The organism is Niastella soli (assembly GCF_017742245.1).
GTDB classification, from domain to species: Bacteria; Bacteroidota; Bacteroidia; order Chitinophagales; family Chitinophagaceae; genus Niastella; species Niastella soli.
This window is the reverse complement of sequence record NZ_JAGHKO010000001.1, coordinates 2,366,220-2,423,890: the sequence shown is the minus strand read 5'-3', so window position 1 is coordinate 2,423,890 and position 57,671 is coordinate 2,366,220. Positions and strand designations below refer to the sequence as shown.

Below are 57,671 nucleotides of genomic sequence, written 5' to 3'. Positions count from 1 at the left end.
ATTAGGCGACCTGTCAGGTCTGTTCATCACGCTGGCCCGGCAAGTTTAGAAGGCAGACCTTACAGGTCTTAAAGCTCCTGCAATGGCGCAAGCATCTGCTTCTACCTACAATCTCGGATCAACCGGTTCGCTTTCCAGGGCCAATACGCCAAACACGCATTCATGCACCCGGCGCAATGGTTCTTTTTTTATAAATCGTTCCAACCCCTCCACGCCCAATGCAAATTCCCGTAATGCCAGGGAACGTTTGGCGCCCAATCCCCTTGACTTTAACCGGTTCAAATTCCCGGGTGTGGTATACTCTGGGCCATAAATAATGCGCAGGTATTCCTGTCCCCGGATCTTGATGGCAGGTTGCACCAGTCCTTTTTTGTTGGTCTGAATATAAGAAAAGGGTTTCACCACCATGCCTTCCCCGCCTTTTGCTGTTAACGACAACCACCAGTTGGTAGCATCCTGTATACTGGCTTCGTCATTCAGCTCAACGATCTTATAAGGCGTAGCCAGTAATACAGTAGGGTCTTCTTCGCAAACCAGCTGTATATTTTCCATATGCCATTCATGCGACTCCTGCACCCAGGCTTTTCCTTCCGTGGCCAGAATATGAAAAGGTGCCAGTTTATAATCGGTCAGTTTATGAACGGGCCAGCAATAGCGACGATAAGCTTTAATGAACTGTTTGGTTTGCTGCTGTTTCAATTGGTATTGCTCCAACAGGTCAACCACGGCTGAGTTCCGACTAGCTGCTTGTTGTAAGGCCGCGACTGCCCTGCCTATACTTTGAGTAGCAGCGGCGCCTACTGAGCCGTATTGGGTTTCCAGCAGGCTTTGTGCCTTGGCGCTCCAGGGCATTAGTTCTGCATCCAGACAAACCCAACTGGTTTGGAACCGGTCGTAAAACCCGGATTTCTCCAGGGCGTCATTTACCAACAACAGGAAGTCCTGTTCTGTTTTCTTATGGTTAAAATAATGCCGACCCGTGCGAGTATATACGGTTCCTATGCCTTCGTTCTCTATGCCAAAGGTTTGCTTAATAGCGTTTTCATCACGACCCACTATCACCACCACCCTCGACCCCATGTGCTTTTCTTCACAAACTACTTTTTCCACCCCGGCACTGCGATAATAGTCAAATGCCTCTGTGGGGTATTCCAGGTAGCCATCGAGTTTACTGGTTTCCGATGGACTCATCGTTGGCGGCAGATAGATCAGCCATTTGGGATTGATGGCAAAACGGCTCATCACTTCCAATGCCGTGATGGCATTCTCTTCCTTGATGGTAATGTTATGGCCATACGTAGTTTCTACAATATGCTTGCCTGTTACATCGGAAAGATCCAGTACATCGTCGTGCTGTTGTTGCAGCGATAACTGGCCTTCCTTTTTTTGTAAAGGTCTTTTTGATACGGCGTATTCGCGCAAAGCAGGCACACTCACCAATTCCTTTTCAGGGTATCGCAAGGCAGTGAGCCTGCCCCCAAACACGCAACCGGTATCTATATCTATTGTCCGGTTCAGCCATTGTGGTTCGGGTACCGGTGTATGGCCATAGACCACCATGGCCTTCCCCTTGTATTCAGCCGCCCAGTTATAACGCACCGGTAAACCAAACTCATCAATTTCACCGGTGGTTTCGCCATACATGCAAAAATCGCGTACCGCACCGGAACCCCGGCCATGCATTTCTTCCCGCAAACCGGCATGTGCTACTACCAGGTTCCCGTTATCAAATACATAATGACTTATTAATCCATCAAGGAATTGTTTTACCTCTTCCCGAAAGGCCGGCGTTTCTTTTATCAGCTGATCGATGGATTCCTGCAACCCGTGGGCAATGGTCACATCTTTTCCATTCATCCATTTCAGCAACTTGGCATCGTGGTTACCGGGCACGCAAAATGCAGTACCGGCTTTTACATTGGTCATCACCAGGTCCAGAACAGCTGGCGTTTTAGGCCCCCGGTCAACCAGATCACCTACAAAAACCAGCTTACGGCCGGCGGGGTGACTGTATATTCCTTCTACCTCTTGATATTCCAGTTTTTCGATCAGTTGAACCAGTTCATCATAGCAGCCATGTACATCACCGATTATATCAAACGGCCCCTGTTCCTGTTTTTTATTGTTGTACAATGGGTCGCGAACGATGGCTTCAATGTCATCCACTTCCTCAGGCGAACGCAGCTCCACAATATTCCGAAAACCCTCCAGTTTCAGGTGCCGTACACTTCTTCTCAGCTGACTTACCTGTTGGGGTATTACATGTTTACCAAAATCGCGATCGGGTCTTGCTTCGTTGCGCTGCACACACAATTTCTCCGGCATATTGAATACGATGACTACCGGCAGCACGTGGTATTCGCGCGCCAGGCGTACCCAGTCTTTCCGCGCACTCTCCTGTACATTGGTGGCATCAATAACTGTCAACAAACCGGCCTTCAACCGCTTGCCGGTTATAAAACGTGCCAGGTCAAACGCGTCTGTGGAAGCTTCCTGGCTGTTCTCATTATCGCTAACCAGTGCGCGGCATTGATCGGAGGAAACGATCTCCGTAGGTTTGAAATGCTTGCGGGCAAAAGTTGATTTACCCGAGCTGGAGGCCCCCATCAACACCACCAACGACAATTCCGGTATATGTATGTTCCTATTGCTTGCCATATGATAAAAATCGCTGTGCTCCTATTGTTGTGTCTTTCGTTGTAAAAACCGCCATTTGCGTCAGGGCGCCTACCTCTGGGTCTTCTTCCCCAACAAGCTTATACACCACGCTGTAATTATACAGCTCTGCCAGGCGATCGCCCCATTGTTGAAACTCGGCTCTTGTCCATTCAAAGCGGTGATCGGAATGCCGCATTTGTCCGGCCGCTAAATTCCCGAACCGTTTATTATACTCCGCATTGGGTGTTGTGATCACCACATCAATTGGTTTTGCATATTTGAAGATGATCTTCTCCAATGCAGCCAGCCGCGGTTCATCCAGATGCTCAATCACTTCAACCAGCGCCGCTGCATCAAAACCTTCAATGCGTTTATCGCGGTAGGTAAGGGAACCTTGTATCAATTCAATCCGCTGCCGTTGTTTGGGCAACAGTTTATCAAGCCTTAATTTGTCTTTTGCAATTTCCAAAGAACGATAGCTTACATCCATTCCCAGCAGGTGCTCAAACTGTTTTTCTTCCAACAGTAATTTCAACAACTTGCCTTCCCCACAGCCCAGGTCAACCACCGTTTTGGCGTTTGCTTTAACCAGCACATCCCGCACTGCCTGCAATCGCAGGTCATGCACCCTTATTTTTTGTTCCGGTTCTGTTCTTCCTTCTTCATCGTCTTCTGTCACCTCATCCTTTAACAGCATCGCCATGGCCTGGTTCGCCAGACTGCGCTGGTGTTTTAAATAACGCAGGGCAATGAATACCCGGGCCGGGTGCGTGGGCAGCCAGTCCTTCCCTTTTTCCAGCAGCTTTTCCATTTCCTGCTGGCCGGTCCAGTAATGTTTATCGTTATCGCAAACGGGGATCAGAATATAGAGATGCGACAATAAGTGCTGAACCGTCACTGTATTGGTTAAGCGGAGCGTAAAATACCGGCTTTCGCCCCATTCAGGGAATTTCGGATCAACCGGATGCCGTTCCATCTGGATAGTATAGCCCAGTGGTTCAAACAGTTCTTTCACTACTGCTTCGCCACCACGTACCGGTATGGCTGCCAGTTCAACTTCCAGGGGAATCGGTACGTTTACCAGTTCGGGCTTGTCTTTACAACGACCGCTCATGGCAGTAGAAAATGCCTTTACAATAGCGGCGCTCATAAAAGAGCTGGCCACATACGGCCGGTCGTTCACATACTGTTCCAGGGCAAAATCATTTCCACGCGGGCCACTATTACGGCGTACCAGGCCCACCGGATCAATATCGAGCAACAGACAAACCGTGCATTTGGTTTCACTCACTTCGGGATAAAATATATGGGCCACCCCTGAAGAAATTTCAATTTCATGAACCTTATCAGGGTGCTTGTGCAGCAGATAACTCAAGTCAGATGCCGGCTGGTGAGCCGATGTAATGGTCAATAACATACGATCAATTCACCGGCAATATAAATAAAAAAATAAGCGCACCCATCATAAGCACGCTTACATGGATTAAGAAATGAAAACACCCAACAGACCATAAAATGGGACATAAAAAAGGTAGATTTTACAAGTAAATGGTTACTTTCACTATATTGTTAAACAGTGGTAGCGGTAGCCTTACCCTGAACGATTGTTTGTGTTATGAAGAGGATTCCCCCATATTGTTTTTGGCTGTTGATTTTTCAACTGCTGGCAGTAACCACCCTGTTTGCCCAGCCCAAGTGTAAGATCGAGCACTATTCTACAGAAGATGGGCTCTCACACGATATTATTACCAGTATTTACAAAGACCGCGAAGGTTTTATGTGGTTCGGCACCTGGAATGGCATCAACCGCTTTGATGGACAACGTTTTGTTGCCTATAAATCCTTCCCTGGCGATCAGTCTTCTTTAAAAAGCAACCGGCTCGATCAGATCATGGAAGATGATTTCCTGCATTTATGGATCCAGGGTTACGACGGACAAATATACCGGTTCAACAAGCGCACGGAAAAAATGCGGCCCTTGTCATCCATTGTGAAACTGCCACCCCGGAATAAATATTCTTTCCGGCGCATTCTTTCCACTACAAAGGGCAGAATATGGATCGAGACCCAAAATGAAGGATTGTTACTGGTGACTTCCCCACAAGCGGATTCCTCAGCTTTTTATGCCTACCAGGAAGGATTGTCAAAAGAATTCAACCTGCCCTCGAACCAGATCTACTTTTTTAAAGAATTAAAGAATGGAGAAATATGGGTAGGTACACAAAAAGGATTGGTTTGCCTTAAGCAAGACGACAAAGGTGTTTATAAAAATATACCAATTGATTTCATCCCAACAGGTATTGCATTCACCTGTGTTACAACGGATGCTAATGAATCAGTGCTTTGGTTTGGCGGTAATGACGGGCGTTTATATGTTAAACAGCCTGATGGTACATTTGGCGTTAGGTTATTTTGTAAATCGGCAATAAATGGTTTACTGTTAAACAAGGACCAAACAAGGCTTTATGCCACATCAGTCGGAGGAGAATTGCTGGCACTGAATTTTGGCCATGGCTTTACTACTACCAGTCAGCTGATAAACGACCCCGGCAATGCCCTGCGTTCCATCTATGAAGACCATACCGGCCATCTTTGGGTAGAACCACAACGCGAAGGCGTGATCAGGGTTGACCCGGTAACTGGCAAATCGAAAACCTATCATCAACAGAACAATTCGAAGTATAATTATTCGGGCGACCATTTTGGTGTTTTTGAAGATAACCAGCAACGGGTATGGGTGAATTTAAAAGGCGGCGGTTTTGGCTATTACGATTCTGTAACAGACAAAGTTGATTATTTTTATAACGAACCCAACGCCCCCAATCACCAGTTCTCGAATATTGCCATTATCTCGTATTACGACCCGGCAGGTTTGCTCTGGTTACGCACCGAGGAACGGGGTATTGAGAAAATAACCTTTCAACGCAATCCATTTGAACAACACCTGTTGATAAACCCGGGCACATTCCGGTCAGACAATGAAGTACGCGGACTGCTTGAAGACCGCAAAAAGCGATTATGGATCGGCGGGAAAGGCGGGAAGCTGTATGTATATGACAACGGGAAACCAGTAGATAACCTGTTTGCCAATATGCCTGCCGATGGTTTAGGTTTGGTGTATTCCATGCTACAGGATAGAACCGGCGCCATCTGGCTAGGTACCAAAGCACATGGTTTATATAAAGCCGTTCCGTTGAACGCTGCCGAAACAAAATACCAGCTGTATCATTACCTTCATAAGCCTGAAGACCCGGGCAGCATCACCAACAACGAAGTATACTCACTGCTTGAAGATAAAGCAGGCCGCATCTGGGTAGCCAGTTTTGAGACCGGGCTCGACCTCGTTGTTACCGAGGGCGATCGCGTCACATTTGTACACGATCGGAACGCATTAAGCGACTATCCCGTGAACCTGTTTCATAAAATAAGGCATATGGCCCAGGACAAGGATGGCCGGCTCTGGCTGGGCACCACTGATGGTTTACTGGTTGTGAACACCAGTAACCCCGCCAAATTCACCTATGCCATGTACCAGAAGATCCCGGGCGATGCACACAGCCTTGGGAACAATGATATCCAGTTTATCTACCGCGATTCCCGCAATACCATGTGGCTGGCGACCTCAGGGGGTGGATTGAACCAGGCTATCGGGGATGACCCCATGAAGCGTTTACGTTTCGAAGTATATACCACGCAGCATGGTTTGCCCAACGATTACCTGTTGAGTTGTCAGGAAGACCAGGAGCATAATTTATGGATTGCCACACAAACCGGGTTATCTAAATTCGACCTGCAGAAAAAGATCTTCCGTAATTATAACTCTTACGATGGTGTACCGCAATATGCTTTCTCGGAAGCATCGGGTATCCGCCAGCAGAATGGTCAACTGGTATTTGGCACCATCAAAGGCTTTTTGACCTTTGATCCCAATGCCATCGTCAATCATCCCATCGCCGCTGAGATGGCGTTGACCAATTTGCAGATAAACAATGCCAATATTGTTACTGGGGGCAAGGATAATATCCTGCCTGTTTCTTTGGACTATACGCCTGTATTGAAACTGGCGTATAATCAAAACAACATCAGCATCGATTACAGGGTGCTCGATTATCGCTCCAGCGACAAACAATCTTATGCCTACCGCTTACAAGGGTTCGATACCGGCTGGCATTACAACCGCAGCGAGCGCCGCGCTACTTATACCAACCTGCCACCGGGGGATTATGTGTTTGAAGTAAAATGTATAAACCCCGACCTGTACAGCAAAGAGCCGGTAAAACGTATACAAATAACCATTCTGCCACCCTGGTGGAAGACCTGGTGGGCGTATCTTATTTATGTATTGGCGGCAGCCATCATCTTCGAGATCGTTCGCAGAGCCACGATCACCAACCTGCGCTTACGGCAACGGATTGCAGTAGAGAAAAAACTGGCGGAATTGAAGCTGAACTTCTTTACCAATGTATCGCACGAACTGCGTACACCACTAACGTTGATTGTAAACCCCATTGAAGAAATTGGCCGGCAGGAAAACCTGAGCACCCAGGGCCGGCAGTACATAGAAGTAGTTCGCAAGAACGCCCACCGCATGGCACGGTTTGTGAACCAGTTGCTCGATCTGCGAAAACTGCAAAGCGGTAAGGCCAGCATTCATACCTCAAGAGTGGAAGTGATCTCCTTTGTAAAAAGCATTGGCGAATATTTTCTGGAACTGGCAAAAGAAAAACGCATCGACTTCCAGGTAGTGAGCGAATCGAAAGAAATAGAAGCCTGGCTCGACCTGAACAAGATAGAAACGGTGATCTATAACCTGGTGGCCAATGCCTTTAAGTTTACGCCTGAAGGAAAAGCCATCCGTGTTCACATTAAACAATTACCTGATCATAACAAACTACAATTTGAGGTCAGCGATCAGGGCAAGGGCGTTCCACCCGAATTGCTCAACCAGATCTTTGAGTTGTTCTATGAAGAAACAGAGACCAATAGCAAGTCCATGAAAGGCACTGGTATTGGATTAGCCCTTTCCAAAGAAATGATCACCCTGCACGGTGGTACCATAACAGCACGTAACAATGAAGCCGGCGGCTTGACCGTTACGGTAGTTGTACCAGTGGGTAAGGCAGAAGCGCCAAAAACGACATTGGCCTTTCAGCCGCCTATTGAAGGAGTCAACCCTGAATTAGGAATGAACCGGGAAACGCCAGCCCCTGCTGTAGCACAGGATGGCAATCAGCCGTTGTTATTGGTCGTAGAGGACAATAACGATCTGCGGTCATTTTTGCGGGCCCAGTTCATTACCCATTACCGGGTTGAAGTGGCGGAGAATGGTGAAGAAGGATTGGCCAAAGCCATTGAATTGCAACCCGACCTGGTGTTGAGTGATGTGATGATGCCCAAAATGAATGGCATCCAGTTATTGGATAACCTAAAGAACAATTTGGCCACCAGTCATATCCCTGTTATTTTATTGACTGCCAAAAGCGCCGTGGAAAGCCAGATTGAAGGATTGGAATATGGGGCCGACTATTACATCACCAAACCCTTCCGGCAGGATTTTCTGGAAGCGGCCATTCGTAACCTGATCAGCAAGCGTAAAAAGATCCTGGCTTCTCTACTTGACAATAAAAAGACCATTGAGCTGGAACCAGGTGATGTGTCCATCACTTCCCGTGATGAGACCTTTCTGCAACAGATAGTAGCTATTGTAGAAGAGAAAATGACAGATGCGGATTTCAATATTGATACCGTGGCAGAGACCGTTACCATGGGCCGTACTACCTTCTACCGCAAGTTCAAAGGACTCACCGGACTTGCGCCCGTCGAATTCGTTCGGGAGATGCGACTGAAACGCGCCAAACAATTGCTCGATGCCGGGGCAGGTAATATTTCCGAGATCGCTTACTCAGTTGGTTTTAATAATGCCAAGTATTTCAGTACGTGCTTTAAGGCGAGGTATGAGGTTACACCTAGTGAGTATGTGAAGAAACATTATAAACAAGACCTGTAAGGTCCATCATTGGGACTCGCACAATCAACCTGATGACTTGGACCTGACAGGTCGGAGTCTTAATTTAACCACGAGACCTGTCAGAGCCAGTCCCGATTTATCGGGATGCAATTCAACCCACTACAAAGGCAAGGTCAAATGATGCACCTTACAGGTCATTCCAATTAGCTAAGACCTGTAAGGTCTGCATTTTGAACTCGCCAAGCCAAGATGCAAAGCAGACCTGACAGGTCGACCAAGTCAGAAACCAATGACCTGTCAGAGCCTGTCCCGATTTATCGGGATGCCATTCAACCCACTACAAAGGCAAGTTCAAATGATGCACTTTATAGGTCAACCTTCTCCCTATTGACATTCACCCTCTTACACTCCCACTAGACAGCTTTCGCCTCTATTACCAATTTTTAAACCTATTTGGTCAAATACCAAACCTCATCGCGGGAGCCAACCTGTATGTTTGATTCGAACAACAAACCCTAACGATGAGAAAGCTTGTCATTCAAACACTGCTGTGTTTGCTATTATCTTTGACTGTATGGTCACAAACCCGCATGGTGACCGGGAAGGTGCTCGGTAAGAGCCAGGAACCCCTGGTGGGAGCCACCATCCTTATTAAGGGTTCCAAAATCTACACCCTCACCAACGACAAAGGTCTTTTCAAGATCGCCATTCCTGAAACCGGTACCACTACGTTGGTAGCCACTTATGTTGGTTACCTTAATATGGAATATGTGGTTACCGATCAGAAAGACATTAAAATCACCTTAACGCAGGAAGACAAGAAGTCGCTGGAAGAAGTTACCGTGATCAACATCGGTTATGGCAGCGTTTCCAAAAATGCAGTTACCGGCGCCGTTTCTTCCGTAAGCGCTAAAGACCTGAAAGATTTCCCGGTTGCTACAGCCGCAGAAGCGCTGGCCGGCAAACTGGCGGGTGTATCGGTGATCACCTCAGAAGGTAAACCCGGTGCCGATATCACCATCCGGGTACGCGGGGGCGGTTCCATTACGCAAGACAACTCGCCCTTGTATATTGTTGACGGTATACAGGTGGAGAATGCGCTCTCGGTAATTTCGCCGCAGGAGATCCAAAGCATCGATGTATTGAAAGATGTAGCTTCTACTGCTGTGTACGGCGCCCGGGGTGCCAATGGCGTAGTGCTCATCACTACAAAAAGCGGCAAGAACAGCACCCGCACCACGGTAGGGCTGAGCAGCTATGCCGGGATCCGTAACATCACCAACAAGCTGGATGTGATGAACCCTTATGATTACGTGTTGTATCAATACCAGTTGTACAACCGGAATACCGATCAGCAGACCAAAGATGCCTTCACCAAATCATACGGCACGTTTGAAGACCTGGATATTTACAAGAACGTTCCATTTGCCGACTGGCAGCAAAAAATATTCGGCCGTGATGCCCTGTCGCATACCGAAAACATGAACATTGTTGGCGGCAATAAAAACTCCAACTACAATTTCACTTTAAATAATTATAAGGAAGATGGTATTATGTTGAATTCCGGAGCCAAACGGATCTTTGCCGCCTTCCGGTATGATAACATTGCCACGGAAAAATTCCGGTTTGGTTTCAATGCGCGTTACAGCCGCCAGATGGTTTGGGGCGCTGGTACCAGCAACTCCGGTTCGCAAAGCAACAACCGCCTGCGGAATGCCGTTCGGTACCGGCCGTATGAAGGACATGGGCTGGAATCAACCATCGATGAGTTCGATCCCGACTATGCCAACCTTACCAACCTCACCGGTCCAACGATGGATGCATGGTCCACTACCAAAAATGATTACAATAACCAGATCATCACCAGTGGCAATGCGCAGTACACCATTATTCCCGGGCTAACTGTTCGTACGGTGGTTGGTATTACCAGTACTGAAAAAAGGACAGATCAGTTCAACAGCGCTATCACGAGTATAGCCCGGCAAAATGCCAATATGCCGGTGGTACAACTATCTACCAATTCAACCCTTACGCTCACCAACACCAATACAATTACTTACGATTTTGCCATAAAGGAATTACATAAATTCACTTTGCTGGCGGGTCAGGAGATCAACCAAAGCAACTCACGCGACTTTGGAACTACCATGAAGTGGTTGCCGGTTGATATTACCGATAAACAGGCTTTTGCAGGTATCCAAAAAGCGACCCCACCCAGCGGCGCGGTGCAAGACCCACCTACTACCTCAGAATCGGGTACACGCCTCGCGTCTTTCTTTGGCCGGGCTTCTTACAATTATAATGATAAATACCTGGCCAACTTTATCGTAAGACGCGATGGCTCGTCCTTGTTCCCGGCACAAAACCGGAATGCGGTATTCCCATCAGCTCAACTAGCCTGGCGGATCAGCAATGAAGAGTTCTTCACCAAACTCAACCTGGCCTGGCTAAATAATTTAAAACTTCGGGCAAGCTATGGGTCAGGCGGCAACAACCGTATTGGTATTGACCTGTATAAAACATTATATGCTGCCAGCAGTAATAATGGTTATGCGGTAACGGAAGCGGTAACACCTGGTTTTGCATCCAGCACACTCGCCAATCCCAATTTAAAATGGGAAACAACTGTAAGCCGCAACCTGGGTCTGGATATGGACCTGTTGAATAACCGGTTGAGTGTAAGCCTTGATTATTACAGTAACAATACCAAGGACCTGCTGCTGACTTCCAAGATCGCTCCTACTTCTGGTTATCCCGAACGATTAGAAAACGTAGGAAAAACTTCAAACAAAGGTGTGGAGCTGCAGTTAAACGCCAGCGTTATCAGGACTACCGATTTTTCTTACAATGTAGCATTTAACATTTCCCACAACAGGGGCCGGATCGTAAGCCTGGGTAATGATCAATATGGCAATCCGAAAACTTCCTATACCGTATCATCAGGCGGGATCAATGGATTCGATTTCCTGGCTGATGTAGGCGGGCCTATCGGTCAGTTTTATGGATATGTAAGCGATGGTCGCTACGAGCTCAGCGATTTCGATGTTACTTATAATGCCAGCGCCAATACCTATACTTATAAATTGAAAGCAGATATACCCACCGACCGCGACATCGCATTAGGCAGCAAAGACCCCGCTCCCGGTGATATGAAACTGAAGAAATTAAGTGATGCGCCAGGTAATGCTATTACAGAAGCAGATAAAAAAGTGTTGGGTAATGCATTCCCGGTAGTAGCAGGTGGCCTGAACCAGCAGTTCAGTTACAAAAATTTCGATGCCACTGTTTTTGTAAACTTTTCTATTGGCAATGAAACGTACAATGCCAACAAAACCGAGTTTACCGGTCAATACCTGTATAAAGACAACAACATGTTGGCCGATGTAAGCAACCGCTGGAAATGGTACGATGACAACGGCGCACTGGTTACCGATCCCGGCAAGCTGGAATCCATGAACGCCACAACCAAATTCTGGACACCACCCGGCGGTCAGTACATTCTCACCTCTTACGCTATTGAAGACGGGTCATTCCTGCGTGTGAGCAATGTAACCCTCGGTTATTCTTTACCACAACAATTGCTGAAACGCAGCAAAGTATTCTCGCGTTTCAGAATATACGCTACCGTAAACAACCTGTACACCTTTACAAAGTACACCGGGTTCGATCCGGAAGCAAATACCCGCCGCAGCAATCCATTAACGCCCGGCGTTGATTATGCAGCCTATCCCCGCAGCCGGTATATGCTGGCTGGTATCGATGTAAGTTTTTAACGATTAAAAAGGAAAGATCATGACACGCAATTATAAAAAAGCCATTGCCGGTTTGTTCGTAGTAAGCCTGGCATTGGGTTCCTGCAAAAAATACCTGGATGTGGTAAGCCCTTCCACCATTTCACAGGAAGCTACTTTCAACAGCGCTTCCTATACCAACTCAGCCATCATTGGCGTATACAATCAACTATGCGGCGATAATGGCGCCACCAAGGAAGGCACTATTTGGGCAGTATCGGCCGATGATTTTAAAACCTCAGGCAGTTACAGTGCACAGGACCGGCGGGGGGTGAGCATGTATGGCGCCAACAGTGAGAATGGCGAGCTACAGAACGGATTCAACCAATTATATGCAGGTATTGAAAGAGCGAATATCTGTATCGATGGCATCCGCAAATCACCGCTGTTTGCAGATGGTTCTGCGAGCCAGGCAGTAATGGGACAATACCTGGGCGAAGCATTGGCCTTACGTGCCTGGTTCTACCTTACCCTGGTAAAGAACTGGGGCAACGTGGTAGCACAGTGGGAACCTTCCATACAAACAACATTGCTCGATGTACCCGTAACATCGGGCCGGGAAATACTGGAACGTTTGCTGGATGATCTGAAAGAAGCTGAAACCCTGGTGCCCTGGATAAAAGACGCCGGTTACCCCGGTACGCGGTTCACCAAAGGAGCCATTAAAGGACTGCGCGCCCGGATAGCCATGTTCCGCGGCAGCTATATGATGGATAAAGCATCACACACCATGCTGCGCAGCAATAACTATAAAGATTACCTGAAGATCGCGTATGACGAATGTAAAGAACTGATGAGCCGCCGGGACCAGCACGATTTAAACCCGGTATATGAGAACATTTTTAAATCGTTGCATACCAGCACCCGCCTTGATCCTACTAATGAGTTGATGTTTGAAGTAGGGGCTTATGGCGCAGGCGCCCGTACCGATACGAAGCTGGGGTATTACAATGGTATTCGCATCAACGCTTCCTCCCGCTTTGGCGGCGGTGGCGGCGGCGAGCTGGCGATTGCTACTTACTTCTATGAATTTGATCAACTGGGCGATGTACGCCGCGATGTTACCCTTGGTTCATACGAGATCAACGACAGCACTTATAAAGTATTGAACACCCTTAACAACATGACCGATGCCAAATTCAGAAAGTCGTGGACAAGCATTGTAGGCACTTCCCAAACGCTGGCCGTAAACTGGCCCGTGTTACGGTTTGCAGATGTATTGTTGCTATTTGCCGAAGCCGATAATGAATTGAATGGCGGTCCATCCACAGAGGCGCAAAACGCACTAATGGAGATCAGGAAGCGGGCCTTTGTTGGAAATGAAAGCCGCATTCCCGCTATCCCCACCGATTATGCCGGCTTTTTTAATGCTATTGTAAAAGAACGTTTGCTGGAATTTGGCGGCGAAGCCATTCGCAAGTACGACCTGATACGTTGGAACATCATCGGCGCCAAGTTTGAAGAAACGCGGGTGAAGCTGCGACAGCTGATGAATGGTGAAGGGCCGTATGTGAATGTGCCCAAATACGTGTATGTAAAACCAGCCGTGTACAATGTGGTGGAGTCGGGAAAAGAATTTGCCACCCTGGATACCTATGGCGGTGAGCCATCGGCTACCCTGTTCCAACCCGGACTGGGCTCTTCTACTGCGCCAACAAAAGAATGGATCACCAAGAACTGGCGGGCTTCCATAAACGAAGAGTACATTACCGGGAAATCGAGCGGGTTTGCCACCTATTTTGAAAGCAATAAGAAAGAGGTATTCCCTTTCCACCAAACCATTTTGCAGTTAAACACCAATACGGAACAAAACTTTGGTTATTAAAACAGCACCCATGAATCGATCAACACAATATATAGTAGCAGCGTTTTTATTACTGGCAACTATTTCCTCCTGTAAAAAAGACGATCCCAATGCAGGGCTCGAGCCACCACGCTTATTCAAGCCACAGGGCATATCGGTAAAAACCACGGCTACCACGGCCACGGTGACCTGGAGTGCGCCGATACTGGCCACGGGTTTGCCCCTGTCGTATACGGCGGAATTTTCGCAGGACTCCACGTTTGAAACATCAGAGTTCAGTATTATCACCGACACACTGAGCATCACAGTAAGTGATGAAAAAATAAAACTGCGCCAGAAATATTATGTACGTATAAAAGCAGAAAACTATGACAACCAGCCCGAATCGAAATGGGAAAGAAGCAGCGCCTTTTCCATTAATGGCGAGCAATGGTTTTTCCCGCTCCGGGATGTAGAGTTGAATGAAAACTCAGTCACCCTGCGCTGGACACCCAATAACACGTTAACCACGTTGGCGATTGCGCTCAATAAAGGAAAAATTGATCTTTACCAATTAACGCCCGCAGAGTTGAGCAGTGGCGTGAAACTGATCCCCGGTTTAATTGCAGACACCACTTACATTGCGGAGATCTTTGCAGGCACTAAGAGCAAAGGCTTCCTGTTTTTCAAAACTTTGGCGCCAACGGTGTACACTACCGTGCTGAATGCAGGTGATGATCTGGGCGCCGCCATTACAGCAGCGGCCAACAATGCAGTGATTGGGTTGAAACCCGGTACTTATACAGGTAGCAGCAACTTTGCCATGATGCAAAAAACGGTGACCATTAAATCGCTTTCAAATAACCCGGCCGATACTAAAGTAGCCTTCAAGGAATTTACGTTACGCGGCAATGGCGCCGGAATTAACCTGCAAGGCATTGAGTTGGATGGCACCCCTGGAGCCGCCGCCTATTTTATAAACCTTACGGGTGCTGCAGCCGATGGCGAGAAGTGCGCCTATACCCAGGTAAGCATCAGTAATTGCATAGTGCATGGGCTAGCTACCAGCTTCTTCAGGGCCGACAGGGGCGCTGCAGCCGGCGATTATACTATGAACCAGATCATAATTAAGAATGCATTGGTATATGATATTGGCGTAAGCAACTATAGCTGTTTTCACCTGAACGAGCTGGCATTTAATACCATGCAGGTGACCAAATCTACTTTTTATAATATAGGACGCCAATTGTTGAGCATCTCAACCGTGCTGCCCAGTGTACCCAGCGTTACTTTTGATAATTGTACATTCAACAATTTTGGATCGACCAACCTGAACGCCATTATGAATGCGGGCAGCAATCCCGTTAAGTTGAACCTTACAAACAGCATTATAGCCAATATACCCCGCCCTGGCGGAACAGTACTTACGGCGGCCATCAATGCAACCGCAGCAGGTACAGGCATCGTCTTTAGCAATAACAATACGTTCAATTTAACCAACGGAGCAGCCACACCAGCCGTATTAACATGGCCAACAACCAATATTACGCAGGTGAATAATCAACTGATCAACCTGGGCTGGACGGCCAGCACCATCGATTTTACCTTACCGGTGAATTCGGTATTACGAACAGTAAGCAGTGCAGGCGGTGCCATTGGCGATCCCCGATGGGCTTATTAATTAAAAGAATAAAACGCAGACATTACCAATGAATATGATCAAGCGCAGTGTAGCAGTAACCCTTATGATAGGCATTACCCTTTTAAGCAGGGCACAAACAGGCACCTATTCCTGGAACAATTTACCTAAGGTACAGACACCCGTATTTAAAAAAGACACCATCCAGATCACCCGATTTGGCGCCAAGCCAGATGGAATAACGTTGAATACGGAGGCTATCAACAAAGCCATAGAAGCCTGCAGCAAGCAAGGCGGAGGTGTGGTTAATATACCGCAGGGGATTTGGTTAACCGGCCCGATTGTTTTAAAAAGCAACGTGAATCTGTATGTAAGCCGGTCGGCCTTGTTACAGTTTACGAGCGATAAAACGCAGTACCCGTTAATAGAAAGTCATTTTGAAGGAAAGAAGACGGTGCGCAACCAGGCGCCTATTTCCGGTACCGATCTGGAGAATGTAGCCATAACCGGAGATGGTGTTATTGACGGCAATGGCGATGTGTGGCGGATGATAAAGAAAGATAAGTTGACCGAAGGCGAATGGAAGAAGCTGGTAGCCTCCGGCGGTGTGGTGACCGAAGATGGACGCAGCTGGTACCCATCCGAAGCATATATGAAGGCCGAGTATGATAAAGGCCCCAAGACCGACTACGAGGCCATAAAAGATTACCTGCGACCCAATATGGTGGTGTTGAGGAATTGTAAAAAGGTGTTATTACAAAACACTACCTTCCAAAACAGTCCCTGTTGGAACCTGCATACCTTATATTGTGAGCACGTAACTTTTGACGGCGTGCGCGTACGCAACCAGCCCAGCGCCCAGAATGGCGATGGCATGGATATAGAATCGTGTTCGTATGTAGAAGTAAAGAACAGTACGCTGGATTGCGGCGATGATGGTATTTGTATTAAGTCAGGAAAAGATGAAGAAGGCCGTAAGGCGGGCAAAGCATCGCAATATATTTATATCCACCATAACATTGTATACAAAGCGCATGGCGGTTTTGTAATAGGCAGTGAAATGAGTGGAGGGGCACACGACATCTTTGTTACCGACTGTTCCTTCATCGGTACTGATGTAGGACTCCGCTTCAAGACCCAGCGCGGCCGAGGCGGTGTGGTGGAAAATATCTATATCAAAAATATCAGCATGCGCAACATCGTTGGCGATGCCATTCTGTTCGATATGTACTACTTTGGCAAACCCACCAACCTGGCCGCTACCAATGGCAAAGTAGAGATCCCACCGGTGAATGAAGGTACGCCGCAGTTCCGCAAGTTCTATATCAACAACGTTACCTGCGATGGCGCCTCCCGTGCCATGCTGATCCGTGGGTTGCCTGAGATGAACATTAAGGATATTAACCTCTCTGATATAACGATCAAGAGCCGCCGCGGCGCGGAGTTGATCGAAGCGAGCAATGTTTCTCTTTCTAATGTTGCTTTACAGTGCAGTGAAACCTCTCCGTTGATCAATATTGAGAACAGTCAGGCCCTGTCGTTTTCCAAGGTGCGGTCTTTAACTACACCCACGCAGTTTTATAGTGTGAGTGGGGAGCGTGCTCGTGAGATTAAAGTGGATACAGTTGTAGAAGGGAGTGTGCAGTTTAATTATGGGGCGGAGAAGAGTGCAGTTATATCGGGGAAATAGTTTCCAGTAATCATATTTGTGAACCCGCCAGGAGACTGGCGGGTTTTTGATTTGCCTAATTAATTGGACATAAATTTCCGCCATAAAAAATACAAGGATTTAAAGATCAATTACATACTAACTACACTCTAATAAAACCTCTAATAAAACCTCAAATAAAATCTCTAATAACCTCTAATAATTTTACATCGTTACACTATCTGTTATTTTCATACAGAAAAGTCAATAGGCATCCAGACTGGTACAGAATTGCTGCCTTTGTTTATGATACTGATCTAATACCATACTCTTCTAGGAAGGTGCTCCGTACTTTTTAGCGACCAACTGGGTACCTTTTCTATTTGCCCCTACAGTATGTCGTTGATTTTCAGGTCAACTTAAAGCAGGTAACTGGGTACCTATTTTGTACCAGCTAGGTACCAAACTTTGAAGCGCCCCCATAAGAATGTTATTTGCAGCCGGCTTGTTCATTTTTTTGTTGTGTTCATGATTCATGAACATTTCATTTTTTTGAACAAGTTACGTTTCCCTATAAAAAGCTTGCTTCTAACGGATTGATACAAATCAATAACTAAAAAGGGAAAATCTAATCCGTATATCTTTGCCTTGGAGGGGACCAGTTATTAAGCACCACAACAAGAATATGTTTATAAAACTCAGTAGTCTTACGCCTGCCTATGCCATTCATCCAGGTGAGCTTTTAAAAGATGAATTAGAAGCACGAGGAATAAAACAAAAAGATTTTTCTGAATTAATCGGCGTACAGCCTTCTCAATTGAATGAAATCATTAACGGGAAAAGAGGTATAGACGCTGAAATGGCTTTACTATTTGACAAAGCCCTTAATATGGACGCAAGTATATGGATGAACCTTCAAAAATATTATGAGGATGATCTGGCGAGGATAAAAGGAGAAAGTTCGCCTGGCAATTACTAAAAGCCGCTTATGTTATATAAGCGATTGCATAATTAAATGCCGTTCAGTTTGACATCTTTTTTGAACTGTCTGCTTTCCTTGACAGCTGAGAGCTTTTATTTAATAGTTTGATTTTATAGTAATCAGAAGATCGCTATTAAAAATAGCCGCAGGAGAAATAACCTGCTCATTCATGGGGATTTTATTACCGTAGCGATTTTTCATTATATTTTTAACATCTTCACTATTTAAATCAAAATCGCTAAGTTTTTCAAGTTTACCAATTTCAACACTAGCAGCACGTTTATATATCTTCCATATTAGTTCCGAACAATATATTTTTTCGTCGGACCATTCAAAGGTCAGGTCATAACTTTTGCCTTTTAACCGATTACATACCTGTTTCATCTTTTCCAATACAGAATCAGTTAATATCTGATCAGCATTTTTTAGTCGCTTTATTACATATTTACCGCCTTGTCCACGTGCAATCCATTGTTCAAGTGGAGTACTTTTTACAGGCTGAACTGCTTCAAGAACATAATAGTTCTGCCCATCTTTGAAGATAAGTCCACAATGTGAGTATTTTGATTTTGTCGCCAGCTGAATTGCTTTGCTTTGCGCTGAAAGAGATGTTTGGAAAATAATGTCACCATCTTTTAAATTAATTCCATCAAGTCGCGTAATGTTAGTACTTGCATTAAAAGCGGGGTGTGTAGGTCCTTCTGACTTCCGTAACGAATAAAGCGCACCTACAATTAAAAGGCTTATAAAGCCACCAATTATTAACCTTCTTTTCATTAATAATCATTTATTGCATTGGATAAGTTTCATTGTAGATATCCTTCAACTTTCTACCATTATATGTCCAATAAGGGCCCGGTGCAACATGATATTCGATATCCAAAATTATCTTGGTTGCATTTGATAAAGAAGTCTCTTCTCCCCGAAACCGAATAGTTCTATCGCTTACAACAGTAACCACTTCCCCATTTTCAACAGATACCAGTTCACTATCAATAGGAATATTCATGTCATTAAAATTTAACCGGGGCCTGTTTTTCCTTGCATATTCTACACCTGCTTCTCGATCCACTTCATCTACTGTCTCTTTCTCATTGGCTACCTTGGGAGTTACATCCTCTATCTCCATCAATTTTATAATAGCAATAGCCTGAGCAGGATCTATTGCAAAAAATTCTCTTTTGGGATTGACACGATCTGGTCCAAAGGCAATGTGCAAAGCCTTTTCAACCTTTTCAAAATTGCTCACTTTTGCGGCATAAACACATTCAAATGGCAATGGAACACCCGAATTATATAATTGAGCCATTCTATATTTTACATCTTCCTGAGAAGTCATACCAATTTTTATCATGTTTGGTATGGCGGGGTTTGTGAGGATGTATACGATTCCTTGGGTTGATTCCATATGAAACTATATTTACAAAATATTACACAAATTAGTTTACAACTCTAACCAACAACTATCATCTGCCGGTTATCACAGTCAAATCTACCCACTTGTTTTATTTTATTGTTTTTACAATACTGCTCATGTTCATTAATTAACTCACCGTTAGTCAACAAACAATTGGAGGCCAAATCTACCAACTTATTAAATTTAAGACCGTCTAAACGTTTAGGCACCTGCATATCTCTTGCACATTGAGCAAATTCCCGAATTATACCAATATCAAGTGTCGCCTTGCTTGATTTTCTATATTTTGCATCCATAATAAGAACAACATGCGATTCATCAGGATCTTCCGAATTGGGATCTTGAATAGAGATATCAGCTGCAAATGTAGTTTGGGGAGACATGCTGATTTTTACAGAAACACCCATACATAAATCATAAAGGGGTTCATTTGAGGACTTACTTTTAGAAATTATAAATTTCGCCCACTCAGATTTTATTCCAGGATTTATAGCAAATTTATAACCCTTTTTCCCAGGACAGAGTTTAATATTATGATGAGTATTTAAATCATTTAAAACCTTTATGGCACAAAAGAACTCATAAATATAATTTGTCTTATTTTCGGAAATTCCTTCAACAAACCCAAATGCATTTCCAGAGCCCTCCCATTGGGACAATTTTTCTATTGATTTACGAAGTTGCCTGACTTTTGCTATAGCCATATTCAATCGTTTAGATCTATAGGTAATGGTTTATCTCTAAATAAAAATTCAAACTCTGATTCATTTACATTCGTCCGCCTATCTTCTGGAATTGAGATATCAACCTGTTCCAGGTATTCATTAATTATATTTACCTGAGTGAGTATGCTATCGTTCCGATTTCTTGAATTTGCAGTATTATAAAAAGCTATTGCCTCAAGCGCTTCCCCTCGTTCAATAAAGGTTTGCATTTGAGTATATGCCGCAGCCAATTGCTTAGCAGGGGTGGCAACTGCGTACTGAAAATATTCATTTAAAAGGCTTAAGACTTCTGCATTAGAATATCTATTTTGCAATATGTCAGGATTTCTTTCAAATATAAGTTGACTGAACGCTCTTCTATGATCTGTGTGCAAGGCATTTAAGGCCGTGCCAACGATTGTTCTGGAAAGAAATATACGATCTTCAACAATGGCAGAAAACTCTATATCGGATAATTTGTAATATTTTCTATTAAAATACCGGCCTAACCGGCTCCTGAAATATTTAATTCGAGGAAAGCTAAAGATATAATCTTCAATCTCCTTTACTTCGCCAAAATCCCTAAGCAACTGAAGTGTAATTGTAATAACATTTCTCCCTATACTACGTTCAGTTTCCCGCTTACTAATTCGAATTATCTTATAATGATGAGTAAATAAGCGCCTCCGGTAATTAAATTCAAAAAAAATCACTTCATCACCCGCTTCTCCTTTAAAATTTTGCTTTTGATTCCAGTCGACACGTACCTCACCTATGCCAACATTTATATTTTTACTGTTAAATAACCAGTACATGAAGTTTATTATTTCTGATGACTAAACTTCAAAATACATAAATTATTCGAATATCCTAACGGTCTGTAACCGATTTTTCCTTTTTTCCCAATCCTCCATATAACGGCTTAGCATACCATAGAATTTAGGACCGTGATGCAGGTGTTTTAAATGACAAAGCTCATGCACAATGACATAATCAATACACTGAACCGGCGCCTGTATCAGTGAGAGGTTAAGCGTTATATTTCCTAATTCTGTACAGCTCCCCCAGCGTTTTTCCAGTCGCCTAACCAGTAACTGATTAAATGATATTTTTTCCCGTTTCAGTATATATTCGCATCGCTCAAAGCGCTCCTGGAATATGATTTTCGCTTCCCGCTTGTACCAATCCATGATTAGGTTGGCTAACTGTTTCTGATTCGTCTTACTTTTAACTATAGCTTTTATGTATCTTCCTTCTCTGCTAATCACTTCCGGCGATCCTTCCAGTACTTTCAACCTATATTTTCTGCCTATGTAATAAAGCGTTTCGCCACTTACAAATTCAATCTTCCGCCGTAATAGCATTGCTTCGTATGATTCAAATCTCCTTATCTGTTTACTAATCCATCCAGCCCGCTTTCCAACCTTTTCTAATATTTTTTCCAGGCTGGCATCATAAGGTGCTGTTATAGTTACCTGCTTATCCGGGGTAACAGTTATGCCCAAAGTTCTCCTTCTCCCATACGACAGCACAAATGGAATACGGGTAGTTCCATATTCGATATGCAACCCTTCACTTTGCTTCATTAATAGACTTTTTTAGCAACAGTTATACATTTTTCAAGTATTGTATCCAACAAATCATAAGATATAATAATGCCTAATTGAGCCGACTCCCGAAGCAGATAGTCTTCCATGTCATTCATCATTTTATTTTTCACATCATTATTTCGAACCCAGTCTCTAATCACCAGTGATGAAATAATACTGGCTATTTTTAAACCGGCCTGTGCCAATGCTTTGTTCTGTTGCGTATTAATTTGTATTCCAGCTTTCAGTATTTCTTCACGAAGTATACCGTAAAATGCCCGGGCTTCCGGTTTACCCTGAACTTCTGCTGGTATACCTTCAGGACTGCCTTTTAACATTTCATCCCTTATCTGGATCTGTTTAGCCAGATACTGAGATTCATTGATCCTTTTTTGCAGAAAATCCTGGATAGCCTGGTCTATCATATCTGAAAATCGCTTGTAGTATACCGGGTCTTCGTCCATCTTTTCAGAGGCAACTTTACTTGTAGCATAAGCAATAGCATCTGCCTTTGAAGCTATTGAGCCGGTTACCCGTTCTACTTCTTTTTTAAACAGTTCCTCATCGAAAATATTGATTGGCTCTGTAATCTGATCCATACCATCAGCACTTACATATGTATCCAGTAACTTTTGAATCCGCTTTTCATATTCTTTGAAATCCATTTTTTCGGCATATCTCCGCTGTATTGAAATCCGCAAAGAATTATAAAACTTGAACTCATTAATAAAAAAAGCTACTTTCTCCTGGGGGAATATCTTCTCCAATTCATCGCTGGCCGATAATGCAGTCTGCAGGTTACGCCCAAATGCTGTAAGCTTTTTCCGAAAGAGATCACGTTTATCATCCGGTCTCAGAAACCGTTCCAACGCTTCCTTGTCATCTTTCTTTTTAATCTCTTTAAATACATCCACCAGGTCGGCATGCCGTTGCGGAAGTTTCTTTATCTCTTCGGCTATATTAATCAAGCTGCCCTCCAGGTCCTCCTCATCAAATTCGCTTAACGCAGCATAATGGGTCAGGGCTTCATCCAATTCACCTAAAATGCCGATATAGTCAATAATATGTCCAAAGTCCTTTCCTTCATATAAACGGTTTACCCGCGCAATTGCCTGTAACAGATTGTGTTCAGCCAACGGTTTTGCCAGGTATAAAATGCTACAATTCGGTGCATCAAAGCCGGTTAACAATTTTCCCACTACAATCAATAATTCCACATCTTCACTTTCCTGCTTGAATTTGTCAATAGTAACACGTTCATATTCTTCCATACCGCCATATTCCCTGGACGTCTTTTCCCACCACTTCTGCACTTCTGTGGTTGGTTCTTCATCCACCTCTTCATTATCCTCTCTTGTATCCGGCGCTGAAATGATTACTCGTGCATTGAGTTGCAGTTTAGGATTGATCTGGTTTTCAAAATATCTCAGGTATTTAATAGCCGTTTCCCTAAGCGGTACAGCCAGCATAGCTTTGAACCCCTTACCCTGCCAGTTCTCGCAGTAATGTTTGCATATATCGTAGGCTATCTCCTCAACTACCTGCTGGCTTTTATAAATTTGTGTAATTGAAGCAAACTTCCTTTTAAGATCTTTAGTTTGGTATTCAGTTAATGGCTCACTTACCCGGCTAAACTCTTTATCTAACGCGCTCCTATTAACCGACAATTTCGCAGACCGGCCTTCATATAACAATGGTACAACCGCTTTATCCCGTACTGCTTTTTCGATTGGGTAATTAGGCAAAATAAACCCGCCAAACTTTTTAGCTGTTGATTTTTGATTGTGGGTAAGCGGTGTTCCGGTAAAGCCGATATAACATGCTTTTGGCAATGCTTTGCGCATTTTTGCATGCATGATACCGTATTGACTGCGGTGACTTTCATCGACCAGTACAAAAATATTTGCCGAATCATTTTCAAAATCACGGCGGCTTAATGCCGCATCAAATTTATCAATGATGGTAGTTATAACCTCTACTCCGTTATCAGCAATCAGTTCGGCAAGATGAGCGCCACTTTTTGCTTGTGCCGGTTGTTTTTGACAGGCTGCAAAAGTGTTGGTGATCTGCGTATCCAGATCAATACGGTCGGTAACAATAATAACTCTGGCATTTTTAATATCCTTTTCCAGCGACAGGCATTTTGCCAGCATCACCATTGTTAAACTCTTACCACTGCCTTGAGTATGCCACACAACCCCACCTTTGCGCTGGCCATCCTTGGTAAATTCTTTTATCCGTTGCAAGGCGTTCATGACGGTAAAATATTGCTGGTAGCGGCATATTTTCTTCTTTCTATCGTCATAAACAATAAATTTATACACCAGGTCAATTAACCGCTCTTTGCGACAAAGGCAATACAGCATTTTGTCCTGAAAAGTGGGCAACCGGTCTTCCACATCTTCCTTAGTTCCAGGAACCGGCTTTTTAATAATGGCTTGTACTTTATCCTCAACATCCGTTTGCTCTTCCCATACCGACCAGAACTTTGGCTTTGTATCAATGGTAGCATATTTCACTTCGTTGGGATGAACAGCCAGTAGCAAATGAGCATAATGGTACAATTTAGGAATACCATTTTCTTTGCCCTGGTTTCTTTGATGTTGGGAAATAGCTTCATCGATGGAACCATTTCTATCTCTTCTTTTATTTTCTATTACGGCAAAGGGAATTCCGTTTATGAATAAAACCAGGTCGGGCCGGCGGGTTTCATTTAGTCCATCTACTGCAAACTCATCTGCAACATGATAGACATTATTCTTTGGGTTCTCCCAATCAATGTATTTAATGGTAAAGCTTTTCCGGTCACCCTGAATAGTTTCCTCGAAGCTTTTACCCAAGGTGAGTAGGTCGTATACTTTCTCGCTGGTTCGAACCAGCCCTTCATCAGACACATTTTTGATGGCATGAATGGCTGCATGAATATTACCCTCAGAAAACTTATAATTGTTGCCTCTATAAGTGAAGGAATTGAGGGTCTTTAATTGCTGCTCCAGAATGTCTTCTAAAATTACATTACTTCTAATGCCACCACGCTGCTGCAGCGCTTCTTCTTTGGTAATGTGCTGCCAGCCCAATTTTCGTAACAGTAGTAAGGCGGGGGATTGGGAATCGTGTAGTTCTGTATAGCTCATACTATTTCTTTGTGGATGTATGTTTGTGTAGGTGTATTTTCATAGTATCGCTGTTCCCTTCCCCACTTTTATGGCACTTTATAAGATTTGGACTGTGTTACTACCATTTGTTGCTAGCAACAATTGGCTATACTTTTACTCTTTTTTTACCGGTTAGGAGTTGTTGCATGAGGCCTTGTTTTTGAAGTTTACAATTTTCTAACGATTTCTCTATATCAATGATTTCATTATCACAAAAAGAAAGCACTTCTGCGATTTTCTTTTGTTCAGATAATGATAATACTGGAATTTGTATTCTTGAGACTATGTCAGTGTTTAAATTCCTTTGCGTCCCAGGTTGTCCACTATCAGCCAACTTTGGTGTAATAAATTCAATAAAATGATATAGAAACTCTTTTTCAAGACTTGTTTCGTAATCCCTTATTAACACAAAACCGTCATGAATACAGGAGGGTATATTAACAATTTTCGGCACCCCAATAGTTGCACAAATTGACATTATTAAATCACCTATTTCCACCTTTACGCTGTGTGATGCACCTAAATCGGACAAATATTGAGAAGTAAAATTTAATAATTTGCCTTTTTCAAAAGTAACGTCAGAAATTCTTATCCATCCCCTACCGGTATGAGAAAAAAAGTTTGGATTGTTAATTGGTCGAGGTGATGCTCCTCTTCTAATAGAAGCTATATCTCCCAAAGAATTATAGTGCCATTTCTCATTCTTAAACTCCTCAAACCTTTTTTTACCTGTAAGCAATTGCTGCATTAAGCCTTTTTTGAGTTGTTGTTTGGCAGCTATTAATTGGGTGAGGGTTTCAATGGATTTATCCCAAGTAGAAAGAACTTCCGCTATTTTAAGTTGTTCGCTTTTATTTTTGGGGATTGGCACCTTAATTCTTCGTACTACATTTATTGCAAGTTCCTTCAGTGCCGATCCATTCAAGTGAGCCATCAAATAATCACGAAAAAATGGCGACGATATTTGCTGTTTTAGGTATTCACTGTCGTAATTGATTTTAGGTGCAACTAAAGCAACGCCTCTTGTAAGATTGTAACCTTCATGGCTTTTTGTAGCCCTAGCCAATTCTCCAATCTTACCACGTAATGCCATAACCAAATCTCCTTCTTTCAATACAGTTCTCTTATACGCATTACTAATTTCATGAGAAGTAGTAATTAAATTTTGATCATCTATTTTACCATCTACGATATCCAATACACGGATGCACTTTATTCCATCATCCACTGGAAGGCCAGTCTGAACAATCCCATAAGAAATAGGTCTTTCATTTTGAGTTATATGTGACAACTCTAAACACTCCCACTCTTCCGGTATCCAACCCAACTCAGTATGTTTATATCCTTTCATGTGCTAATAGATTTATTTATTTTTATCCCCTGATTTCGGAAGCTTCTTTATGGCCTTATCTAATTCATCAACGGTATTATCCACAATCATTTTTTTGTATTGCTGGTATTGTTCCAACGCATGTTTTTCTGCCTGATCATGGCTTACCGTTCCTTTGTGCAGCAAAATTTCCCGGTCGTTTAATGTTAAAAAACCATGCAATTTTAACTGCCACTCACTCATATGCATTGGTTTCCGATCAATAGCCTGTAATTCTGCAAACTCCAGGTATTGGTTTACTATCCGGTTTAATCGCTCCAGTTCATTTGCGTTCAGGTAGTTTTTCGCAACTGTTACATCGTCTTTTTTGATTTGTTCGCCCGGCCAATAGGTTAATCCCATATTCGGCTTACCAGCATCGGCCCGTTGCATAATTAATTCCGCTGCAGTGTGTGCATGTATTGCCCAGTGGAATTTGTTCTGCACGGTTGCAAAGAATTCCTTTGCCTGTGGTGTAGAAGAATCGTAATCGATACTGGTAGAAAATATGTCGCATACCTTTCGGTAAAATACTCTTTCACTAGTTCGGATATCCCTGATACGGGCCAACAGTTCATCAAAATAATTATTCCGCGCCTGCTTCAACCGCTCATCATCCAATGCAAAGCCCTTGATAATGTATTCTTTTAACCGCTGAGTTGCCCAGATCCGGAAATGAGTCCCTACATGTGATTTCACCCGGTAACCGACTGAAATAATAACATCAAGGTTATAATACTGAAGGTTTCTTTTTACCTCCCGGTTGCCCTCATTTTGAACTGTCAAGTATTCCTTGACAGTTCCTTCTTCAACCAGCTCCCCCTCATCGTATATATTTTTAATATGTAAACTAATATTTTGCTTGGTCGTCTGAAATAATTCTGTCATCTGCTGTTGGCTTAGCCAGACCGTTTCATCTTCAACCCGCACATCTACTTTTGTATTTCCGTTTGGGGTTTGATATATCAAAAATTCACTGTTATTCATGGCATACTATTTAAGCAAACTTTATTGTTATAACTTCTTCCCGGCAGCAGGAAACGCTGGTCGTTAGACTTACTTAAACCCTAATTCCTTTAAATACTTATTCATTTCAGCTTTGACTTTTACCAGTTCCTCATCCAACTCTTCAATCCGCTTTTGCACCGCGGGAATATCAATTTCTTCCTCTTTTTCAAACGTATCTACATACCGGGGGATATTAAGGTTGAATTCGTTCTTTTCAATTTCTTCAAGAGTGGCGCGATGGGCATATTTTTCTTTTTCGCCCCCCCCTTTTAGGTATTCTTTGTAGGTATCTACAATGCGGCTGATGTGCTGTTCGCGTATGGTGTTCTGCTTTTTACCGCTCTCAAAATCCTTACTGGCATCAATAAACAAAACATCTTCTGTTTTCTTTCCTTTATTGAACAACAGAATAGCAGCCGGAATACCGGTTCCAAAGAACAGGTTAGAGGGCAAACCTATCACCGCTTCCAGCAGATTATCGCGTACCAGGCTTTCCCTGATCTGTCTTTCACTGCTACCACGGAATAATACCCCATGCGGAACAATAACGCCCACTTTACCTGTACCCTCTACCGCCGTATCAATCATGTGCAGCACAAATGCATAATCACCTTTAGTTTTCGGTGGCACACCCCTCATGAAGCGTTTATAGGTATCACTAGCAGCCCGTTCTGCTCCCCATTTATCTAATGAAAAGGGCGGATTAGCCACCACTATTTCGAACTTCATCAGGTGATCACCTTCTATCAACAACGGCTGGTTTAGAGTATCTCCCCATTCAATATGGGCCGCATCCATGCCATGTAAGAACATGTTCATTTTGGCCAATGCCCAGGTACCGCCATTACTTTCCTGCCCAAACAAACTACAATCCCTTAAATGCGTCCCCTCTCTAAAGGGCACTTGTTCGGCCACGGTAATCAGCAATGATCCGGAGCCACACGTAGGATCACATATCCGGTCACCCGCTTTCGGCATCATCAACTTGGCCAACAACTCACTTACCGGATGCGGTGTATAGAATTCTCCGCCTTTTTTACCGGCCCCACTGGCAAAACGCTCAATCAGGTACATGTAGGCATTGCCGATAATGTCTTCGCTTCCGATCACCGAGGGACGGAAATTTAACTGCGGTTTATCAAAGTCATCGATGAGGTTTTTCAGCCGGCGGTTACGGTCCTTTGTATTACCTAACCGATCGGAATTGAAGTCGATATCTTTAAACACGCCTTCCATTTTCATCTTATTCTCATCTTCTATCTTCTCCGTGATCTTATTGATCAATGAGCCCAGGTCGGCATCATGCTTGTTTTCAACTATATAATCAAACGTACAATGATCGGGCAACACAAACCGTTCCCTGTTCATTTTGCGACGTATCAACTCATCATTATTCCCTATTTGCTTTTGATATTCTTCATATTTATCCTTCCATACATCGCTCAGGTATTTAATGAACATGAAATTGAGGATGTAATTCTTATAATCACTGCTATCGAGCGTTCCGCGGAAAGAATCGCAGGCAGCCCATAGTGCGGCATTGATCTCGTCTTGTGTTGGTTTACGGCTCATTTATTGATCGTTAAGTTGATTGTTTAATGTATGATCAACCAGCATCCGGATATTTCGCTCATATTCGGTTACCAGGTTTGTATATAGTTCATATTGGGTTACCAATTTCATCATTATTTCCTGCTTTTCCAAGGGAGGAATAGGAACAGGCAATTCATCGATAGCTTTTTTAGGCAGATTCAAAGTAGTTGTTCCAACCCGGTGTATATTAAAATATTCCTGTGCTCCAGTACTATTTATATACCAGGTTAAAAATTCTGGTTTTATATAACTGCTATGTAATCGAATTATAGTAAAAGCTGACACGGCCACTGCCGGTGCATATTGGCCTTCGTATAAAAGCGCCCTGTTAGCAGACCCTTTTGATAAGATTAGAATGTCTCGTTGTTGTAGAAGCTGATTTTTGGGGATACCATGTTCAAATGAAATCTTAAAGGGTGCATTCTTAATAGAGATTTTGGGAATAAATGACAGATCTCTTAATTGTATCACAGAGCAAGCTCCATTCGAGTCATACTTAATCTTTTCCCTAAGCGTATGCCCGGTAAAGATTTCAGCCATATTAGATAAATTATATCGCATAATCACTATACAGACAAATTTATAAAACAATTTTTACATTTTGAAATTACAAACACGTACCTTAGCAGAAGCCTTATACAGACCTTTCCTACAACATACTACTAATTTATTATTTATTCTAATTTATTGATTGTCAGCCGTGAAAAATTGACGCTGATCAATAACATTTGCTGTACCATTAAAGTTTTAATGCATGAAATCCCATCATCATGATTCCTTATGGAGCAACGAAACTCATAGATTGACTGCTGCGCAAATTGCCAACCCCAATCTCATCCTCGCCGACTTCTTCCAATCCTACCATCTGCAAGACGTCCGCGAAATAATGTGGCGTTGGGTTACAGAGGTAGTATCAAGCCCAAACGGCCAGGCGAATGACCACCACGAGCGTAGCAACTATCTATTCTTCTATGAAAAAATAGAAGCCCTCGTAGAAGCAGCCTGGGTAATTAACCAGAAAGGTGGTAAAGGAACAAGCACAACCAGACAACCAACTCAAATAGTAACCCCTGAATTGAAGGAAATAAAGTTAAAACCTGTTCAAGGCACACAATTCACCAAACCCGTCCGGTTAATTGAAAAAGCTATATTTCAACCGGCTGAGGTGATTGCGGAGGTGTTTGATCTTACGACAGTAGACGAACTTCAAAAGTACCTGCTGCCTAACTGGTTACGGGTGGCTGTGATTAGTGCCGAAAGTCCTTATTCCGACGGTAATGGCCGGGCGATCCTGTATGAGTTTTATGATCAATTGCTGGCATTTGTAGAAGCATTGTATCTTAACTCGGCAACCGACCGGCACCTGATCTTGTTATACTTGAATGAGGAACAAGGCGCTGATCCTGCTGGTGTTATAACCGCTTTCTTTCAACAATTCTCTATTGAGTACATCCGCCGCGAACTGGCCGATTTCCTCGAAGCTGGCATTGGCCACGATGGCGCCTACCCCAACGGCTTTTCGCCCTGGCAGGCCTGGCTGGCGTATAACCATGTGCTCTGCCTCGTCGAAGCGGCTTACCAATTGTATCTCAAGCAGCAAGTACTCTCCGTGGTAAATGCGATGCCACGGGAATGGGAAGTGGTTGAGTAAAACCCAAAGACAACATGGGCAACTTTCCATAAGGTTAGAGCTAGGTTGCTGCTCCAAATACATTGTAATGTAGTATTCCGTAAAATCCGGTAACCTGAACTATCCGGAATTTCCGGAGAGTTGAGCTATTCGAAAAATTCGAATACTTGCCCGGACCCTTATTCGCTATGTTATCAGTTGTATTTCAATCAGCAAATGCAATCCGTGTCGATTCGGATGTATAGTCCCTGGGATCATTTTGTATGAAATGTCGAAAAACCGGGTTGAACTGTTATAAGCACGTCATAACGTAAGCCACGGTCTTTTTACATTTGCGGTCATAAGAAGAAAATAGCCATGATAAGCAAACAAGTATTTCCCCTGCTTCTTTTTAGCCTGATCACTTTTCTGAGTGCCTGCGATAAGGATGATAAAATAGACGAGCCTGAGGTGGTTATACCTCAATCTCACATCAAAAGCATCACCTGGAACAATGGGCTTGCCGGAAATTTTGTATACAATGCCGATAGCACCCTGAAACAGATCGATTATACTTATCAGAATGTCGGCGGCTTTACCGGCTTTGGCTGGTCAGGCAACCAACTCACCGAATTGTTCGATGGCCGCTCCTGGTACAAGAACGTCTTTGAATACGACACCGACGGAAAGCCGGTAAAAATGAGGAACGTGCCAAAAAACGATCCAGCTGATACCCAATTTCAATTAGAGTTTCTGTATAGTAGCGATAAAAAGTTAGAAACGATGAAGTATTCGATCGTCAACGAGCAGGGTACGCAACTGCGCAGAACCAGCACCTACCATTATAACGCCGCGGGAGATCTGGAGAAGGTGATAAGCCAATCCAACGAAGGTGTTGTTACCCATACCATAGACTCCTACTCCCCACCGGTTAGTTTTCTACCTGCTCATTACATCGACCCCACGCTGCTCGAGAATTATACCATTTACAACATTGCCGTATTGTGGCAGTTGCAACAGCTACATAAATTGCCAGCTAAAGTGACCCGCATAGTGAAAACAGGTTCCGATCCTGAGTATGTTGACAAAATAGAAGACCAGGCATTTACCGTAAACAACTACCGCATAGAAAAAATACAATCAACCACCACCTACCCTCAAATGCCGGATTATACTTCGCACTACGATATGGTATACACTTATCATTAACTGATTAAGACCTGTAAGGCGGACCAGATTAGAATAAACAATCGTGAGATTGAGTCCTCCTGACAGGTCGTATATTTCAAAAAGCGAATGACCTGTCAGGAGCGCATAATCCCGCTAATTATGCAAGCTCAAATGGCGCGCCTTACAGGTCATTCTCCGTTAATAATGGCAATTGGCAAGAGATGGCTAAAGGTATAGCTATTTTACGACTAGACAACTTGTCTGTAGAGTGTACGGTAGTTGTCTGATAGTTGTCTGGTAGTGGTCTGATAGTTGTCTGAATATTGTCTGGCCCGACTAGAGTCTCCAGTACTATTCCAGACAATATCCAGAGCATTCCGATGCAATATCCTGGCCAGTAAACTACCATTATCCTACCATCTGCATAGGAACGAGCATGGACCTCACCCTGAAATTCTTCCCTATGTCAAAGAGCTGTAAATAGGTACTACAGCCGCTTTGCGCAGGAGCAGCTGCAATACCATACAAAGGTACAACAGGTATTTGGCCCAGCAACAACAGGCAAGCCCACACGAGTCTATAATGGATTATGTTTCCCATTTTGTGTCTACAATGGTCTATAATGGTCTATAATGGTCTATAATGGTCTATAAGTGTCTTAAATAGAAAATTGTTTGGGATCGCGCTGGTACGGTGCCGGTATTGCCGCGCAGTTTGTTCGCACTTTGTTCGGACTCTCCCTCGGAATGTTCGGGTCAACCCAGAGAAAACCCGAACAATTCCCGAACAATGATGACGTTAAACCCGGCATAATCCCGGCAAAATATCGAAGATAAATGCAAGCATTTCAAACACTTGGGATGTGCTTTTGTGTTCGATTACTTCGGTGGGGTTGGCCACATCACTTTTGCTATAACGTTAGAGAAAATGTTTTGCAGCGTGAAAGGAAGAGATGAGCGAATTGACGGTATTCGTGGAAATAAGAAGGTTCTAAACCGATTTAGAATTACATCATTTATGGCTATCTGATATCGCGCTTTTTAGATTAAACCGCAATACCCGGTTCATTACTCGAAGGGAAGAACCAGTGCCGCAAAATAGCAGTTTTATCCGGAAAGTGTTCTTTTTTAATGTCACTCCTATTGATATTTAAATTTCAATCACCGCACTTTTATTAAATTTATAATGCTCGCCATGATGTACATAGCCCAATTGATTGGTAAGCATGGTAGTGGCACCTATTTTAAACGACGGGACGTTGAAATGGTGATGTCCATAGATCCAGTAATCCGCCCCGGAATCATGCACCAGGTCATGCAACTCGGTTACAAAGGCGCCATTGAGTTTACTGCTCCGAAATCTTTTTGGATAATCATACAGGGTGGGCACATGGTGCGTTACCACAATACTTTTTTCAGCAGTCTTTTCTTTAAAAGCTTTTTCCAAAAAATCAACCGAGCGGTTATGCAGCTGATTGAATTGCTCGGTAGTGAACTTTTCCCCGTTCCATTGTATGGTAAAGAAATCTGAAATGCCCCGCTGAATATCCAATGCATTCACTACCTCTACCTTACTCCACAGCGTACTGCAAATAAAACTGATTCCTTTATTATCAATCACTTGGTTATTCACCAGCCATACGTTGCTGCGTAGTTTTTCTAACAACGGATCGGCAACAGTCGCCAGATCGTAATCATAATATTCATGATTGCCCGGAACCCAATACACCTGTTCAAAATTATCTGCAATGAAATCGATAACCGGCGATTGCGTACTATGTAAAGCAAATGGCAGTATATCACCGGCCAGGATCAATACCTCGCCCATCGGTTCCAGCAAATGCCGCTCCATATACTTTTTATTCGCGGGAAATTCCAGGTGCAGGTCTGAACAGTATTGAATTGTCATTGGCAAATTTAAACTGTTGGACATTAAAATATTTGACTCGAGAATTCTCCAAAACGGCCCCCCATTTCTCCATATTATACCAAATGAGAAATATGGGTCCTCCTAATTTAGGTACAACTAATTAAATATCAACAAGTAAACTAAACACTATTTTTACGGTGAACTTGCCGTCAATTCTCCATAATTTTTGGATTTTTCTCAACAAAGTTTTTTTTAGGGATCACCTTCCTGACGTCAGGAAGGCGATCTCACTATTATGGGGTTATAGTTGTACCGTTCACGGTACGACCATTTTACTGACGTCGGCAAAATGGTCACATATCATCATTGACTTTCATGGTCAGTTCTATTCGTCCTTTTTATCATCCTTATCCTGCTTAATATTTTTCAGCAACTTTTTCTCATCCTTTTCCAGCTTACGTTGCACCTTCTTTACATCTTCCGCTGGCGGGAGCTCTTCGGGTCGGATTCCTCTTTCAAGCAACCCATTTCGCACAGCTGTATTATTGTCTATATGCTCCTGCTCTATGGGATCCTGCCCTTTCAGATCTTTCGTTTGTACATTTAGGCTTGTCATTTCTGCTGCCAGATCCTTTGCTTTTATGCTTATGGTAGGTAGGAAATCCGCTATAGGGCGATTTTCAGGAACGCCCATCCTTTTCTTTAATTGAACTGTGGAAAGCTTAAAAAGCGCCTGATCTCCTTTGGAGCGTATGATTGCAAATCCCTTTTCATCTACTCCGCGCTCATACAGTATACCCGAGAGTTGCTTTTCCGTTTGGCTTAGTTTTTCTCTAGCTTTTACCCGCTCATGGTCTAATATACGCTGCTCCACTAATTCAGCGCGACGCGTTTGTACAGCAAAATAGGTTTGAGCAAAGGCAATCTCCTGCTTTCGGCTGTCGCCATTTTGACCAACCAGGTAACACGCATATCGGGTCAGTGCAATGTCCGCTACCTCTCTTTCTGTGCCCGAACCAATATGGACCATGTTACTGACGTCAGTAAAATGGTTTTCAACCTGCTCTCCCGCGTTTCTGCAGGCTTCTTTTGCCTTATCAATCACTTTTTCAAAATTCTGCCAATTGTTATAACCTAACAAAACTTTCATCTCTCGGGCACTCCAGCACTCTACATCATTGATATTATAACAAGCGGCTTCAAACTTTTCGAATAATTCTTTAATTAAATCTTTTTTCATGCCTTTCTTTTGTGGTTATTAAATCGTTTATCACTGATTTCTTATAAAAACAAACCAAATAATCTTTAGTACTATTCGAAAGGCAATGAAAATTTTCTTATGGTGTATCTTTCTCGGGATATAATTGTACTGGGAACAGTAAGACCATATTATTGACGTCAGTAATATGGTCTGAATAGTATTGAATTTTCCTAAGCAAATTTGCTGGCGTAGTATGACTCTCTTATTGAGTTCAACAAAATGGTAGCATTATAGAATGCCTTCCACCATTTTACTGACGTCAGTTAAATGTTCATTGTTATTCTGACTATATTTGCACTCCATTAAATAAAACATATGCCTAATCTCCCTGACCCCAATACCGTCAACGAACCTCAACTTTTTGGCAAGTATGAAACTCCTATGCACCCCATTCGTTATGCTGTAGATCAGGTGGACCCTAACATGCTTCAATCGTTCATCGATGCCGGCGCCGATGTAAATATGGATATTGGTGGCGGATTGACACCACTACATTTAGCAGTTGGTTTTTATATTGATGATATGACGCAGAGCAGCCGGGAAGCATTCTCAGATAATGAACTGGAGATCTTTAAAATCCTTCTTCACAACGGGGCTGATCTGAATAAAAAAAATAAAGAAGGCCAAAAACCACTGGATATGATAAACGAGTTCGCATTTAATAGGGACGGGTTCAATGAATTGTTGGACCTATTCAGACCAATTATTCCAAACATTGATGAACTGGTTACTTATGATGATTATATAAAGTGAGCCACCGGGCACAAGCGGGCGCTTGCGCCATTTATTGGGTCAGAAAGGCGTTCGTCTTAGACCATGTTACTGACGTCGGTAAAATGGTTTGAACATTCACCTCTGATTTCTTAATCTTACCTTTGAAATTAATCTAAAAATTACCTGAATGCCTTACGCTCCCGATCATATACCTCTAAACAAACCGGATGCTTTTGGCACCTACCCTATTGAATATGCAATGGGCGAGGATGATCCTGACATGGTGAAATTAGTCATTGAGTCGGGAGCCAACCCTAATATTGATCTCGGCGAGGGACGTACGCCTTTACATGAAGCTGTTGATTATTGTATCGATGGCATGATTCAAAACAATCGGGATGACTTTTACCCGGAATCATTGGAAATAGTTAAAATCCTGCTTGCAAACGGCGGCGATCTAAACAAAAAAGACAACCGTGGCCGTAAACCATTGGATCTGATAAATATTTATTCTGCGAATTACAAGGAAAGCTTTGACAAGATTGTGAATATGTTCAGACCAGCCATTCCAAACATTGATGAACTGATTGAATTCACTGGTGAGAACTAAAAGATCCTGGCCTATGAACTAAATCCAAAATGGATCACATAAACACCTGCTTTTGTATCAACCAAAATATCCTCCCCACAATGATCTCCGCCAAATGAATAACAAGTGTCTATCCCTTTAACCAGTACAACTTGATTTATTTCTTTTCCCTGTAAGAAGTCTACGATTTTATCTGCTACATCAATTTTTAAGCTTTGAAATCTATCACCCAAAAATTGTTTGTCTAATGATGGCCCCTGATAAAAAGCAAAATGGTCTGCCTGCTTCACTATTTCATTCTTCAAATCAATTACTAGTTCTAAATGCATATTTTTGGGATCCAAGGTAGAAATATACATACGGGAACCTTTTAACCCAATATGGTAAGGGTCCTTATATCTGGGTATTCCAATTAACGTATTGTAAATTCTTTGAGCGAGGTTTTCTCCACCTTCTAAATTAAGCAACGAAAAATGCCAATATCCCGAGTCTTCATTTAAGGTTTCATCTTGTAATTCACGAAGTAATTCGTCCAGGTATTGTATTTCCGCATATTTATCTTCGTTTATCAATTCCATGTTGACTATCATTTTGTAATTCCAGTATAAAAATACAAAAGTCATTTACTAATCCTACTTTAACTACAATGTGTGGTGCGAAAATCATATAAGACCTGTCAGAGCCTGCCCCGATCTATCGGGGACCGCATAAGCCATCTGATTGTTCAAGATCCGGTGGCGGACCTTACAGGTCTTTCCTATCGGGCACAAGCGGACGCTTGCGCCATTATAGAGGAGACCAAGACCTGTCAGTGCCCGCCCCGATTTATCGGGGACCGCTTTAACCCTCCAATTGTTCAGCACCCGATGGCGGACCTTACAGGTCAGTATAAGGTTAAGAAGGGCAATTCCAAACGTATAAAAATGAAAAACGAAAAGTTTAAAACCCGCTATTAGCGCGGCTTCCAGACCTATGAAAACAAAAAACCCTTCTGTTTAAAGAAGGGTTAAACCAAAACCACCTGTATAAACTGCTGTTACTAATTGTGTTTAAATTCTCTGATCTCTACTGAAATACCTGTCCAATTGTCAGTATTGTTTCGCGACTCATCTTTAACTACCATCGTCACAGTATCGGGGCCGCTTCTATACAGCTTAACATATGCTGCATGCCCGGTTTCATCGGACGCTTCGCTTTTGAAATAGGTGTAGCCGCTCGCAAAGGCGCCGGCAAGTGTTGCCGTATAAACACCCGTAGCAACGCGCGCCCATTCAATGCCGTAAAAGTCGTTATCTATTGCAAATCCGCCGGGTGCATAGGTTCCCTGCTGTGACAATATTGCCATATACCGCTTGTAGCTTGGAAAAACAGATTCGAATGACACATTCAACATGCCATCTTCAACATATAAGTTCTCTCCTATCAAAAGTTTATATAATCCGCCATTTTCATCGCCCAGCACAAGACCATCACCGCCACCGGCCAAACTGTTTATTCGTACCTCACCATCCCCAACATTAAGGCTATAAGGGTTAGTCGTTGCGTTCCCCAATGATAAATTTCCCTGACCATTTAACCACATGCGCCGGCCGAATATTCCATTGCTATCAGTAGTGTTGAAAACAAAACCGCTGCTTAAATAAGAAGGGGCTGTTGTTTCTACCTGCCCATGCAGGCTCATTGCATTTGTAATGGTGCTGTTATCACCGGCTACTCCTGAAAAGATAATACTTCCTATAGAGTCTCCTGGCTGTAGCGATTGTAATGTATTAAAGCTACTGCCCGCATTTTTAAATAAGTCGAGGCCGGCATATCCGGAATTATAGTTCGCCTGCTGTATGGAAAGCCCGTGCTGCCCTTCATTTTGGGTAATATTCATTTGGGCGCCCAACCCACCTGCTAACTTGTTCCTATAACCGGCCAGGGCGCCAACGGTACCTGTTCCCCGGAGCCATAAACTGGCTGGTTGAGCTGAGGTGAATTGATTTTGTATGGATTTACCTGCCTTTAACTTTGCAAAGTCGGAAATTGCCTTTGCAGTTACCAGCAGATTATCGCTTGCACTATCCGGTGAATTCAAATTGGTTGAAATGCCATCGATCCATCTGTCTTTCAAATAAAGGCGCTCTGTAAAAACGCCGCGCCTTGCCTGAATTTCAGTAGTGAGCTGTTGCCCCGATGCGCAAATTGAAATAAAAGTAAATAATATTAAAACTAACCGTTTCATCTTAAAATCGTTTTGTGGTTGGTTTAAAAGTCAAGGTTTCCGATCATTTGAATAGAGATGTTTGTAAAGCCATCCATATTTACCAGGTTATTGTCTTTAACTACTAAAATGAAATAATCCGGGCTTTCTTCAGACTCGTATTGATGAAAAAACAGTTTTGCGCTGAATACATTGCCTCCTTCATCAGACGCCTCTGCATAAAGAAAACGGGGCCCGCCAAAATTTCCGGTAAGCCTTCCATGATACACGCCGGGTGCGGTGCGCGTCCAGTTAACCTGAACTTTATGGGTATTTTGCAGTACATGCGCCACCGGGTCATTCTGACCCGATTGCGATAATAACGCTGTATAGACCCTCGGGTTGGTCGGCGGACCTACCTCGGTAGTTATATGAACACTATCTTCAGTCCATAAGTCATACGTTGGCAATGGGACCAACACCCCGTCGTTATTGGCGCTCACCAGTGCGGTATAATCCGGTGACCCCGTCAAACTTTTGATCCTTACATTGCCATCTGCCACATTTAACCGGTATGGATTGTTTGTTCCATTTCCTAACAGCAAATTTCCGTTTGCATTTAACCACATGCGTTGTCCATAGTTACCTGTTGTATCTGTTGTATTGAAAACAAAGCCGCTGCTTAAAAATGTCGGCGCTGTCTTTTCAACCCGCCCCTGAAGATCCATTACATTCTTAACAGTTGACAAATCGCCTGTATGCGCTGAAAAGGACAAACTGCCAATTGAATCTCCGGGTTGCAAGGCGTTTAAGGTATTGAGATCGTTCGAATTGTTTTTAAATAACACCACACTAGTCGGTGCCTGGTCGTTGGATGACCGTTGTACCGCAACACCTTGCTCATTGATACTATAGGTAACGTTTGCCTGGGCCGGCAACCCTGAAGAAAGGATTGGCAGGTACTCAGACACTGAACCTGTTACCGCTTTTCCCTGCATCCAAAAACTGGCTGTTTGTGGCGCTGAAAACTGATTCTGAATGAACCCGTTTGTCCTGGGTCTTAAAAAATCAGCAATGCCCTTGCCGGTAGCCAGCACATTGTCACTGGCACTGTCAGGAGTATTCAGATCGGTTGAAATGCGATCGATCCAGTGCCCATTTATATTCAGCCGCTCGGTAAACACGCCTCTTTTTGCCTGCACCTGAAGCGGTGAGATCTGGCCTTTGCCATATAAGGATATAAAGCCAAAAAGTATTACTAATAATCGTTTCATAATAAAATCGCTTTTGAATAACTACCCTGATACGAAGATTCTGATATCAATTGTAATATCTTTCCAGTCATCAGTGTCATTGAGGTTACTGTCCTTAACTACCAGTTTTAATGTATGCGTATCGGTTGCATATAATCGGGTGGCACCTATATTGTCCGAATCGGGATTTGTACTTGAGTGCAGCCAGGTAAAAGGCTGAAAAAAAACGTCGCCGCTTATAGTGCCTGTATAATGCCCCACTGAATCGCGGGTCCATACAATCTGTCCCATGTTACTTGTATAAGTATATGAAATCACTTCGTTTTGGTAGAGGCGAAGGGACGCCGTATATTTTTGAAGATTATGGTCCGGATCATCTGCCCCTGGGCCTAATACATACAAGTAGCCTTCATAGATCCCTAAACCATTGCCCATGTATACTTTTTTGAGCACCCCATTGCTGTCAGCTATCACCAATACATCGCCATCAGCGGAAAGGCTGCTAACCTTTACATCGCCACTGGCTACATTGAGCTTGTAATTATTGTTGATATTTCCAGGGTCACTACCTAGGAGCAAATTTCCCTGTGCGTTTAAATACGTTTCCCTCGTAGCGCCACTGTTATCGGTTGTATTGAAGACGAAGCCACTGCTCATATACGAAGGCGCTGCCTTCTCAATACGGCCTGTTATGTTCATGGCACTTTTGACTGAAGTATTATCACCTGCAATGCCGGAGAAACTTATCTGTCCAATAGGATCACCCAGGTCTAACGGACGCAGGTAACTGTCAAAAGCAAAGATCTGTGCGTTTTTATACAGTACAATGTCTGCAGGCCCCTGATCCACGGAAGACCGCTGGACACTTAAACCATATTCTCCGTTTCCGTGGGTAACATTAAATAAGGACGGCCAGCCCTGGGCCATTGTGCTTTTATAACTGTTTTGTGAACCAATAACAGCTGAACCGCGTATCCATAGATCGGCAGGCTGCACCACCGATGACTGGTTTTGTATAAAGCTGCCTGCAATCAATGGCCCAAGTGAGCTTCCTGTAGCCAGCAAATTGTTACTGCTGCTGTCAGAAGTGTTCAGGTTGGTTGAAATACCATTGATCCATCTGTTTCTCAAAAACAGGCTATCAGTAAACACGCCTCTTTTTGCCTGAACCTGGCTGAGGATCTGTTGGCCAGATCCCCGGAAACAAATGAGTGCAAAGGCAAAAACAAGAATTCGTTTCATGTTTGTAATTACCGTTTATAGATTAATAACTGGGTGGGTGCTGTGACCCCGCTTATGTAAACAGGCATATCGGCAACCGCATACAAGGCGCAATCGAGAATGAAAGTTTCATTTGCCTGAATTGTAGATGTTATCATTACATCTTCTCCAAGGCTAAACGTGCCTATGCGCATGGTAACTTCGGCAGTAGGAATAATAACTACCGATTCCAGCCTGCTGCCTGCCTTTAATGTGTAGATATAATCAGTCGTGGCATTTATCCTTTCCGGAAGAAATAATGTCAGCAAACTGAGTATCGACTCCTGGGTAGGCAGGGTATTTAAAATAGTTTCCAAACCATTCACCGATGAAATGGGCAACTGTTCATCTTTATGCCAGTAGCTATCCATCCAGTCGTAAAACTGTTGCTGTAATGGTTTAAAACCCCGTTTAAACCAGCCTTTAAGTGTATTTATATTTTGTATGGCCATGTGCTATTTAGAAATTAAAGCGTAATCGAAATAGAGATCCATATTTTCTTTGCCAACACTCTGCAATACCAGAGAAAAGTATGAACTGGTTTTGTCTCTTACTGTAAAGAATGCGTTATTGTCATTTTGCCAATACGAATAGTCGCTCACACCCACCAAACTGCCTACTACTACGTATTCTACAGGAGTATATGGAATATATACCGTCTGTATATAATCCTGTTTACCACCGGGCCGGTTACAATTATGCGTAGCTGCATATAGGATCTTGTTAACCGGCTTGTTGTCAATATCGTTCCAGTCGTGCCGGTGGCCCGATGGATAAAAGGTGGAAGGCTTATTGGTTATATCATTCCAGGAATGTGTATGCGTGTTGAAAGCCGCCTGTAAATTATTATGTGCGGTAATCAGGTTTTTCAATCCCAGGCTAATAGCCGAAAGCGTATCAACCCTTACAAAATCGCTAAATGCAAAACCACCGGTTATACCTAATTTAGCCCGTTTGGTATAATACACCGTTTGGATAGAACCGTCATTGAATATTTCGGTATCAGAGATTTCTTCAACCACTATGCGGTCAGTTTTCAACCCTCCGGCAAAAGGCATCAATTCCCCGTCAATGACTACCCAGCCATCAGAGAAAGTGGTGCCCTGATCGGTTATACCAGTTACTATCACCTTGCTGCCAAATGCTTTTGCAATAGCACTTATAGCTTCCCGGTAAGAAACCTGTAAAAAATCAAGCGTATCCTGGTAAGTAGCAAGGCCTTCCAGTTTTGAAAAATCAATTCGTTTATACATGATTACACAATTGAAATTTTATATACTTTGTCGGGCAGAATATAATTGTCTATTACTGCCATCATTTCATTCATATTAAAAGAAACGGTTGCCGGCACCTGTACAATAAAGTCGTATTGGAAAGCGCTCGCTTCCCCTTTTAAATAGAGGATTGTCTTAGGTTGCGACACTTCGTTTTTAGTAAACAGATGAACCGGTTTGTTCTCTATCTTTTTATACAGGAACAAAGGGTCTTTTCTTTTTGGTTGTACTATTTTTATCTTTCGGTTAGTGCTGTCGTATTTATCATTAAGGGCCATTTCAACATAACACACCTGTGGCGTGATCATCAGCTTGTACAGATTATTGCGTCTGTTGATCAAAAACAGGTTGTAGATAAACACCACCGGGCTTACCAGGGCATTTAACAAGGCGATTGTTTTTGGTTTACGCAATACCTGCGGCATCAGCCAGGAGATGAGCTTTTTGTACTTTATATCGAAAATGCTTACGTTCATAGTTCAACTTATTTAATCTGGCTGTGCGCTATATATTCTATATTATTCAGATCAACATCATCTATGCGCAGGTATCCGCTGTCGGGTACATACTCCACATCTACACTGGTAGGGGGAAACTGGGCATAGCTGGTTTGACAAGAGAGCACATGAGGTATTTCCACACCTTCCACCGCCTGTAATGCATCCACCAATTGGGCCAACACAAAAAGACCATTGAATGGAAGATTTTGCAAATAGGACTTTATTGCGTTGGGAACAGGGGTACTGTCTGTACCATCGAGTCTGCTGCCATTGGCACCAATGATCAACGGATTGTAATAGATCCTCAGTTTTAACTGCAGCCGGTCTGCTTCACCGCTATCCACCTCTATATCCACCCCTGCATCCGCTATTCTGTTGAAATATTCGCGCAGTGCTTCCAGTTGGTCCGTGGCCAATGGGGCCAGGTCGGTGCCGTTTGTTCTGGCGGCTTTGATCCGGAGGTAGATCCGCCCGTTCGCTCTTTTCTGTCGAACCACCGCGGCAAATTTTACCACCTTTGCATTTTCAATCTCATCTTCCGGCACACCGGTATTATCATAGTAATCCTGTTCCGGAACCAGGTTGTCGCCAAACTGAAACGCTTTTGCTTTTTCTGCATACCAGCGTAATGAATGCGGTTTCTTTGCAGCGATCAATTCGTTTACTTCGGCCTTGTGTGCATCCTGTAACTGTTCAACAGTCCATTGGCACACGGCTACGATATAGGTGATCAGCCTTAACAAATTGGCCTTACTCCAGGTAGCAGGATTAATGGTAATGTTAATAGCAGCCATTTCAGTAACCAGGGTGCTTGTGATGTCGGCATGTATATCAGTTATTGTGCGTGCCATTATTTGTGTACTGTTTTTGTAAAAAAGATTGTATTGGCTCTTGTTCCTGTTTACCGGTACCTGTATTGGTATCGAGGCATTGAATAATGAAATCGATGCCCGCACCTGCTACCAGGAACCAGAAAGCTGCTTTGAGATCGTTTTGAAAATAAGCTGCTCCACTAACGGTTGCCACCATGCCACGCAGGGCAAGGGAGATCTTTAGTAATTTTTTTGGTGTTGGTTTGAAATAATTTTTCAGCATACTTATTATAATTATGAGACTACAAAGTCGTTTTCAAGGGCCCAGAACTCAATGCCCTCACCTATTGAACCAGGTTCTGCGGCAATAAATGTGTCGCCACTGGCCGGCCTGTTGGCTGCATTGCGAAACAATTGAATGATGCTTCTTTTTCCTGAGTCAAAGTCGGGCACCATCAATGCCTCACCTGCCTGCAGGTCGTCAGTGATTGCCCGGCCATTCAACAAAGCCAGTTCAATTGCCCGTTCCATGTCACCCAGCTCCTGCAAAGCAATGTCGAGCCAGGTTTGCCCGTATGATACAGTTACCTTATTCATTGTATGGTGCGTCTATCAATAATTTGTTATTTTCAAAAACAATCTGTTTTATCTGCATCCCATCGTTGGTGAATTGCATTCGCACTTCACGTAAAAAGGTTGCAGCCTGTTCTGCTTCCAGGTGTTTGAAGGCGCCTACACCGGTATCGGGATTTTCTTTTAAACTGCCTTTATCAAAAAGCAGTAGCAAAGCCTGATGCTGCTGATCGCTGCGGCCTATCTTAAGATTACCCGTTGCATCTATCAACAGATCATTATTGGTGGTATCTAATAAAATATCAATCATAAAATAGTTCCTGTTGTGCTTACTCCTGTTACGGGCCCTTGTGGTGATACTAACCCCGTTCCCGGAACAGTTAAGGTTGCATTGCTTTTAAGGTGATTGATGATCTCTTCTGCTACTCCTTTCCAAAACTCCTGCCGCGCCTGTTCAATGTTGTCAATATCCTTTTCGTTATACTTGCCCGCCTTGTTATACAAAGCGGCCCCTAATACATCTTTGTTTAAAGCCATTACCGGAGTATATTTTGAATTTTAGTTAATGCCTGCTGTAATTTTGCATAGTCAGGGTTTGTGCCCTGTATTACCACTACTTTCATTACAGCCTGGATAATTAATTCAAGCGCCTGACGAAGGGTATCGTTTTGCTTCTGTATTTGCAAACCGGTGGCATCCTGTTCAATGATCGCTTCACCGATCTTCAGCCGCCATTTATCTGCTTCGCTGCAAGCCACTACCATCCATTCGTCGGTGTTTTCGAGGCGTACTGCCAAACACCAGCTTCCTTTCTTCGGGAAAATGGTAATGCTTTCTTTTCCGTTCAGTACTGGTCGCAAACGAACATCATAGTACTCCATGGCTGTTTCCTCGTCGTACAGCTCACAGGTTGCTTCTGCCTCATTCACACTTTGCACCGTGGCTAACATGGTGGGTGAGGGACCAACCCGGGCTGCGCGCTCATCGAGCAATTGCCGTATTTGTTCTTCTAATGCCATGTTATAAGCTTGCTTCTATTTTAATTTTTTGTCTGCCACCACCTGAACCGAACTCACCTTCTACTGCTTCGATAAAATATTTTCCGGCGCGGGCAGGATATTTGGGGTCATCAATTTCAACCGCCATGGCCGGTTCAGCAAAAGGCACCAGAAAAGAAGTAAGCGATCCTTCATAACCACGATTCATCAGTTTCCGCTTTTGATCTTCCTGTATTTTTTTCAACGTGTCAGGGTCGAGCCTGACTTTCATCTTTATCTGCTTGCTGTCATTACCTTTGCTTTTGGGGTCGGCATATTGTGTTTTACCGTCCTTTTGTTTTGTGCTTAAGGCGACTTTAACATTTGACAGATTTTTATTGGGGTTGAACTTCAGGTCATTGTCTTCCACCACATTCCACCCAAGCCGCAGCTTTATGGTGTTTTTGAAGTTGGTATACTTAAGCCCCACATACAATTCCTGGAAATTGAAATACACCGTCATCAACATCTGTTCTTTAAACCAGTCGAGCACCTGTATGGCTGTCTTCCCTGAAAATTGAACCGGGCTTTGTATGATCACATCGGGTATAGCCTTACTTAACGTTATATCTGTTCCATCTATCAGGTCGGTCAACACTTTTTTCATGTTGGTACCAGCCCTGTAGCTTTTATTGAACGCCTGCTTTTTTCGTAACTGGTAACTGTACCCCTCACACTCAATTTCCAATGGTATGTTTGGCTTTATCTGGGAAATGAACCCTTTAAACTGAACCGGATTCTTGCCATCGTACCCGCAGGCAATGGTTATTTTCTTGCCTTCCTGAAATTTGATACCGGTTTCTATCCGTTCGTATTCCCCGCCTTCTTTCTTCAACATGGCCACAGCCGGCAGCTTAATGGTAGCGGTGTCGCTGTAATCGGTAACACTTCTTTTCCATGAAATACCATTGGGCTTAATGATATTTTTAATACCCTCGACTGTTACATTTGATGTCATTTGAAACATTAGACTACCTCCAGTGTGAATATGCTATCACTTTCCAGTTCAATACTAAAAGGTCGAACATGCTTACGGCCGCCTTCCACTTCAGGCAGGTCAAAGCTTTCGATCACTACTTTCTGATCATCCTCCAGGAACACGTTGGTCAACGCATTTTCGAGTACTACGGCTGTTTGCAATTCGAATAACTTTTTGAATGCTCTCAGGTCATCCTCTGGCCATACGCGGTTTTTATCATCGATGAAAAAACCTTTCAGGCTTATTGAATAGTCATCCGTGCTGTACAACTCTTTTACAGTACCCTGTCGTTCAGCCATGGCCGTTTTTACAATGGTCTTCTTACCCGATATCTTGATAACCGAATAGGGAAGAAAGAATTCGCTTGCATCATAATCTTTGATATTAATTTCCGCGAAGCGGGTAGGCAACCATATTTCTTTGTTCAAATAGGTTTCGGTTAATAACGAACCTGTTCCCTTGGTGAACTTTTTGCCATTACCCGGTCCTTCGATCCGGTAAGGCTTTGTACCAAATATGCTTTCGTATAATTGGTCAAGGTCAAATGTTAATGCACTCATTGTACAACTGCCCCACTGTTTAGAATTCGTAAAAACATTTCCTGTAATTGTTTCTCGAGGTGGTTAATTCCTTCCTTAGCGCTTATTACAGACAACTCTATTTTTTCTGCGAACTTCACCCCATTGATATTGATCACCCGGGGGCCGCCACTGGTGACTTCACCGGCTGCTTTATGGACTGCTTTATCCGATTTACCCTTTCCTGCATTGACAGTTGGCGTTGTTGCTGCAAGGCCCTTATTCAATTGGGCTCCTGCATCGATTGCAGTTACCTTGCTGTCCTTTTCCGGATCAGGTGGTGTAAGTGTTTTCGGCTTACCGTCTGCACCTTTTCCACTGAATTCATTGCTTTGACCAAACAACCACATGATGCCATCTATTAGCAGGGCAATAAATTCGATGATGGGTTTTAAAATGGCCAGGGCAATTTTCGCCACCCATTTTATAATGTCAATGACCACACCCAGGATCTTTCCTATAAACACTAAAGCGGGTCCCAACACTGCAGATATAATATGTGCCACGAGCGCCAGGATGGGTGCGAGGCCTTCAACCAACGCCACAATAAATTCCCCAATGTCCGTTATAAGCGGTCCGAGCATTTCGAAGATGTTAGCGAATAAAGGCGTTAATTGTTCCAGTATGGGTCCTATGGCGGCAATAATGGCAACGGCTACATTCATGACCTGTTCAAGAATATCGCCTATTGGTACTTGATTGAGCATGTCTAAAAGCGGCTGAATAGCCTGCATGATCATCGGTAGCAGTGTATCGGCAAGCCGCAATGCAAAGTCCATTAACCGGTTCAGCATGGGCATAAAGGCAAGGCCCACCTGCTCTATTGCACCATTTATTTTCCCTTGGAATTTTTCTACCTTTTCAGCTGCCGACGCGCCATTGTCCTGCTTATTTTCAATGCCCATCTTTCCCAGGCCGAACCCATCCATCGACTTCATGGGATTCTTCACCCCGTTCCCCACCTCAACCGGCACGTTTGCTTTCTTACCGAATTCGATAGCTTTCTTAGCCATCTCCATGGGCTTCTCTAAACCGACGAACTTGGATATGGCGCCCCATACGCCACCGCCCTTGCCGCCTTTATCACCGCCGCCTTTGCCACCGACACCTTTGCTTTTTTCGGCGGCTAAATTACCAGGATGCTTTGCCGCCGCTTTTTGTACCTGATTCAGCTGTTTGGTATACTTTTCTATATCCTTTGCGTTGGTACTATTCTTAATTAGCCCCTGGAGCTTTTCCATCCTGGCGCCAAGGCTTCCGTAGCTTTCCTTCAATATAGCATTCGATTTCCTGACACCTTTAGCCCAATTCATAATAGGATCAAAGGAAACCTCTCTCATGCTTTGTCTTATCAGTTTAAGGCCTGTTATGGTTCCATGCCAGGTATCCTTAACAGATTTAATAGAATCAGACTTGAGATTTCTCCATGCTCTTATAGACTCCATCTTGAAATCACTCCATGCTAATATGAGGTCAGCTATCGAATTCGCCACGTTATAATCTGTTTAAAGTTTTATCATACCCACTTTCCGCTTCCATTTTACGAATGCGGGTAATGTGAGCCAGTTTCATTGCCAGGGCTTCATCGGACAACTGCGATGCATCCCGCCCTGTATAGTATTCCACTATTGTTTCAAGAAAGCCAAATACATCGTATTCGGCTTTCTCCGATGCATCGCTTACCTTTTTAAAAGAGCCGCCTTTTTACCTTCCAGAATAGCATTGAACTTCATAGCTGCAGGAATGAAATAGTCGTCGTCATCCAATATGGAATTGTCGCCGGTGATAAAACATTCGCGCATACATTGTTCCAGGAAAGCGTACAGGCCTTCGTCTGAAATTTTGGTTGAAGCGTAAGAAAGAATGTTACGGGTGATCGGTTTCATTAAAGCAATGGCTTCAATGTTCTCGCCACTTTCATCCATTACCGGCAGATACCACAATCCTTTGTGTTGGTTGCTCCATTTAATTACCTGGTCTTCACCATACCGTTCATACGCCAGTTGCTGGCATAATTCGCGCAACCTGGCTTCTTCTTCTTTTCGTTCGCGGTCTCTTATTTCCTTAACTGTTCCTTTGTTGTTGTCTGTTTGTATCATTGTGATGGGATTATGCAATTTTTTAGTTACTGTATTCAATATTCATGGCCAGGAATGGAAGCGTTACTTCGGTCATTTTTGCATTTTGCTCCATAGTCGTGGTCAATTCATTGAAGGCAACGCCTGACACGGTGATAGTGCGGGTTGCATCTGAATCCTTCTTTTTGTAGTCGCAGGTGATAACGATCTGATCATGCGGTACATCCAGGATATCGCTGTAGTCGGCATTTGCGGCCGCGTCGTTCAACATGTCTATCTCAAACTTCAACAGCTTCAGATTTCCTTCGAACTTCTGGTTACCACTTTGAATATCTATCGGCATATCACCGGCGCCATACAGGTGCTCTTTTTCAACCGTTTTCTTAAATTCAAAACCACGCAGGCCTACGATTGTGCGGCCCAACAGGGTTACAGATACGTGCGCCCAGGCGCATTCTTTTGTGCTAAATGTTGGCATAATTTATTTTTTAGATGGCCGGGGCAACAAGACCCAGGTCCACATCAATGAATGAAGTATATCCGAACGGACGAATACGAAGTTGTACACTTAATTTACCGGTGCTGATAACATTCTGCGCAGGATTGATATACACTTCCACTCCGCTGATCTGGTCGGCCATGGCCACATTGATCTGTTGAGTGATCTTCGCTTTTAAATGTGACAGCACACCAACAGCGATCTTACCATCTGCACCAACTGCTACTTCGCCTTCCAGGTCTTCTACATACACGGCAGCGGCAATTACAGCAGCTTTATCAACCACGCGGCCATAAGCCAACAGGCGATAATCATCTGAGCTGCTCATGCGGTCGATACCAAAATAGAAACCTGCTTTTTGCGGGTGTTGCATAAAGCTGATAAAACCAGCATCGTGCAATTCGGTCAAACCAGTAACGTCTTTGATCAGTTTGTCGCCAATATAAGCGGTAGTGATAGAAAGCGGGCCATTGGCTACTTTACCTAATTTAATGTGCGCGCCATATTTTACCGCTCTACCCAATGCCAAGCCTACTGAGGCAGATCCATCATTGCGGGAGCCGCCTAATACCACACCAGAATAGCCATTGCTGCTGGTCTTTGGTTGCAGCGTGTTGCTGGCACTGGCGTTTACTACACGTCCTTCAATTAAAATGCGGAGGGGTACCAACTCAGCCAAACGGGCTTCAGCAAAAGCTTTTGCCTTGGTGATAGCTGCACTAACCTGCGTATCGATAAAATTTGTACCGCCATTATAACCAGCTGCAGGTTTATGAAATACACCAAGCAATCTTACTTTACCCTGAGCATCGGCGATCAATTTTTTAGCGCCGGCTTCATTGGTATTGTCGAGCATTTGGTCCATGGTCATGGTGTTTGGCACCAGCATGATGTGCAGTTCCTGGTTGCCAGACAACTCGCCGTAAAACTCTTTTAAATGACGGTACAATTCTGGTTCTGCAGTTTCGGTATAACCCTTGCCTTCTGCATCTTCAAGGCTGTACACCGTTGTGGGCACCCCCAGCAAACCGGCCGTAGAGCCGGTTCCGCAGAGTGCTGCAATCCCATCTACAGCATCTACGTCCTGTAACAGGTTGCCATTGCTGTAGAGAATACTTACTTTGGGTAATGACATAATGAGAATTTGAAAATTTTAGATTTTTGAAGTATCATGATTGAGTCATGATCTGTTTTATTGAATGAACCCTTTTATAGATGTCAGCCTTCTGGTACGGCGGCAAACTTCGTAGCCTTCGCGGCTTCCCTCATCGTTGGTATTGCCTTCAATGGTATCTATATAAGAGCCGTATATCTTTTCTACCAATCCGGTATGACCAGTCCCTTTGCCATGGTCCATAATGAATACAGCGCCTGGTTGAATGATGGCCGGATTTTTAAGTACTTTATCGAGTACTATCTTTCTTATTGGCTGCTGTTCATTCCATTGATGTAAAACGCCACCAGTTCTTATCAAGAAATTAGTAACTCCTGATTCCTGTGCCGCCTGGCTATAACACCAGTAGACAAATGCCATACACCAGGGGAGGCCAGGCGTAAGCCCAACGCTTTTCAGGTATTTATCAACCTCTGGTCCGGAATTGATGGAACCTTTTTCGCGCACTCCCAGCTGAGTGGTGGCTATATCAAGTGCCCTTGCAGAGAGTATCATATAAAGAATTGTATAATTGCTTTTGCGCCTGCGATCAGTAATCGCCAGTTCTTAATGCAAAAGGCGGTTATAAATAAGAGACTTGCTACCAGAGCTATCCTCGCCCACCAGGGTGCCCGGTACTGGATCACTTCCTGCGGTACCGGAACACGCACAATGGTGTTGGTTTTTCGATCGAGTTCTTTTTCCAATAAGGATATACGTAATAATAAACTGTCCTGTTTGCAGTCGATGCTTAGTTCCCCGTTGTTCAAACTGGCTACCAGCACCGATCTTCCGCTCTTCGCCTGCGCCTGCCACTTTGCTTCGGGACAGGGCACGGTGGCAATTATTTGGACCGTATCGCCAGGCAGCGTGATCAGGGTATCCCGGTAATAGTATTTGATAACGGTGCTGTCCTTTACCTGATCTACAACCGGCCTGGTGGTCCTGCAGCCAAACAGTAATGCCATCATTATGATAACATACACCACTAAAATGCTTACGAATATTGCATTAGCCTTTTTCACCGGTCAAAGTATTTATTTGTTGTAATAGTCGCTGGTTCTCCTGCTTTAACTGCTTGTTATCCTCCCGCAATACTTTAACTTCTACTCGCAGTAATTCTATTTCATCATGTAATGATTCATACTTCAGCTGCATCTCTTCGCCCAACTCCCGCCATACTTTCACAGCTCTTTCAACTGCATCTAATTCGCTTACATAGGTTTCGGCTCTGTTCTTATTGCGGGCTGCATACCATGTTATGGTGGCTGTTGCTACACCGGTAAGCGCACTAACGATCATTTCATTTATCTGCATAATCTGTTTTCAAAATAACCGGGTGCAGCCTTACGGGGCTGACCGGTTACTTTTGTTTTCACTGTTGTTGCTGGTACTTCCAGAAATGGTTCCGTGCCGTTGACAACACAAATCTGCAACGAATAACAAGGCTTTCAAAATGAGCGATCTGTGACACTACATTGGTTTCGGTTATATACACAGGTAACTGCGGTATCATACTTTTTACGTTTTTAAACTGCCCCTTAAATAGGCGATTTTTGAGGTATAATAAGTACGCAACTATGTATCAATCGTATTATTCATTGCTTTTACTGGCATTAAAAGCCCGCATACAACAAACGGTCCCTGAAATATTGTTGGTTGAACAGGATTGGCGTCAGATCGATAATGATCCAACACCAGCCATCTCCTGGCCTTGTGTTCTAATTGATTTTACGCCATCTTATTTTGGGGATGAAAGCGAAATGGGACAGTGGGGAGATATTACCATTCAACTGCGCCTGGCCTTCCCTCCTGTTACGGCTCCAGATACAGTAAGTGGACAGGCTATAGCTGGTTATGAAATTGAAGCCAAGCTCCATAAAGCCCTGCAGGGCTGGCAACCAACCGATCAGGATGCAAATGCCATCGGACAACCATTGTCGCGTTTACAGGTCCTTACTGAAGACAGGAAGGATGCCATCAGGGTGAGAACGGTATATTTCACATCTACTATTGAAGACACGAGCGCTTCGCCCGTTTATTCCAATGAATCGCCCAAAATGGATATTGGCTACGAATAAGCGATGGTTGTTACCACACCAGGTGTGGCCATTTGTCTTTGAAGAATTTAATGGTGGGTTGTTCCTTTTTTAAAGTTACCAGGATGTTGTAATTGGCTTCAATGATCTCGGGGACGGTAACGGGGCTTAAATAAAATTCTGTAGCCACCTTTTTGATAATGAATTCGTAGTTGAGTTTGCGATCGAAAAAATTCCCATAGTAAAAATAGCGGCTTACAAGCGCTTCGTTTCGGGCTTTATGTAAATGGGAACTGCGGCCCTTGCCGGCTTTGGGTTTGGACTCTTTCGACTGGTCGAATATATCTGTATAAAGTGTATTGATTCCGCGCATACGTCACTACAATAATCGCAATTGAATGGAATATATACAAGCGATCTTTGTCACAAAAGAAAAACCTCCAGGCAACATTTTGTTGCATGGAGGTTATTAAATATTGATAGCGATACTATGTATTGGGAATACCGATGTTTTGATCGATCAGGCGGCAGCTTTGAATGCTATGATGAGATCAGTTAATACCCGCAGGTCGTATTCGCATTTATTATACAGCTCAGTTATTGTTTGCTCATTGCTTACGCCATTGGCTTTGCAAATGAGCGAAACATCTTTTTTGAATTCCTGTTTGGCTGGCGTGAGGTCCCAGAATATTTTTTTCATTCTGCTGTATAGTTCTGTAAACCCACGCTTATTCCGGTTTACGCCTGTTTCAACGCGTTTTTTTAAATAGGGAGTGGCCATAAATACCAGTCCGCATTTACCGTGTAATTTGTTTTCGAGGTCAACAAACATCTCCAGTACTTCATCTTTGAGTTTGTCAACCTCATCTATAATGAACAAGGGTTCTTTATCTTTTTCAAGATGGTGGACCAGGTTATCGAGCATTTCAGCAATGGTGCCGCTGCTGTCTTTTCCCATGCGGGTAAGCATGTCGCGTAACAACGTACGAATTGGCATATGCCGGTGACAGCATACATAATATACCGAAGATCTTTGTTCGGCAAACGCTTTAACGGTAATGCTCTTTCCCATACTGGCATTTATGATTATCGCATGAATGCCCCGCGGGTGTTGTTGCGCGTCGCCGAAATAGGCTGTTAATTTATTAAATACACTGGTGGGTGCAACAGTCCATGTATTTATTGCAGTCTTGTTTTTTGTATTAGTCATGATCATTTATTTTTATCGGTTAAAAATGTTCTTGTAGATATTGAATTCAATGGCGTCCTCGTCTGTTGCGTTGGCCTGTTCTTCGTAATAGGCCTGCTCTGCATCTGCCAGTAGTTCTTTGGGCGCTAAACCGGCTAACAGCACAGCTTTTGAATCTATTTCATGTGTGCGTGCTGCCGAAAGGGCGGCCACTCTTTGAACCTGCGCCTTCTTCTCATTAAGGATCATATCCAATGCCTTTCTGCTTCCATCATATTGATAAACCAGGGCCCTGGGTTGCAAACTGGCTTCCTGGGCAATAAAGCGGATGTTCTCATTATCAGTGATCAGCACCCGGCTCATGTCGTATGGGTCATATACTACAGAAACCTTGCTGCCAATGAGGTGTTGCATATTCACATAATCGGGCAGATCGTAACTGTATTTTGTACCGTTGATAACAGGTTCAATGCCTCTGTTGGTGATAGTTATCGATCTGCCTTGTGGCGCATGGGTAAAACCAAACAGGTGCAAAAACTGCAGATCGGTAATGGGGCGCTTTTGATCGTCGCTCAATTCACTCCATCGCTGTTTCCATTTCACTTCCCGGCTGGGGGCTTCCAGATCAGTTTTTGTAATGGCCGGAATGTTGCGCATGTAATACAGGAATTTATCGATCTGTTCACTGGCATGTTCACCAATAAGCGGACGCCTTTTTGCATTGGCCTTGAGCACTTCCCTGTTCACCCCTATATGCCGGGCTGTTAAGTTATTTCCATTATAGTTGAGCTCATTATGCGCAGCCAGTTTTTCGGCGCGTTTTGCATGATCACTTCCAAACAACTGTTCTATGTACCCTCTGTGTTTATTACCCACAGCTGGTTTTACAAACCGGGCAATACTATTGAAAAAGGGGAAAGCATTCTTTTGATTCCAGTGATCGGCTTTTACTTCAAATGGCAGGTACCACTGATCGCTGCCGGTAAGGCCTCGGATATAATACATGGCATCGAGCCAGGCAACCCGTACCATATCAAAAACCGGCGCTTTGGCATGCCTGTAACTGGCACCCAAAACCAATCCAATGCTACTGTCGGCTACCACATAGCCAACATACCGTTGAAGATCCTTACCGCTTCCGGTAATGTCTGGGTCAGTGAAATAGTAATTGAAATTATAATCATCACATTCAACCAATGCGAGCGGATGCATAGTACTGCCGGGCAACCCTTTTACCTGGCGAACATATTTCTCGTTATAGGCGCTCCAGCCTTCGCGACTGGCAATGATCTCATGCTCCCACTCCTTTCTTCGCAAACTCACAATGCGCGCCCCAATTACTTCCCGGTGATTTTGACTGGCCCAATTATTATACAGATAACAGATCATTACATCGTCGTATTGATTTGGATGTTCGAGCAACTTTTTTAATACATCATCGTCAATCTTCTTGGCCAGTGAATTCCCAAATCGCCAATCAATCAAACTGGCATATCCTTTCTCCTGATATTCTGCCATTTTATTACGCAAACGCTGATAACTGGCAGGCAGATCGATCGCTTCCGATTTAATAATGTTGCATACATTACTCCAGAACTGATCGAGGTTTACATTCAATTGTTTTTTTAAGATCTTTTTGTTGCGGTTAACCTCGTTGAGCATATTTAACCAGCTGGCTGCCTTTACATATTTTGTTACATGCTCTGTTGGCAAAAACCGGTTATCGCCATATGTATAGGAAAGAAAGAAAGCTTCGGCCTTTTGATCGGGTTGCACCATTTTCAAAATGGGGTCCTTCGCCATAAGATCATACGGATTACCGAATACTTCCTTCACCATATTCTTATACTCCTCCTTCAACGCTTCGTATTGAACCAATACCCTGCGGCGATCGTCCGGATCGTTTAAAAAGGTCCAGCATTTGGTGCCTGTACTTTTTGCTTTTCGCAGGTACAACTCTACTTTTTCCTGCTCTTTGCCAGTGGCATTGGCAATAGCTTGCACCATCTCGGAAAACCCGAGATACAATTTGTTTTCAATAAATTTCAACTGTCAACGGTTTACGTGGTCAGCAATGGGATCCTGATGGAAGGATCGATAAGCACAAGCGGTAACCTGTTGGAAAGAAGATACCAGTCCTTTTACCTGTTATGATTGGAGGTCGACTTGATCAAAGGGTACAATGTTCTTAACTGCCTGTAATAATAAGTTGTCATTTTCGATGATCTGCCTACAGGTGGCGAGAATTTGATCATTTTCTCTGTCACCACGAATTACTTTCCTTACATGATCTGCGGTTACTCCATGAATACTGGCTACCAGTGTGGCTACATCGCGTCTTCGCAGCACTGCTTCTTTTTTCTGTTGCATATTTAGCCCTTTCGTTTGTCTCGTTTTTCGATACAGCAAATATATACTGCATTGATTATCGATGTCAAAATATGACTTGTGTAGTTTGGCTCTTGCTCACTGTCAAAATGTATGTTGATGATAAGGATGCATTGTGATTAATTATGAAGAGGGCTCTCCCCTGTTGCGTTTAAGGCAATTGTCGCATGTGAATATCAATGCAGCCTATACGAATTTCACTTTTACACGCTACATGGTTTACCTTACTTTGCTAACATTTCGTTAACTGCATATCAATGTCGTTTAGTTGAGTAAAAACCCACCCCTACCCCTCCCAGGAGGGGATTCCTTAAAACAAGCATTAACTAAACGATATTGAGCTACATATACTCAACGAAAAAAAAGAAGTAACCTAAAAGGTAACCGGAGAGGTAACCTAACTTTTCGAAGCATGCATTTAAGTGATAAGCAGCAATAAAATGACTTCATTTAAATCGCTGTCAAGGCTTATTGAAGCCTTAAAATGTCGTTTTGTGAGTATTGAATACAGCAAGAATAATGCTGGGAAACGTTTCGTTTTTCCTGTCAATAGTAATCTTTATCGGACATAACACTTTACCCGTGTGGGTTTCCAGGCTTTTTTAGGGAGTTGGATATTTATGCGTGTCGTTTTACGAGGGTTATAAAGTAAAAGTGACCTGTAAGGTGCATCATTCGAGCCTGCAATAGTATCGAGTTGCCTTGCACCTGACAGGTCACATGATTAAAATGAGGCAAATCACAGGTCTCATGCATCTGACCTGTCAGGGTCGCTTAAACCCACTGAATATTTGAAGACTCCAAGGCGAACCTTACAGGTCAGCCATTCTACTTAACTGTAAACCGCACATATTCACCAAACCCTACCGCGCTCATCCCCTGTACGCCCGATCCATTACCTGCACCTGTTAGTGGGAACGCATCATATTTTTTATTACCCACATAAATATCCGGTGCAAAATCGTAGGTATCATTTACCGCCAATGGCTTTTCAAAGAGCGTTGCCAGGTCAGCTGCTTTTATGCTATAGTTTGCTGGTAAGGATGACACATCTGCTTTATACAACTTTACACTAGATGCGACCCCATTCTTCCGTACTACAATATCAACTTTGGCGGGCGCGATTGCATCTGTGAAATACAATGCAACTTTGATCTTTCCTTCAAATGCACCCTGGTTGTTGAACGCAATGGTTGCAGTAGTTCCACCTGATTCCAAGTTGGTTGTAATTACCGGTACATCTTCTATGTTCACTCTATCCGGAATAGCCCCATCATCTTTGGAACAGCTGAGGAATGTAACAATGAATACTAATATTATTAAACGTTTCATGTTTGATTAATTTGTAAGTGATCGAT

At 43.5% G+C, this 57,671-nt stretch carries 54 protein-coding genes (1 of these 54 only partly in view); 11 read left to right on the top strand and 43 right to left on the bottom strand.

The window, feature by feature from the left end; translation table 11 throughout:
• Positions 1–105 precede the first annotated feature (105 nt).
• Together J7I42_RS10135 and J7I42_RS10130 are read right to left on the bottom strand one after the other, a co-directional pair.
• Entirely contained in the window at positions 106–2,658 is a 2,553-nt protein-coding gene (locus tag J7I42_RS10135) for a polynucleotide kinase-phosphatase (RefSeq protein ID WP_209138660.1), read from the bottom strand.
• Positions 2,645–4,075 (bottom strand): 3' terminal RNA ribose 2'-O-methyltransferase Hen1, encoded by a 1,431-nt coding sequence (locus J7I42_RS10130; RefSeq protein ID WP_209138659.1) that lies wholly within the window; start codon positions 4,073–4,075, stop codon positions 2,645–2,647. Before J7I42_RS10130 ends, J7I42_RS10135 begins: the two co-directional genes overlap by 14 nt.
• Positions 4,076–4,273: 198 nt before the next feature.
• On the opposite strand from J7I42_RS10130, the gene J7I42_RS10125 reads away from it, so the two are divergent.
• From J7I42_RS10125 to J7I42_RS10100, 6 genes are all read left to right on the top strand, one after another.
• Positions 4,274–8,665: a hybrid sensor histidine kinase/response regulator transcription factor gene (locus J7I42_RS10125; protein ID WP_209138658.1), complete on the top strand. Its 4,392-nt coding sequence runs from the start codon at positions 4,274–4,276 to the stop codon at positions 8,663–8,665.
• 482 nt (positions 8,666–9,147) lie between these two features.
• The gene (locus J7I42_RS10120; RefSeq protein WP_209138657.1) at positions 9,148–12,399 is read left to right on the top strand and encodes a SusC/RagA family TonB-linked outer membrane protein; all 3,252 of its coding nucleotides are present in this window, start codon (positions 9,148–9,150) and stop codon (positions 12,397–12,399) included.
• 19 nt (positions 12,400–12,418) lie between these two features.
• Positions 12,419–14,242, top strand: coding sequence for a RagB/SusD family nutrient uptake outer membrane protein (locus J7I42_RS10115; protein WP_209138656.1), 1,824 nt, complete (start codon positions 12,419–12,421; stop codon positions 14,240–14,242).
• Positions 14,243–14,252: 10 nt separating this feature from the next.
• Positions 14,253–15,881, top strand: a complete 1,629-nt coding sequence (locus tag J7I42_RS10110) for a DUF4957 domain-containing protein (protein ID WP_209138655.1) — start codon at positions 14,253–14,255, stop codon at positions 15,879–15,881.
• Positions 15,882–15,909: 28 nt separating this feature from the next.
• Positions 15,910–17,529, top strand: a complete 1,620-nt coding sequence (locus J7I42_RS10105; RefSeq protein WP_209138654.1) for a glycoside hydrolase family 28 protein — start codon at positions 15,910–15,912, stop codon at positions 17,527–17,529.
• A 643-nt stretch (positions 17,530–18,172) separates the two neighbouring features.
• Positions 18,173–18,466 (top strand): HigA family addiction module antitoxin, encoded by a 294-nt coding sequence (locus tag J7I42_RS10100; RefSeq protein ID WP_209138653.1) that lies wholly within the window; start codon positions 18,173–18,175, stop codon positions 18,464–18,466.
• Between the two features lie 99 nt (positions 18,467–18,565).
• Here J7I42_RS10100 and J7I42_RS10095 read toward each other — a convergent pair whose 3' ends face one another.
• The 10 genes from J7I42_RS10095 to J7I42_RS10050 form a co-directional block, all read right to left on the bottom strand.
• The gene (locus J7I42_RS10095; RefSeq protein ID WP_209138652.1) at positions 18,566–19,246 is read right to left on the bottom strand and encodes a YiiX family permuted papain-like enzyme; all 681 of its coding nucleotides are present in this window, start codon (positions 19,244–19,246) and stop codon (positions 18,566–18,568) included.
• 10 nt (positions 19,247–19,256) lie between these two features.
• Positions 19,257–19,877, bottom strand: coding sequence for a GIY-YIG nuclease family protein (locus J7I42_RS10090; RefSeq protein WP_209138651.1), 621 nt, complete (start codon positions 19,875–19,877; stop codon positions 19,257–19,259).
• A gap of 44 nt (positions 19,878–19,921) precedes the next feature.
• The gene (locus tag J7I42_RS10085; RefSeq protein WP_209138650.1) at positions 19,922–20,590 is read right to left on the bottom strand and encodes a hypothetical protein; all 669 of its coding nucleotides are present in this window, start codon (positions 20,588–20,590) and stop codon (positions 19,922–19,924) included.
• A gap of 2 nt (positions 20,591–20,592) precedes the next feature.
• Positions 20,593–21,405: a hypothetical protein gene (locus J7I42_RS10080; protein ID WP_209138649.1), complete on the bottom strand. Its 813-nt coding sequence runs from the start codon at positions 21,403–21,405 to the stop codon at positions 20,593–20,595.
• Between the two features lie 42 nt (positions 21,406–21,447).
• A complete protein-coding gene (locus tag J7I42_RS10075) occupies positions 21,448–22,176 on the bottom strand; it encodes a M48 family metallopeptidase (protein WP_209138648.1) in 729 nt (242 codons plus the stop codon).
• On the bottom strand, positions 22,176–25,313 hold the full coding sequence (locus J7I42_RS10070; RefSeq protein ID WP_209138647.1) for a type I restriction endonuclease subunit R: 3,138 nt from the start codon (positions 25,311–25,313) through the stop codon (positions 22,176–22,178). Before J7I42_RS10070 ends, J7I42_RS10075 begins: the two co-directional genes overlap by 1 nt.
• A gap of 127 nt (positions 25,314–25,440) precedes the next feature.
• A complete protein-coding gene (locus J7I42_RS10065; RefSeq protein ID WP_209138646.1) occupies positions 25,441–26,685 on the bottom strand; it encodes a restriction endonuclease subunit S in 1,245 nt (414 codons plus the stop codon).
• A gap of 12 nt (positions 26,686–26,697) precedes the next feature.
• Positions 26,698–27,690: a virulence RhuM family protein gene (locus J7I42_RS10060; protein WP_209138645.1), complete on the bottom strand. Its 993-nt coding sequence runs from the start codon at positions 27,688–27,690 to the stop codon at positions 26,698–26,700.
• A gap of 69 nt (positions 27,691–27,759) precedes the next feature.
• Positions 27,760–29,283, bottom strand: coding sequence for a type I restriction-modification system subunit M (locus J7I42_RS10055; protein ID WP_209138644.1), 1,524 nt, complete (start codon positions 29,281–29,283; stop codon positions 27,760–27,762).
• Complete coding sequence (locus tag J7I42_RS10050; protein ID WP_209138643.1) at positions 29,284–29,844, bottom strand: restriction endonuclease subunit S; 561 nt, start codon at positions 29,842–29,844, stop codon at positions 29,284–29,286. It abuts the gene before it with no gap.
• Positions 29,845–30,058: 214 nt separating this feature from the next.
• On the opposite strand from J7I42_RS10050, the gene J7I42_RS10045 reads away from it, so the two are divergent.
• Both J7I42_RS10045 and J7I42_RS10040 read left to right on the top strand, forming a co-directional pair.
• Positions 30,059–30,955 (top strand): hypothetical protein, encoded by an 897-nt coding sequence (locus J7I42_RS10045; protein ID WP_209138642.1) that lies wholly within the window; start codon positions 30,059–30,061, stop codon positions 30,953–30,955.
• A 336-nt stretch (positions 30,956–31,291) separates the two neighbouring features.
• On the top strand, positions 31,292–32,122 hold the full coding sequence (locus tag J7I42_RS10040; protein WP_209138641.1) for a hypothetical protein: 831 nt from the start codon (positions 31,292–31,294) through the stop codon (positions 32,120–32,122).
• A 1,110-nt stretch (positions 32,123–33,232) separates the two neighbouring features.
• Here the strand turns inward: J7I42_RS10040 and J7I42_RS10035 are convergent.
• Both J7I42_RS10035 and dinD read right to left on the bottom strand, forming a co-directional pair.
• Positions 33,233–33,991 (bottom strand): metallophosphoesterase, encoded by a 759-nt coding sequence (locus tag J7I42_RS10035; RefSeq protein WP_209138640.1) that lies wholly within the window; start codon positions 33,989–33,991, stop codon positions 33,233–33,235.
• Between the two features lie 346 nt (positions 33,992–34,337).
• Positions 34,338–35,192 carry a DNA damage-inducible protein D gene (dinD, locus tag J7I42_RS10030; RefSeq protein ID WP_209138639.1) on the bottom strand — a complete coding sequence of 285 codons (855 nt, stop codon included), beginning with the start codon at positions 35,190–35,192 and terminating at the stop codon, positions 34,338–34,340.
• Between the two features lie 336 nt (positions 35,193–35,528).
• Between dinD and J7I42_RS10025 the strand changes: the two genes are divergently transcribed.
• Together J7I42_RS10025 and J7I42_RS10020 are read left to right on the top strand one after the other, a co-directional pair.
• Positions 35,529–35,966: an ankyrin repeat domain-containing protein gene (locus J7I42_RS10025; RefSeq protein ID WP_209138638.1), complete on the top strand. Its 438-nt coding sequence runs from the start codon at positions 35,529–35,531 to the stop codon at positions 35,964–35,966.
• 148 nt (positions 35,967–36,114) lie between these two features.
• Positions 36,115–36,537, top strand: a complete 423-nt coding sequence (locus tag J7I42_RS10020) for an ankyrin repeat domain-containing protein (protein WP_209138637.1) — start codon at positions 36,115–36,117, stop codon at positions 36,535–36,537.
• Positions 36,538–36,548: 11 nt separating this feature from the next.
• Here J7I42_RS10020 and J7I42_RS10015 read toward each other — a convergent pair whose 3' ends face one another.
• The 23 genes from J7I42_RS10015 to J7I42_RS09905 form a co-directional block, all read right to left on the bottom strand.
• Positions 36,549–37,094: a hypothetical protein gene (locus J7I42_RS10015; RefSeq protein WP_209138636.1), complete on the bottom strand. Its 546-nt coding sequence runs from the start codon at positions 37,092–37,094 to the stop codon at positions 36,549–36,551.
• A gap of 461 nt (positions 37,095–37,555) precedes the next feature.
• Positions 37,556–38,743 (bottom strand): hypothetical protein, encoded by a 1,188-nt coding sequence (locus J7I42_RS10010; protein ID WP_209138635.1) that lies wholly within the window; start codon positions 38,741–38,743, stop codon positions 37,556–37,558.
• 23 nt (positions 38,744–38,766) lie between these two features.
• Positions 38,767–39,975, bottom strand: a complete 1,209-nt coding sequence (locus J7I42_RS10005; protein ID WP_209138634.1) for a hypothetical protein — start codon at positions 39,973–39,975, stop codon at positions 38,767–38,769.
• 21 nt (positions 39,976–39,996) lie between these two features.
• On the bottom strand, positions 39,997–41,196 hold the full coding sequence (locus J7I42_RS10000) for a hypothetical protein (protein ID WP_209138633.1): 1,200 nt from the start codon (positions 41,194–41,196) through the stop codon (positions 39,997–39,999).
• 8 nt (positions 41,197–41,204) lie between these two features.
• On the bottom strand, positions 41,205–41,666 hold the full coding sequence (locus J7I42_RS09995; protein WP_209138632.1) for a hypothetical protein: 462 nt from the start codon (positions 41,664–41,666) through the stop codon (positions 41,205–41,207).
• 3 nt (positions 41,667–41,669) lie between these two features.
• Positions 41,670–42,467, bottom strand: a complete 798-nt coding sequence (locus tag J7I42_RS09990; protein WP_209138631.1) for a hypothetical protein — start codon at positions 42,465–42,467, stop codon at positions 41,670–41,672.
• A gap of 2 nt (positions 42,468–42,469) precedes the next feature.
• Positions 42,470–42,964 (bottom strand): hypothetical protein, encoded by a 495-nt coding sequence (locus J7I42_RS09985; RefSeq protein ID WP_209138630.1) that lies wholly within the window; start codon positions 42,962–42,964, stop codon positions 42,470–42,472.
• 8 nt (positions 42,965–42,972) lie between these two features.
• Positions 42,973–43,839 carry a hypothetical protein gene (locus J7I42_RS09980; protein WP_209138629.1) on the bottom strand — a complete coding sequence of 289 codons (867 nt, stop codon included), beginning with the start codon at positions 43,837–43,839 and terminating at the stop codon, positions 42,973–42,975.
• Complete coding sequence (locus J7I42_RS09975; RefSeq protein WP_209138628.1) at positions 43,820–44,083, bottom strand: hypothetical protein; 264 nt, start codon at positions 44,081–44,083, stop codon at positions 43,820–43,822. Before J7I42_RS09975 ends, J7I42_RS09980 begins: the two co-directional genes overlap by 20 nt.
• A gap of 11 nt (positions 44,084–44,094) precedes the next feature.
• A complete protein-coding gene (locus J7I42_RS09970; RefSeq protein ID WP_209138627.1) occupies positions 44,095–44,397 on the bottom strand; it encodes a hypothetical protein in 303 nt (100 codons plus the stop codon).
• A complete protein-coding gene (locus J7I42_RS09965; RefSeq protein WP_209138626.1) occupies positions 44,390–44,683 on the bottom strand; it encodes a hypothetical protein in 294 nt (97 codons plus the stop codon). The genes J7I42_RS09970 and J7I42_RS09965 overlap by 8 nt, the downstream gene beginning before the upstream one ends.
• On the bottom strand, positions 44,680–44,910 hold the full coding sequence (locus J7I42_RS09960; protein WP_209138625.1) for a hypothetical protein: 231 nt from the start codon (positions 44,908–44,910) through the stop codon (positions 44,680–44,682). Before J7I42_RS09960 ends, J7I42_RS09965 begins: the two co-directional genes overlap by 4 nt.
• Positions 44,910–45,392, bottom strand: coding sequence for a hypothetical protein (locus J7I42_RS09955; RefSeq protein WP_209138624.1), 483 nt, complete (start codon positions 45,390–45,392; stop codon positions 44,910–44,912). The genes J7I42_RS09960 and J7I42_RS09955 overlap by 1 nt, the downstream gene beginning before the upstream one ends.
• Before the next feature lies 1 nt (position 45,393).
• Complete coding sequence (locus tag J7I42_RS09950; RefSeq protein WP_209138623.1) at positions 45,394–46,368, bottom strand: hypothetical protein; 975 nt, start codon at positions 46,366–46,368, stop codon at positions 45,394–45,396.
• 8 nt (positions 46,369–46,376) lie between these two features.
• Positions 46,377–46,949, bottom strand: coding sequence for a DUF6046 domain-containing protein (locus J7I42_RS09945; protein ID WP_209138622.1), 573 nt, complete (start codon positions 46,947–46,949; stop codon positions 46,377–46,379).
• On the bottom strand, positions 46,946–48,307 hold the full coding sequence (locus tag J7I42_RS09940; protein WP_209138621.1) for a hypothetical protein: 1,362 nt from the start codon (positions 48,305–48,307) through the stop codon (positions 46,946–46,948). Before J7I42_RS09940 ends, J7I42_RS09945 begins: the two co-directional genes overlap by 4 nt.
• 339 nt (positions 48,308–48,646) lie before the next feature.
• Positions 48,647–49,066: a hypothetical protein gene (locus J7I42_RS09935; protein WP_209138620.1), complete on the bottom strand. Its 420-nt coding sequence runs from the start codon at positions 49,064–49,066 to the stop codon at positions 48,647–48,649.
• Positions 49,067–49,088: 22 nt separating this feature from the next.
• Positions 49,089–49,523: a hypothetical protein gene (locus tag J7I42_RS09930; protein ID WP_209138619.1), complete on the bottom strand. Its 435-nt coding sequence runs from the start codon at positions 49,521–49,523 to the stop codon at positions 49,089–49,091.
• A gap of 10 nt (positions 49,524–49,533) precedes the next feature.
• A complete protein-coding gene (locus J7I42_RS09925) occupies positions 49,534–50,679 on the bottom strand; it encodes a DUF2586 family protein (RefSeq protein ID WP_209138618.1) in 1,146 nt (381 codons plus the stop codon).
• A 57-nt stretch (positions 50,680–50,736) separates the two neighbouring features.
• Complete coding sequence (locus J7I42_RS09920) at positions 50,737–51,213, bottom strand: CHAP domain-containing protein (protein WP_209138617.1); 477 nt, start codon at positions 51,211–51,213, stop codon at positions 50,737–50,739.
• The gene (locus J7I42_RS09915) at positions 51,210–51,722 is read right to left on the bottom strand and encodes a hypothetical protein (RefSeq protein WP_209138616.1); all 513 of its coding nucleotides are present in this window, start codon (positions 51,720–51,722) and stop codon (positions 51,210–51,212) included. The genes J7I42_RS09920 and J7I42_RS09915 overlap by 4 nt, the downstream gene beginning before the upstream one ends.
• Entirely contained in the window at positions 51,709–52,014 is a 306-nt protein-coding gene (locus J7I42_RS09910) for a hypothetical protein (RefSeq protein ID WP_209138615.1), read from the bottom strand. The genes J7I42_RS09915 and J7I42_RS09910 overlap by 14 nt, the downstream gene beginning before the upstream one ends.
• A 58-nt stretch (positions 52,015–52,072) precedes the next feature.
• On the bottom strand, positions 52,073–52,213 hold the full coding sequence (locus J7I42_RS09905; RefSeq protein ID WP_209138614.1) for a hypothetical protein: 141 nt from the start codon (positions 52,211–52,213) through the stop codon (positions 52,073–52,075).
• 64 nt (positions 52,214–52,277) lie between these two features.
• Here J7I42_RS09905 and J7I42_RS09900 point away from each other — a divergent pair, with 64 nt between their 5' ends.
• On the top strand, positions 52,278–52,778 hold the full coding sequence (locus J7I42_RS09900) for a hypothetical protein (RefSeq protein WP_209138613.1): 501 nt from the start codon (positions 52,278–52,280) through the stop codon (positions 52,776–52,778).
• A gap of 10 nt (positions 52,779–52,788) precedes the next feature.
• Here the strand turns inward: J7I42_RS09900 and J7I42_RS09895 are convergent, their stop codons facing one another.
• The 6 genes from J7I42_RS09895 to J7I42_RS09870 form a co-directional block, all read right to left on the bottom strand.
• Entirely contained in the window at positions 52,789–53,109 is a 321-nt protein-coding gene (locus J7I42_RS09895) for a hypothetical protein (protein ID WP_209138612.1), read from the bottom strand.
• A 147-nt stretch (positions 53,110–53,256) separates the two neighbouring features.
• Positions 53,257–53,946 carry an ATP-binding protein gene (locus J7I42_RS09890; protein WP_209138611.1) on the bottom strand — a complete coding sequence of 230 codons (690 nt, stop codon included), beginning with the start codon at positions 53,944–53,946 and terminating at the stop codon, positions 53,257–53,259.
• A 12-nt stretch (positions 53,947–53,958) separates the two neighbouring features.
• Positions 53,959–55,974, bottom strand: a complete 2,016-nt coding sequence (locus tag J7I42_RS09885) for a Mu transposase C-terminal domain-containing protein (protein ID WP_209138610.1) — start codon at positions 55,972–55,974, stop codon at positions 53,959–53,961.
• A gap of 99 nt (positions 55,975–56,073) precedes the next feature.
• Positions 56,074–56,274 carry a hypothetical protein gene (locus tag J7I42_RS09880; RefSeq protein ID WP_209138609.1) on the bottom strand — a complete coding sequence of 67 codons (201 nt, stop codon included), beginning with the start codon at positions 56,272–56,274 and terminating at the stop codon, positions 56,074–56,076.
• 867 nt (positions 56,275–57,141) lie between these two features.
• Positions 57,142–57,645, bottom strand: coding sequence for a hypothetical protein (locus J7I42_RS09875; RefSeq protein WP_209138608.1), 504 nt, complete (start codon positions 57,643–57,645; stop codon positions 57,142–57,144).
• Positions 57,646–57,670: 25 nt separating this feature from the next.
• Position 57,671: a 1-nt sliver of a SusD/RagB family nutrient-binding outer membrane lipoprotein gene (locus J7I42_RS09870; RefSeq protein ID WP_209138607.1), read on the bottom strand. 1,673 nt of this gene lie beyond the right edge of the window; a 1-nt sliver of its 1,674-nt coding sequence is all that appears in the window; the start codon falls outside the window, past its right edge — the gene reads right to left on this strand; only part of the stop codon is in view: it crosses the right edge, with 1 base visible at position 57,671.

Coding starts and splice junctions, on each gene's coding strand:
- J7I42_RS10090 (WP_209138651.1), bottom strand. CDS start 19,877: ATGGAATCAACCCAAGGAATCGTATACATCCTCACAAACCCCGCCATA.
- J7I42_RS09945 (WP_209138622.1), bottom strand. CDS start 46,949: ATGAGTGCATTAACATTTGACCTTGACCAATTATACGAAAGCATATTT.
- J7I42_RS09895 (WP_209138612.1), bottom strand. CDS start 53,109: ATGCGCGGAATCAATACACTTTATACAGATATATTCGACCAGTCGAAA.
- J7I42_RS10005 (WP_209138634.1), bottom strand. CDS start 39,975: ATGAAACGATTATTAGTAATACTTTTTGGCTTTATATCCTTATATGGC.
- J7I42_RS09910 (WP_209138615.1), bottom strand. CDS start 52,014: ATGCAGATAAATGAAATGATCGTTAGTGCGCTTACCGGTGTAGCAACA.
- J7I42_RS09970 (WP_209138627.1), bottom strand. CDS start 44,397: ATGAATAAGGTAACTGTATCATACGGGCAAACCTGGCTCGACATTGCT.
- J7I42_RS09955 (WP_209138624.1), bottom strand. CDS start 45,392: ATGGCATTAGAAGAACAAATACGGCAATTGCTCGATGAGCGCGCAGCC.
- J7I42_RS10000 (WP_209138633.1), bottom strand. CDS start 41,196: ATGAAACGAATTCTTGTTTTTGCCTTTGCACTCATTTGTTTCCGGGGA.
- J7I42_RS10060 (WP_209138645.1), bottom strand. CDS start 27,690: ATGAATAACAGTGAATTTTTGATATATCAAACCCCAAACGGAAATACA.
- J7I42_RS10010 (WP_209138635.1), bottom strand. CDS start 38,743: ATGAAACGGTTAGTTTTAATATTATTTACTTTTATTTCAATTTGCGCA.
- J7I42_RS09960 (WP_209138625.1), bottom strand. CDS start 44,910: ATGGCTTTAAACAAAGATGTATTAGGGGCCGCTTTGTATAACAAGGCG.
- J7I42_RS10085 (WP_209138650.1), bottom strand. CDS start 20,590: ATGGCTATAGCAAAAGTCAGGCAACTTCGTAAATCAATAGAAAAATTG.
- J7I42_RS09930 (WP_209138619.1), bottom strand. CDS start 49,523: ATGCCAACATTTAGCACAAAAGAATGCGCCTGGGCGCACGTATCTGTA.
- J7I42_RS10025 (WP_209138638.1), top strand. CDS start 35,529: ATGCCTAATCTCCCTGACCCCAATACCGTCAACGAACCTCAACTTTTT.
- J7I42_RS09925 (WP_209138618.1), bottom strand. CDS start 50,679: ATGTCATTACCCAAAGTAAGTATTCTCTACAGCAATGGCAACCTGTTA.
- J7I42_RS10075 (WP_209138648.1), bottom strand. CDS start 22,176: ATGAAGCAAAGTGAAGGGTTGCATATCGAATATGGAACTACCCGTATT.
- J7I42_RS09920 (WP_209138617.1), bottom strand. CDS start 51,213: ATGATACTCTCTGCAAGGGCACTTGATATAGCCACCACTCAGCTGGGA.
- J7I42_RS10105 (WP_209138654.1), top strand. CDS start 15,910: ATGAATATGATCAAGCGCAGTGTAGCAGTAACCCTTATGATAGGCATT.
- J7I42_RS10100 (WP_209138653.1), top strand. CDS start 18,173: ATGTTTATAAAACTCAGTAGTCTTACGCCTGCCTATGCCATTCATCCA.
- J7I42_RS10080 (WP_209138649.1), bottom strand. CDS start 21,405: ATGTACTGGTTATTTAACAGTAAAAATATAAATGTTGGCATAGGTGAG.
- J7I42_RS09900 (WP_209138613.1), top strand. CDS start 52,278: ATGTATCAATCGTATTATTCATTGCTTTTACTGGCATTAAAAGCCCGC.
- J7I42_RS09985 (WP_209138630.1), bottom strand. CDS start 42,964: ATGAACGTAAGCATTTTCGATATAAAGTACAAAAAGCTCATCTCCTGG.
- J7I42_RS10095 (WP_209138652.1), bottom strand. CDS start 19,246: ATGAAAAGAAGGTTAATAATTGGTGGCTTTATAAGCCTTTTAATTGTA.
- J7I42_RS10040 (WP_209138641.1), top strand. CDS start 31,292: ATGATAAGCAAACAAGTATTTCCCCTGCTTCTTTTTAGCCTGATCACT.
- J7I42_RS10015 (WP_209138636.1), bottom strand. CDS start 37,094: ATGGAATTGATAAACGAAGATAAATATGCGGAAATACAATACCTGGAC.
- J7I42_RS09990 (WP_209138631.1), bottom strand. CDS start 42,467: ATGTATAAACGAATTGATTTTTCAAAACTGGAAGGCCTTGCTACTTAC.
- J7I42_RS09905 (WP_209138614.1), bottom strand. CDS start 52,213: ATGATACCGCAGTTACCTGTGTATATAACCGAAACCAATGTAGTGTCA.
- J7I42_RS10020 (WP_209138637.1), top strand. CDS start 36,115: ATGCCTTACGCTCCCGATCATATACCTCTAAACAAACCGGATGCTTTT.
- J7I42_RS09995 (WP_209138632.1), bottom strand. CDS start 41,666: ATGGCCATACAAAATATAAATACACTTAAAGGCTGGTTTAAACGGGGT.
- J7I42_RS10125 (WP_209138658.1), top strand. CDS start 4,274: ATGAAGAGGATTCCCCCATATTGTTTTTGGCTGTTGATTTTTCAACTG.
- J7I42_RS10050 (WP_209138643.1), bottom strand. CDS start 29,844: ATGGCTGAAATCTTTACCGGGCATACGCTTAGGGAAAAGATTAAGTAT.
- J7I42_RS10045 (WP_209138642.1), top strand. CDS start 30,059: ATGAAATCCCATCATCATGATTCCTTATGGAGCAACGAAACTCATAGA.
- J7I42_RS09980 (WP_209138629.1), bottom strand. CDS start 43,839: ATGGCACGCACAATAACTGATATACATGCCGACATCACAAGCACCCTG.
- J7I42_RS10130 (WP_209138659.1), bottom strand. CDS start 4,075: ATGTTATTGACCATTACATCGGCTCACCAGCCGGCATCTGACTTGAGT.
- J7I42_RS09950 (WP_209138623.1), bottom strand. CDS start 46,368: ATGACATCAAATGTAACAGTCGAGGGTATTAAAAATATCATTAAGCCC.
- J7I42_RS10070 (WP_209138647.1), bottom strand. CDS start 25,313: ATGAGCTATACAGAACTACACGATTCCCAATCCCCCGCCTTACTACTG.
- J7I42_RS09965 (WP_209138626.1), bottom strand. CDS start 44,683: ATGATTGATATTTTATTAGATACCACCAATAATGATCTGTTGATAGAT.
- J7I42_RS10135 (WP_209138660.1), bottom strand. CDS start 2,658: ATGGCAAGCAATAGGAACATACATATACCGGAATTGTCGTTGGTGGTG.
- J7I42_RS10065 (WP_209138646.1), bottom strand. CDS start 26,685: ATGAAAGGATATAAACATACTGAGTTGGGTTGGATACCGGAAGAGTGG.
- J7I42_RS10115 (WP_209138656.1), top strand. CDS start 12,419: ATGACACGCAATTATAAAAAAGCCATTGCCGGTTTGTTCGTAGTAAGC.
- J7I42_RS10110 (WP_209138655.1), top strand. CDS start 14,253: ATGAATCGATCAACACAATATATAGTAGCAGCGTTTTTATTACTGGCA.
- dinD (WP_209138639.1), bottom strand. CDS start 35,192: ATGAAAAAAGATTTAATTAAAGAATTATTCGAAAAGTTTGAAGCCGCT.
- J7I42_RS09935 (WP_209138620.1), bottom strand. CDS start 49,066: ATGATACAAACAGACAACAACAAAGGAACAGTTAAGGAAATAAGAGAC.
- J7I42_RS10055 (WP_209138644.1), bottom strand. CDS start 29,283: ATGAGCCGTAAACCAACACAAGACGAGATCAATGCCGCACTATGGGCT.
- J7I42_RS10035 (WP_209138640.1), bottom strand. CDS start 33,991: ATGACAATTCAATACTGTTCAGACCTGCACCTGGAATTTCCCGCGAAT.
- J7I42_RS10120 (WP_209138657.1), top strand. CDS start 9,148: ATGAGAAAGCTTGTCATTCAAACACTGCTGTGTTTGCTATTATCTTTG.
- J7I42_RS09940 (WP_209138621.1), bottom strand. CDS start 48,307: ATGAGAGAGGTTTCCTTTGATCCTATTATGAATTGGGCTAAAGGTGTC.
- J7I42_RS09975 (WP_209138628.1), bottom strand. CDS start 44,083: ATGCTGAAAAATTATTTCAAACCAACACCAAAAAAATTACTAAAGATC.
- J7I42_RS09890 (WP_209138611.1), bottom strand. CDS start 53,946: ATGACTAATACAAAAAACAAGACTGCAATAAATACATGGACTGTTGCA.
- J7I42_RS09875 (WP_209138608.1), bottom strand. CDS start 57,645: ATGAAACGTTTAATAATATTAGTATTCATTGTTACATTCCTCAGCTGT.